At 68.1% G+C, this 57671-nt stretch carries 43 protein-coding genes (2 of these 43 cut by a window edge); 22 read left to right on the forward strand and 21 right to left on the reverse strand.

The window, feature by feature from the left end; translation table 11 throughout:
- A protein-coding gene (locus AC5Y7V_RS23645; protein ID WP_499882461.1) for a nitrate/nitrite transporter crosses the window boundary here: on the forward strand, positions 1–483 show its 3' portion. Its footprint begins 951 nt before the window's first position; only the last 483 of its 1434 coding nucleotides appear in the window; its start codon lies off the left edge, out of view; the stop codon is at positions 481–483.
- 36 nt (positions 484–519) lie between these two features.
- Here AC5Y7V_RS23645 and AC5Y7V_RS23650 read toward each other — a convergent pair whose 3' ends face one another.
- Positions 520–1515 carry a PE family protein gene (locus AC5Y7V_RS23650; protein ID WP_499882462.1) on the reverse strand — a complete coding sequence of 332 codons (996 nt, stop codon included), beginning with the start codon at positions 1513–1515 and terminating at the stop codon, positions 520–522.
- Positions 1516–1647: 132 nt separating this feature from the next.
- Here AC5Y7V_RS23650 and AC5Y7V_RS23655 point away from each other — a divergent pair, with 132 nt between their 5' ends.
- Entirely contained in the window at positions 1648–2265 is a 618-nt protein-coding gene (locus tag AC5Y7V_RS23655; RefSeq protein WP_499882463.1) for a MerR family transcriptional regulator, read from the forward strand.
- The gene (locus AC5Y7V_RS23660) at positions 2262–5192 is read left to right on the forward strand and encodes a DUF4349 domain-containing protein (RefSeq protein WP_499882464.1); all 2931 of its coding nucleotides are present in this window, start codon (positions 2262–2264) and stop codon (positions 5190–5192) included. The genes AC5Y7V_RS23655 and AC5Y7V_RS23660 overlap by 4 nt, the downstream gene beginning before the upstream one ends.
- Here AC5Y7V_RS23660 and AC5Y7V_RS23665 read toward each other — a convergent pair.
- The 5 genes from AC5Y7V_RS23665 to AC5Y7V_RS23685 form a co-directional block, all read right to left on the reverse strand.
- Positions 5176–17232 (reverse strand): ATP-binding protein, encoded by a 12057-nt coding sequence (locus AC5Y7V_RS23665; RefSeq protein WP_499882465.1) that lies wholly within the window; start codon positions 17230–17232, stop codon positions 5176–5178. The genes AC5Y7V_RS23660 and AC5Y7V_RS23665 overlap by 17 nt on opposite strands.
- 161 nt (positions 17233–17393) lie before the next feature.
- On the reverse strand, positions 17394–19373 hold the full coding sequence (locus AC5Y7V_RS23670; RefSeq protein WP_499882466.1) for a serine/threonine-protein kinase: 1980 nt from the start codon (positions 19371–19373) through the stop codon (positions 17394–17396).
- 7 nt (positions 19374–19380) lie between these two features.
- Positions 19381–20577 carry a DUF7373 family lipoprotein gene (locus tag AC5Y7V_RS23675; RefSeq protein WP_499882467.1) on the reverse strand — a complete coding sequence of 399 codons (1197 nt, stop codon included), beginning with the start codon at positions 20575–20577 and terminating at the stop codon, positions 19381–19383.
- 5 nt (positions 20578–20582) lie between these two features.
- Positions 20583–21887: a DUF7373 family lipoprotein gene (locus tag AC5Y7V_RS23680; protein WP_499882468.1), complete on the reverse strand. Its 1305-nt coding sequence runs from the start codon at positions 21885–21887 to the stop codon at positions 20583–20585.
- Positions 21888–22163: 276 nt separating this feature from the next.
- On the reverse strand, positions 22164–23159 hold the full coding sequence (locus tag AC5Y7V_RS23685; RefSeq protein ID WP_499882469.1) for a sensor domain-containing protein: 996 nt from the start codon (positions 23157–23159) through the stop codon (positions 22164–22166).
- A gap of 169 nt (positions 23160–23328) precedes the next feature.
- Here AC5Y7V_RS23685 and AC5Y7V_RS23690 point away from each other — a divergent pair, with 169 nt between their 5' ends.
- Together AC5Y7V_RS23690 and AC5Y7V_RS23695 are read left to right on the forward strand one after the other, a co-directional pair.
- Positions 23329–24108: a sensor domain-containing protein gene (locus AC5Y7V_RS23690; protein WP_499882470.1), complete on the forward strand. Its 780-nt coding sequence runs from the start codon at positions 23329–23331 to the stop codon at positions 24106–24108.
- Positions 24105–24440 carry a hypothetical protein gene (locus AC5Y7V_RS23695; protein ID WP_499882471.1) on the forward strand — a complete coding sequence of 112 codons (336 nt, stop codon included), beginning with the start codon at positions 24105–24107 and terminating at the stop codon, positions 24438–24440. Before AC5Y7V_RS23690 ends, AC5Y7V_RS23695 begins: the two co-directional genes overlap by 4 nt.
- Here AC5Y7V_RS23695 and AC5Y7V_RS23700 read toward each other — a convergent pair.
- Positions 24433–25533 (reverse strand): FHA domain-containing protein, encoded by a 1101-nt coding sequence (locus tag AC5Y7V_RS23700; protein WP_499882472.1) that lies wholly within the window; start codon positions 25531–25533, stop codon positions 24433–24435. The genes AC5Y7V_RS23695 and AC5Y7V_RS23700 overlap by 8 nt on opposite strands.
- A gap of 351 nt (positions 25534–25884) precedes the next feature.
- On the opposite strand from AC5Y7V_RS23700, the gene AC5Y7V_RS23705 reads away from it, so the two are divergent.
- Complete coding sequence (locus AC5Y7V_RS23705) at positions 25885–26208, forward strand: WhiB family transcriptional regulator (protein ID WP_499882473.1); 324 nt, start codon at positions 25885–25887, stop codon at positions 26206–26208.
- Positions 26205–26684: a DUF4333 domain-containing protein gene (locus AC5Y7V_RS23710; protein WP_499882474.1), complete on the forward strand. Its 480-nt coding sequence runs from the start codon at positions 26205–26207 to the stop codon at positions 26682–26684. Before AC5Y7V_RS23705 ends, AC5Y7V_RS23710 begins: the two co-directional genes overlap by 4 nt.
- Before the next feature lie 14 nt (positions 26685–26698).
- Here AC5Y7V_RS23710 and AC5Y7V_RS23715 read toward each other — a convergent pair whose 3' ends face one another.
- From AC5Y7V_RS23715 to AC5Y7V_RS23740, 6 genes are all read right to left on the reverse strand, one after another.
- Positions 26699–27442 carry a sensor domain-containing protein gene (locus AC5Y7V_RS23715; RefSeq protein ID WP_499882475.1) on the reverse strand — a complete coding sequence of 248 codons (744 nt, stop codon included), beginning with the start codon at positions 27440–27442 and terminating at the stop codon, positions 26699–26701.
- Between the two features lie 181 nt (positions 27443–27623).
- Positions 27624–28907 carry a hypothetical protein gene (locus tag AC5Y7V_RS23720; RefSeq protein WP_499882476.1) on the reverse strand — a complete coding sequence of 428 codons (1284 nt, stop codon included), beginning with the start codon at positions 28905–28907 and terminating at the stop codon, positions 27624–27626.
- Positions 28907–29647, reverse strand: coding sequence for an esterase (locus tag AC5Y7V_RS23725; RefSeq protein WP_499882477.1), 741 nt, complete (start codon positions 29645–29647; stop codon positions 28907–28909). The genes AC5Y7V_RS23720 and AC5Y7V_RS23725 overlap by 1 nt, the downstream gene beginning before the upstream one ends.
- A gap of 51 nt (positions 29648–29698) precedes the next feature.
- Positions 29699–30361, reverse strand: coding sequence for a hypothetical protein (locus AC5Y7V_RS23730; RefSeq protein WP_499882478.1), 663 nt, complete (start codon positions 30359–30361; stop codon positions 29699–29701).
- Complete coding sequence (locus AC5Y7V_RS23735; protein ID WP_499882479.1) at positions 30358–31323, reverse strand: NHL repeat-containing protein; 966 nt, start codon at positions 31321–31323, stop codon at positions 30358–30360. The genes AC5Y7V_RS23730 and AC5Y7V_RS23735 overlap by 4 nt, the downstream gene beginning before the upstream one ends.
- A gap of 14 nt (positions 31324–31337) precedes the next feature.
- A complete protein-coding gene (locus AC5Y7V_RS23740; RefSeq protein WP_499882480.1) occupies positions 31338–32522 on the reverse strand; it encodes a TolB-like translocation protein in 1185 nt (394 codons plus the stop codon).
- A gap of 194 nt (positions 32523–32716) precedes the next feature.
- On the opposite strand from AC5Y7V_RS23740, the gene AC5Y7V_RS23745 reads away from it, so the two are divergent.
- On the forward strand, positions 32717–34123 hold the full coding sequence (locus tag AC5Y7V_RS23745) for a serine/threonine-protein kinase (RefSeq protein ID WP_499882481.1): 1407 nt from the start codon (positions 32717–32719) through the stop codon (positions 34121–34123).
- Between the two features lie 17 nt (positions 34124–34140).
- On the forward strand, positions 34141–35268 hold the full coding sequence (locus AC5Y7V_RS23750) for a BTAD domain-containing putative transcriptional regulator (RefSeq protein WP_499882482.1): 1128 nt from the start codon (positions 34141–34143) through the stop codon (positions 35266–35268).
- Positions 35269–35280: 12 nt separating this feature from the next.
- Here the strand turns inward: AC5Y7V_RS23750 and AC5Y7V_RS23755 are convergent, their stop codons facing one another.
- Both AC5Y7V_RS23755 and AC5Y7V_RS23760 read right to left on the reverse strand, forming a co-directional pair.
- Complete coding sequence (locus tag AC5Y7V_RS23755; RefSeq protein ID WP_499882483.1) at positions 35281–36198, reverse strand: DMT family transporter; 918 nt, start codon at positions 36196–36198, stop codon at positions 35281–35283.
- A 132-nt stretch (positions 36199–36330) separates the two neighbouring features.
- On the reverse strand, positions 36331–37200 hold the full coding sequence (locus AC5Y7V_RS23760; RefSeq protein ID WP_499882484.1) for an oxidoreductase: 870 nt from the start codon (positions 37198–37200) through the stop codon (positions 36331–36333).
- 176 nt (positions 37201–37376) lie between these two features.
- Between AC5Y7V_RS23760 and AC5Y7V_RS23765 the strand changes: the two genes are divergently transcribed.
- A complete protein-coding gene (locus AC5Y7V_RS23765; RefSeq protein ID WP_499882485.1) occupies positions 37377–38444 on the forward strand; it encodes a diacylglycerol kinase family protein in 1068 nt (355 codons plus the stop codon).
- Positions 38445–38456: 12 nt separating this feature from the next.
- On the opposite strand, the gene AC5Y7V_RS23770 is transcribed toward AC5Y7V_RS23765, so the two are convergent.
- On the reverse strand, positions 38457–38717 hold the full coding sequence (locus AC5Y7V_RS23770; RefSeq protein ID WP_499882486.1) for a hypothetical protein: 261 nt from the start codon (positions 38715–38717) through the stop codon (positions 38457–38459).
- 585 nt (positions 38718–39302) lie between these two features.
- Between AC5Y7V_RS23770 and AC5Y7V_RS23775 the strand changes: the two genes are divergently transcribed.
- The 4 genes from AC5Y7V_RS23775 to AC5Y7V_RS23790 are packed head-to-tail and all read left to right on the forward strand — an operon-like array spanning position 39303 to position 45494.
- The gene (locus AC5Y7V_RS23775; RefSeq protein ID WP_499882487.1) at positions 39303–42554 is read left to right on the forward strand and encodes a thioester reductase domain-containing protein; all 3252 of its coding nucleotides are present in this window, start codon (positions 39303–39305) and stop codon (positions 42552–42554) included.
- Between the two features lie 19 nt (positions 42555–42573).
- Complete coding sequence (locus AC5Y7V_RS23780) at positions 42574–43482, forward strand: metal-dependent hydrolase (protein ID WP_499882488.1); 909 nt, start codon at positions 42574–42576, stop codon at positions 43480–43482.
- A gap of 12 nt (positions 43483–43494) precedes the next feature.
- Positions 43495–44409: an alpha/beta fold hydrolase gene (locus AC5Y7V_RS23785; protein ID WP_499882489.1), complete on the forward strand. Its 915-nt coding sequence runs from the start codon at positions 43495–43497 to the stop codon at positions 44407–44409.
- 2 nt (positions 44410–44411) lie between these two features.
- Positions 44412–45494 (forward strand): PDR/VanB family oxidoreductase, encoded by a 1083-nt coding sequence (locus AC5Y7V_RS23790; protein WP_499882490.1) that lies wholly within the window; start codon positions 44412–44414, stop codon positions 45492–45494.
- A gap of 9 nt (positions 45495–45503) precedes the next feature.
- Here the strand turns inward: AC5Y7V_RS23790 and AC5Y7V_RS23795 are convergent, their stop codons facing one another.
- The gene (locus AC5Y7V_RS23795) at positions 45504–47069 is read right to left on the reverse strand and encodes a PE family protein (RefSeq protein ID WP_499882491.1); all 1566 of its coding nucleotides are present in this window, start codon (positions 47067–47069) and stop codon (positions 45504–45506) included.
- 216 nt (positions 47070–47285) lie between these two features.
- Positions 47286–48293, reverse strand: coding sequence for a YihY/virulence factor BrkB family protein (locus AC5Y7V_RS23800; RefSeq protein WP_499882492.1), 1008 nt, complete (start codon positions 48291–48293; stop codon positions 47286–47288).
- A gap of 244 nt (positions 48294–48537) precedes the next feature.
- Here AC5Y7V_RS23800 and AC5Y7V_RS23805 point away from each other — a divergent pair, with 244 nt between their 5' ends.
- Positions 48538–49230 (forward strand): type 1 glutamine amidotransferase domain-containing protein, encoded by a 693-nt coding sequence (locus AC5Y7V_RS23805; RefSeq protein ID WP_499882493.1) that lies wholly within the window; start codon positions 48538–48540, stop codon positions 49228–49230.
- Here AC5Y7V_RS23805 and AC5Y7V_RS23810 read toward each other — a convergent pair.
- Positions 49223–50446: an MFS transporter gene (locus AC5Y7V_RS23810; protein ID WP_499882494.1), complete on the reverse strand. Its 1224-nt coding sequence runs from the start codon at positions 50444–50446 to the stop codon at positions 49223–49225. The genes AC5Y7V_RS23805 and AC5Y7V_RS23810 overlap by 8 nt on opposite strands.
- Positions 50447–50516: 70 nt before the next feature.
- Here AC5Y7V_RS23810 and AC5Y7V_RS23815 point away from each other — a divergent pair, with 70 nt between their 5' ends.
- The 4 genes from AC5Y7V_RS23815 (at position 50517) to AC5Y7V_RS23830 (ending at position 53472) form a co-directional block, all read left to right on the forward strand.
- Entirely contained in the window at positions 50517–51470 is a 954-nt protein-coding gene (locus AC5Y7V_RS23815) for a GlxA family transcriptional regulator (protein ID WP_499882495.1), read from the forward strand.
- Between the two features lie 88 nt (positions 51471–51558).
- The gene (locus AC5Y7V_RS23820) at positions 51559–51855 is read left to right on the forward strand and encodes a hypothetical protein (protein WP_499882496.1); all 297 of its coding nucleotides are present in this window, start codon (positions 51559–51561) and stop codon (positions 51853–51855) included.
- Between the two features lie 55 nt (positions 51856–51910).
- Entirely contained in the window at positions 51911–52546 is a 636-nt protein-coding gene (locus tag AC5Y7V_RS23825) for a class I SAM-dependent methyltransferase (RefSeq protein WP_499882497.1), read from the forward strand.
- 5 nt (positions 52547–52551) lie between these two features.
- Entirely contained in the window at positions 52552–53472 is a 921-nt protein-coding gene (locus AC5Y7V_RS23830; protein WP_499882498.1) for a TIGR03619 family F420-dependent LLM class oxidoreductase, read from the forward strand.
- 66 nt (positions 53473–53538) lie between these two features.
- On the opposite strand, the gene AC5Y7V_RS23835 is transcribed toward AC5Y7V_RS23830, so the two are convergent.
- The gene (locus tag AC5Y7V_RS23835) at positions 53539–54156 is read right to left on the reverse strand and encodes a chitin-binding protein (protein WP_499882499.1); all 618 of its coding nucleotides are present in this window, start codon (positions 54154–54156) and stop codon (positions 53539–53541) included.
- A 186-nt stretch (positions 54157–54342) separates the two neighbouring features.
- Here AC5Y7V_RS23835 and AC5Y7V_RS23840 point away from each other — a divergent pair, with 186 nt between their 5' ends.
- From AC5Y7V_RS23840 to AC5Y7V_RS23850, 3 genes are all read left to right on the forward strand, one after another.
- Positions 54343–55056 (forward strand): VIT1/CCC1 transporter family protein, encoded by a 714-nt coding sequence (locus tag AC5Y7V_RS23840; RefSeq protein ID WP_499882500.1) that lies wholly within the window; start codon positions 54343–54345, stop codon positions 55054–55056.
- Positions 55057–55201: 145 nt separating this feature from the next.
- Positions 55202–55972: an acyl-CoA thioesterase domain-containing protein gene (locus tag AC5Y7V_RS23845; RefSeq protein ID WP_499882536.1), complete on the forward strand. Its 771-nt coding sequence runs from the start codon at positions 55202–55204 to the stop codon at positions 55970–55972.
- On the forward strand, positions 55969–57528 hold the full coding sequence (locus AC5Y7V_RS23850) for a class I adenylate-forming enzyme family protein (RefSeq protein WP_499882501.1): 1560 nt from the start codon (positions 55969–55971) through the stop codon (positions 57526–57528). Before AC5Y7V_RS23845 ends, AC5Y7V_RS23850 begins: the two co-directional genes overlap by 4 nt.
- A gap of 31 nt (positions 57529–57559) precedes the next feature.
- Here the strand turns inward: AC5Y7V_RS23850 and AC5Y7V_RS23855 are convergent, their stop codons facing one another.
- Positions 57560–57671, reverse strand: partial view of a TIGR03085 family metal-binding protein gene (locus AC5Y7V_RS23855; RefSeq protein ID WP_499882502.1) — the 3' portion only. 509 nt of this gene lie beyond the right edge of the window; only the last 112 of its 621 coding nucleotides appear in the window; its start codon lies beyond the right edge, outside the window — the gene reads right to left on this strand; the stop codon is at positions 57560–57562.

A 57671-nucleotide genomic window follows, 5' to 3' on the forward strand; every position in this document is an offset into this window, starting at 1 on the left:
TTCGCCACGATGATCGCGGCCGCCGGCTGGCTGGTGGCGTTCGGTGGGATGGCCGACGCCAAACATCGCGCCCCGTCCGGCGGCGTACTGCTCGCCTACGTCGTCGGGTTCGTCGCGCTGTTCATCCTGTCCGGAATCGGAAACGGCTCGGTATACAAGATGATCCCGTCGATCTTCGACGCCAAGGCGCAGAGCAACGACGGCCTCGACCCGGCCGAGAAGGCCGACTGGTCGCGCCGGATGTCGGGCGCGCTGATCGGGATCGCCGGCGCCATCGGCGCGCTCGGCGGCGTCGGCATCAATGTCGTGCTGCGGGCGTCCTACCTGTCACCGGCGAAATCCGCGACGACGGCGTTCTGGGTCTTCCTGGGCTTCTACGTGTTGTGCGCGGTGATCACGTGGTTCGCCTACGTGCGCACGCCCGCTACGCGGCGCGCGGCGAAGGCCGCGGTGGCCGCCGAAGCGCTCGCTCCGGCGGCGTGATACCGGCGCCGTTGGGAATCAACGGGATTCGAGGCGTCACGTCGGCAAGAACGGCCTGATCGGGTCCATCCAGATCGGCGAGAGCAGCACCGGATCAGTCCAGGCCGGCCACAGCAGCGCCGGGTTCGCTCCCGGCGGCGGCCAGTTGTTGTCGTTGGCGTAGGCCCATACCTCCCACGGGTTGTCGTAGTACGACGCCGTCTCGACCAGGCTGAACCAGTCCAGGTTCGGGTGGGTCAACCAGTAACCCGTCCCCACAAAGTAGCCGCCGACCGCCCAAGCGGCGTAACTGGTTTGGAAGAGCGGGCCGAAGATCCTGCTCTGCCAGACGTGGACCTCTTCGTGGTTGACCATGACGTCATCGGCACCCGGCCCGGTCCCCAGGTGGGTGGTGACGTTGCCCATCGTGGTGGCGAAGCCGGGCAGCCCGATGCCGCCGCGGTACACGTGGGAACCCACGAGCGCGCTGAACGCGGAATCGTAGCCGCCGGCGTTCGGCGTCAACGCATTGAGCGCTTGCACGCCGTAGCCCAGCGCCGTGCCCTCGAAGCCCCACGTGTAATCCAGCAGAAACGCGGCCCAACCGCGCCAGTCACGGAAGTTGTAGATCCCGAATTCGCGCTGGACGAGCTGGTTCAGGTCGCTGATCGCCGCGTCGGCCACGCCCGTCCCGGCCGCACTGCCGGTGCCGACCAACGGGCGGCCCAACAACGCCTCGGCGGAAGCGTTGACCGCACCCAGCAACGACGCGCTCGCCTCCTCCGCGCCCGCATACGAGCCTGCCGCCGAGGTAAGAGCCTGCACGAACTGCTGTTGAAACGCGACGACCCGGGCGCTGAGCGCCTGATACTGCTGCCCGTAGCCGGAGAATAGGGCCGCCACCGCCTGCGAGACCTCATCGGCAGCGGCCGCCGCCATCCCCGTCGTCGGGACGGCGACCGCCAGATGCGCCGCGTTCACCGCTGCGCCGATGCTCTCCAGATCCGTGGCGGCCGACGTCAACAACTCCGGGGCCACCACCAGAAGCGACACGTTTCCTCCTCATCCCTGTTGCCGATGAAGCGTATTCACGTCTCGATTCGGCAGGTGCGTTTTCGATGCATCGGTAATCGAGCTGTTGCCAAAACATTGACAGTGTCATTGTGACAGTGTCAGTATCGATGGATGGCCGACGTGGCGACGTGGACGCTGGACGAGCTGGTTCGGCGGGTGGCCGCCGGACTGGCGGATCCGGCGTATCCGGGAGCGCCCAACGGGCGTGTCCGGGGCCTGCCGGATCGCCGGGCTGTCCGGTGGTACACGACGACCGGGCTCGTCGACCGGCCGACCATGCAGGGACGCACGGCGCTGTACAGTCCCCGGCACCTGCTGCAGATCGTCGCGGTCAAACGGCGCCAGGCCGAGGGCCGCTCGCTCGCCGACATCCAGGCCGAACTTGCGGGAGCGACGGACGAAACGCTGCGCAAAGTCGCCGGCGTGCCCGACGAACTGATGGCGGCGGAGCTCGAGGAACCGGCGCCGAGTCCGGTTCGCCGACAACGCTTCTGGGCCGATCCGCCCGCCGCGGCGCCGGTGGCCAACGGCGACGGCGCTGACAGTGTCACCAAGTTGGCCGCCGTCAGCCTGCCCGGCGGGGCACTGTTGCTGCTGCCCGCTGGATCTGGGGGTGGCGGCCGACCCGACGAAGACGACATCGACGCGATCCGTGCGGCCGCCCGGCCGCTGCTCGAATTGCTGGCCGAGCGTGGCCTGCTGACCCCTGATGAACGGAGCCCCTCATGACCGTCCGTATCACGTCGATGGCCGACGCTGAAACCGATCGGGTGGCCGCCCCGGACGACGAGGCCGGGCTTGGCGCCCTGAGCACCGAGCGCGGCAACCTGCCGCTGGAGCGCATCGACGTACGCGCCGAGATCACCGGGCTCACCAGCCGCGTCGAGCTGACGCAGGACTTTGTCAATTCCTTCGACGTACCCCTGGAAGCCAGCTACGTGTTCCCGCTGCCGGATCGGGGGGCGGTCACGGACATGCGGATGACCGCCGACGGGCGGGTCGTCGATGCCGAGCTGCGGGAGCGGGAGGCCGCCCGCCAGGCGTACGACGACGCCATCGCGTCGGGCCGGCGCGCGTCCATCGCCGAGGAGGAGCGGCCGGACGTCTTCACGATGCGGGTCGGCAACATCCTGCCCGGCGAACGGGTCAGCGTCGCCCTGACGCTCGTCATCCCGCTGGCCTACGCGGACGGCGAGGCGACGTTCCGGTTTCCGCTTGTGGTTGCGCCACGGTACATCCCGGGCCGCGCGCTTGCCGATGTCGCGGTCGGCGACGGCCACGCCGACGACACCGACGCGGTGCCCGACGCGTCGCGCATCACCCCACCCGTGCTGCTGCCCGGGTTTCCGCACCCAGTTCCGCTGTCCATCGAGGTCGGGATCGACCCCGCCGGCCTCACGCTGTCGGAGGTGCGATCGAGCCTGCACGCGGTGTCCACCGACGACGGCCGGATACGGGTCCACCCCGGCGAGCGCGCCAACCGGGATTTCGTGCTGCGGCTGCGCTACGGCGCGGAAGACGTCACCGATTCGCTTGTGCTGGTGCCCGATTCGGAGGGCGATGAGGGAACCTATCAGCTCACGGTGCTGCCGCCGGCGGCCAGCGCGCCGCCGCGCCCGCGGGACGTGGTGCTGGTGCTCGACCGCTCCGGCAGCATGGCCGGCTGGAAGATGGTGGCCGCCCGCCGCGCCGCGGCCCGCATCGTCGACACGCTCACCAGCGGAGACCGGTTCGCGGTCTTGACATTTGACGATCGGATCGACCGCCCCGCCGGGCTGCCCGACGGGCTGGTCGAGGCCAGCGAGAGGCACCGGTACCGCGCCGTCGAGCACCTCGCCCGCGTCGACGCACGCGGCGGCACCGAGATGGTCGCGCCGCTAAGGCAAGCCCTCGCGTTGCTGAGCGGGTCGCGCAACGGCGAAGCCCGAGACGCCGTCGTCATCCTCGTCACCGACGGGCAGGTCGGCAACGAGGACCAACTGCTGCACGAGCTGTCGGGCGACCTGCCGCGGGTCCGCGTGCACGCAGTTGGGGTAGACCAGGCCGTCAACGCCGGATTCCTTTGGCGCCTGGCCAGTGTCGGCGGGGGCCGCTGCGAGTTGGTGGAAAGCGAGGACCGCCTCGACGAGGCGATGGACGCCATTCACCGCCGCATCGGCGCGCCGCTCGCGCATTCGCTGTCGCTGCGCGCCGAAGGGTTGGCGATCGTCGAGGACACCGCGACCCCGGCTAGGCTGCCCGACCTGTTCCCGGGGGTGCCTTTGGTGGTGAGTGGGCGGTATCGGGGGAGCGCGGCCGGCTCTTTAACTGTCCGCGGCGCGACGGGGGAGGGCGGCGACTGGTCGGTCGTCGTCGCCGGGCGACGCCTCGATGCCCCCGCCGTGACCGCGCAGTGGGCCCGCGCGCACCTGCGCGACCTCGAGGACCGCTACGCCGCGGCCGCCACGCCGGACTTGGAGGAGCGGATTATCAAGACGTCGTTGCGGTTTGGCGTGTTGTGCCGGTTCACCGCATTCGTGGCGGTGGACAGCCGCGTCGTTGCCGACGGCGAGGTGCCGCACCGCGTGGTGCAACCCGTCGAGGTGCCGGCCGGCTGGGAGCGGCCCGCGGACCAAGTCGTGTTTGCCGCCCCGCCGCGGTCCCTGTTGGCCGGGGCTGCCGTGACGCCGAGCCAACCCGCATCGTCCCCCAAAGAACCGTCGCGGAAATCGCAGGCACGAACCGTGAAGCTGCGCAATGTGATTGCGGCGGTGGTGGTCGGCGCGCTGCTGCTCGGCGGCGGCTGGACCTGGTCGACGAGTCGGGACGGTCACCCCGGCCCGACGGCAGACGGCATTGTGAGCGGCAAGATTCCGGCGTCGGAGGATAGGGGCGCCGCGGGCCAGGTGTCCGGGACGAGGGCCGGCGTTCCCGAGAGCACCGTCTCGCTACCGGAAGCACCGCCACCGCCGCAGGCGCCCGCGGACGCTACGTACAAACGCGACATCATCACGACGGGATCGATGCAGATGATCGTCGCCGAGCCCACCCAGGTCGCCGACCGGCTCATCACCGCGGCCACCGACGCCGGGGGTCGAGTGGACTCGCGTTCGGAGCGATCCGGATCGTCCTCGCCGACAGTGGATCTCGTGTTGCGCATTCCCGCCGACAAACTGGACGGGGTGCTGGCCGACGCCAAGAAATTGGGGACCGTCGAATCGATGTCCATCGGGCACAACGACGTGACGTCGCAGCGCGTCGACCTCGATGCCCGCATCGAGGCGTTGCAGACCTCGGTCAACCGACTGCTGCAACTGATGGGCCGGGCCGGCAACGTCGCCGACCTGCTGGCGGCGGAGTCGTCGCTGACCCAGCGTCAGGCCGAGTTGGACTCGCTGCGGGCGCAGCGCGCCACGCTGGGCGACCAGATTTCCTACGCGACGATCAACGTCAGCCTCTCGACCAAACCGACGGCGGTTCCTCAGCCTGGTTTCCTCAGCGCACTTCAACACGGGTGGCAGTCGCTGCTCTCCGCCATCCACGGCGTGGTGATGGCGGTCGGATTCCTCATCCCGTGGATACCGGTGCTGGGTGTGGTGGCGCTGGTTCTCGTCTTGGTGTTGCGCCGTAGGCGTTTTCGGGGCAATCCATCAGGCGAGGCTAGCCAGGTCGGTTGAGCTGGTCGAACCTCGCGAGCGCGGCGTCGAGGTCCGCCTCGTCGAACATTTCGCTATGGCTGAACAGATCGCCGTCGAGCGTAACGACGTTAATCAGGCGCCACTCGGCATCGAAGCCCTCGCGTGAGGTTCCGCTTCCCACGTGAGTGATGACCGCGCCGAGGTCGGTCAGCCGATGGACAGTCTCCACGTAGGTCCTCATGTCGGTGAGGTCGTCGAATGTTTCGCGGAGGTATGCGGTCAAGTCGCCCGACCCGATCATTCCGAGTCGGCGGTGGTCGATGTCGACCACGTCCGGTGTCGTCGAGGGGAACTCGTATCGATTAGCAGCGGCATACGACGCCGCGATGACCGACCACGTGTGTGCGTGGGAGGCGGCTTCGCCGGCGAGATAGCGTCTATCGAGTTCCTCGAAGGCAGCCTTGATGTCCTCGGGATCGAAGCTGACGCTGTAGCGCAGCATGCCGCCGTCGTCGACTTCCGCGACTTGCAAGAACTCGACGGTGATCGGGCGATCGGCGTAATCGGTATCGCGGTAACAGACATGGATCAGCGAAAGGCGGGATCCCCTGATTGCGATAGGGTCTGCCGTCGCCCGCACGCTGATTGGTATGGACTCGAACATCGCATGCACAGCCTTTCGCTGTGCTGGGCCCCGGAATTCATCCCGGAGACCCTTTCGCCGGTCCTCGTAGCGCAGGTCCGCAGCACTGAGGGCAAGGAAGCCTTCGAAGTCGCGGCGGTTGGTCGCGTCGGCCATGCGAGACCATGTACGTGTGGCCTTGTTCTCAAGTGGTGGTGGCCGATTGAGCTCGTCGAATCTCGCCAGAGCTGCGTCGAGGTCATCCTCGTCGAACAGCTCCGTCCGTTTGATTTTGTCGCCGTCGTAGGTCGAAAGGTCGATGGTGCGCCACTCGGCCTCAAAACCTTGGTGTGAGGTCCCTTTCACAACCTGGGTGACGACAGCTCCTACCTTGCTCAACCGATGCACAGCCTCAATCCGGATGCCGGATTGCGGCGAGAGATCCCATGTCGCAAGAAGGTATGCGCTTAGACCACCGGCCGGGATTGGTGCGAGTCGGCGGTGATCGATATTCACCCAGTCGGCGGCCGCCTCGGGGAGTTGGCGTCTGTTGAGCGCTGCGTACGCGCGTGTGACGAGTGACCACGTGTGCGCGTGGTTAGCCGCCTCGCCCCCACGGTATCTCGCATCGAGCTCCTCGAAGGCCGCGTCGATGTCATCCGGGTCGAATGCGACGCGCGCCACGATCCGCTCTTCGGCATTGATCTCGAGGACGCTAAGAAACTCCATGCGGAATGCCTCAGGTTGCTCTTGGTACCGGATACACGTCCGACATAGCTCGAGGCGAGCGCCTCGGGTCGCGATGACGGCCAACGAAATATGCGTGAGCCCCAAGTCGACGGCGCTCCGCATATCCGCGATGGCGGCATCTCGTCCGTGTTGAATCCCGGAGTTCACGACCCGACGGCGATCGTCGATTGCAATGTCTTCGGCCAGGATCTCGCCTACGGCGTTCCAGTCACGGGCCACGACTAATGCCTTGAGTCGCCCGTGTACTCGGCTTGCCGCGTTTTCCAGTCGCCGCGTCGGTGGGCGAAATTCCTCTAAGCGGGTCAGCGCGACACCGACGTGTTCCTCGTCGAACACCTCGACGCCGCTGATTAGGTCGCCTTCGACTGTGAACATCATGATCATCCGCACTTCCGCGTCGAAGCCTTCTCGCGAGGTCATGTTCAGGACCTCGGTGAAGACGGCTCCGCGTTCGCTCAGCTGATGCACGGCCTCGATGTAGACGCTGGCCTTCGAAGTGAGGTCCCACACGGCACGGATGGATGCGGGTAGATCAGCCCCCTCGATCGATACGAGCGGTCGATGATCGATGTAAATCGGGTCTGGAGTTGTCGCGAAAAGTTCTTTCCGGTTGAAAGCGGCGCAGATCCGTGCGATCACCGACCATGTGTGTCGATGGCCGGCCGCTTCGCCGGCAAGGTATCGCGCGTCAAGTTCGGTGATTGCGGCGTCGAAGTCATCGAGGTCGAACACGACATCCGCGGTAATTCGGTTGTCGTCGTTGATCTCTAGAATTGCAAACGCCGCGGCGTCAAACGCATCAGACGACCGGTCTTGGCTCGTGAAGGCGACTTTGATGAGCGCGAGACGCTCTCCGCGGGTCGCAATCACGGTCGACCCCACCCGCGTTGTCCAGATGTCGGCGGTGGCGCGCCAGTTCGCCATCTCGGCGCCTCGACCGCGTCGGACGCCGGCGTTTACGGTGCGACGGCGATCGTGCGAGGAGACGTCGTCGGTCAGTAGGTCGGCCATGGCGTCCCAGTCGCGCGCCGCAAAATGAGCTAGGAATTGCTCGGCCATTTGGCTCGCCGTGTTTTCCAGCCCTCGCGTCGGTGGGTGGAGCTCGTCAAAGCGGGCGAGCGCGGTCTCGAGTTCTGTCTCGTCGAACAGCTCGAAGCGGCTGAGCAGATCGCCGTCGAACGCGATAATCGCGATCTCTCGCCACTCGGCGTGGAAGCCCTCTTGCGAGGTGCCATGCGACGTCATGGTGACGGCAGCTCCGAGGTCGCTCAGGCGGTGCACGACCGCGACATAGGCATCGAAGTCCGCCGCGTCATCGAACACGTCGTGGACGTATGCCGTCATGTCACCGCTCGCGAAGGCTGCTCCGCGGCGGTGGTCGATGTTGACCAAGTCCGGCGTTAGCGCGGGTAGTTCGTGTCTGTTGATCGCGGCGAAGCTACCCGCGACGAGGGTCCAAGTGTGCGCGTGGTCGGCCGCTTCGCCGGCGAGATAGCGCGCCTCGAGTTCTTCGAAGGCGGCGTCGAGGTCATCGAGGTCGAACAAGACGCCCGCCGCGATCCGACTGTCGGTGTCAATCTCAATGACGCTCAGCATCTCCGAGCCGAATGCCTCGGGCCGCTCGTCGCCCGATACGCGAGCACGGGTCAGCGCGAGGCGCTCGCCCCGGGTCGCGATAACCGAGGACTCGAAGTTATTGACCCCGACATCGACAATGGCCCGCAGATTTGCAGTTTGGGCATCCCGACCGCGTTGGATGCCGGCGCTTACCACCCGCCGTCGATCGTCACTGCAAATGTCGTCGGTGATCATCTTCGCCATGGCGTCCCAGTCGCGCGCCGCGAGGTACGCGTTGAAGCGGTCGTATATTCGGCTTGCTGCGTTTTCCAGTCGTCGCGTCGGTGGGTGAAGTTCCTCGAAGTGGGCGAGCGCGGGCTCGATGTCAGCCTCGTCGAAGATTTCGCAACGGTTGATCAGATCACGATCGACAGTGATGACTTCAATTCCCCGCCACTCCGCGTCGAAGCCATCTTGCGAAACTCCATGCGCCACGTGGCTGCAGACCGCACCGAGGTCCGTCAACCGATGCACGGCCTCGATCCGGAAGGTGAGGTCCGGTGTGAGCTCCCAGAGCGAACGGATGGATGCATTGAGGCCACCGTCCTCGATTATCCCGGGTCGTCGGTGATCGCGGTTGACCCAATCCGGCGTTGTCGCGAAAAGCTCGTGCCGGTTCATTGCGGCATAAGTCCCCCCGACGAGGGTCCAAGTGCTCGCGTGCGGGGCTGCTTCACCCGCGAGGTATCGGGCGTCGAGCTCTTCGAAGGCTGCGTCGATGTCATCGAGGTCGAACACGACGACCCCCACGATTCGCTCGTCTGCGTCGATCTCGACGATGCTGAGGGCATCGTTTTGAATCGCCTCGGGTTCATGGCCCGAGACGCGAACCCGTGTCAACGCGAGGCGGCCGCCGCGGATTGCCAGAACGCCCACCATCTTCATCGTGAAGCCGACATCAACGGTCGCCTGCGCATCTTTGATGTTGGCATCACGACCATGCAGGATCCCGGCGTTCACCACTCGCCGGCGATCGTCGACGGCGACGTTCTCGGCAGATATTTGAGCAACGGCGTGCCAGTCGCTGGCCGCAATGTACGAGTAGAGGCGCTCCCACACCCGTGTTGCGGTGTTCTCCAGCCGTGGTGTCGGTTGGGTGAGTTCCTCGAACCTCGCGATCGCCGCGTGGAGGTCGGACTCGTCGAATACCTCGCAGCGGTTGAGCATGTCGCCTTCCACCGTCACAACGGTGATCACTCGCCACTCGGCGTCGAAACCTTCATGCGAGGTCTCACGCGACGCGTTGGTGACGACGGCTCCGAAATCATTCAGGCGATGCACAGCCTCGATGGAATGCGTCAGGTCGGCCGTGAGGTTCCACGCGGCGTCAAGTAACGCAGACATTTCACCGGGCGCAAACGATGCTCCTCGGCGGTGGTCAATGTTGACCCAATCGGGCGTCGCCGAAGGCATTTCATGCCTATTGAGTGCGGCGTAGGCCTGAGTGACGACAGACCACGTGCGTGTGTGGGCCGCCGCCTCTCCGGCAAGATAGCGGGCATCGAGTTCCGCGAAGGCTGCGTCGATGTCTTCCGGGTCGTATGCGACGCGTGCCAGGATCCGTTGGTCGGCGGAGGTTTCGACGATGATCAGCATCTCGATACGGAATCCCCCGGTTTGGTTGTCTTCGCTAGAGATACATGTCCGGCACAGGGCGAGGCGTTCGCCTCGTGTGGCGATAACGGTCGCCGTACTCGTCGTCACCCCAATGTCGGCGAAGGCCCGCATGTTCGCGATTTCGACATCTCGACCGCGCCGGGTTTCGGCGTTGACGACGCGTCGATGATCGTCGACGGCCGTATCCGTGGTCAGTAACTCCGCCATAGCCGCCCAGTCGCGCGCGGCGAAGCACGTCCGGAAGCGTTCGTACGCATGGCTTGCCGCGTTTTCCAGCCGGGGCGCCGGCCGGTCCAGCTGTTCGAACCGCGCGATCGCGGCGTCGAGGCCCGACTCGTCGAACATCTCAGAGCGGCTGATCAGGTCACCGTTGACCGTAAGCAGAACGACTTCCCGCCATTCGGCCTCGAAGCCCTCTTGCGAAGTTCCATGCACCACATGCGTTACGACAGCACCGAGGTTGTTCAGCCGATGCACAGTCTCAATATGCGTACGGCCATCCTGTGCGAGGTCCCAACTGGCACGGACATACGCGATGAGATCACCGGGCGCGAACTTTGGTCCCCGGCGGTGGTCGATGCTCACGAAGTCAGCCGTCGTCGCCGCGATCTCATGTCTGTTAAGCGCGGCGTAAACGCCCGTGATGGTCGACCACGTGCGCGCATGGGCGCCCGCTTCGCCGGCGAGGTAGCGCTCATCGAGTTCCTGGATGGCGGCCTCGATCTGACTGGAGTCGAATGCGACAAGCGCCGAAATCCGCTCGTCGGCATTGATCTCGACGACATATAGGACATCCACGCGGAACGCATCGGGTCCGTCGTCGATGCGTGAGAAGAGGGTATGGGTGAGGGCGACGCGATTCCCGCGGGTGGCGACGACGTCTGACGCCGCTCGTGTGACGTCGAGGTCGGCGGCGGTCTGGAATTGCCTGATCATGACATCCCCACCGCGCTGGATCCCGGCGCCAAAAACGGGACGGCGATCGTCGCCGTAGTAGTCGTCGGCAACTAGCGCCGCCATCGCGTCCCACTCGCGTGTCGCGAAGTGCGCTAACCATTGCTCGAGCGCATGGCTTGCGGCGTTTTCAAGCCGCAGTGCCGGCCGGCTGAGCTGTTCGAACCGCGCGATCGCGGAGTCGATATCTGCCTCGTGGAATACCTCGCAGCGGTTGATCTTGTCGCCTTCGACCGTCAGCAGCGCAACCCCCCGCCACTCGGCCTGGAAGCCCTCGCGCGAGGTCTCATGGGCTGCGTAGATGATGACCGCCCCGAGGTGGGTCAGCCGGTGCACGGACTCGATATAGATAGCGATGCCTTGGTCGAGATCCAGCCCGTCGCGGAGGTATGCACTCAAGTCGGCGGGCCCGAACGCTGTCTCGCCTCGGTGGTCGATGTTGACCAAATCCGCCGTGGTGGCGGGGAATTGGTGGCGGTTGAGGGCGGCGTAGGCCGTCCCGATGACCGACCATGTGCGCGCGTGCGGTGCCGCTTCCCCGGCGAGGTATCGGGAGTCGAGCTCCGCGATGGCGGCATTGAAGTCGTCTGGGTCGAAAAGGATGCGCGCAGTCATCCGGTTATCGCCGTTGACCTCGACGATGCCGAGCATCTCGGTCTGGAAGGCGTCGGGCCGCTGGTCTCGTCCCGAGAGGCGGATACGCACGAGGGTGAGGCGCTCCCCGCGGATGGCGATCACCGTTGACGACCCCTTCGTCGTCCCGAGGTCGGCGGTCGCCCGCATGTCCGCGATTTTCGCATCCCGACCGCGTCGGATTCCGGCATTCACTACCCGGCGGCGATCGTCGGCAGCAATGTCGTCGTCCAATATCTCGCCCATCGCGGCCCAGTCGCGGGCCGCGAAGCATGTCTGGAAGCGTTCGTCCACGCGGCTCGCCGCGTTCTCCAGTCGGCGCGCCGGGCGGCTGAGTTGATCGAACCTCGCGACCGCCGCCTCGACGTCGGCGTCATCGAACACCTCGCTGCGGTCCACCAATTCGCCGTCGACCGTCATCAAGTTGATGCCCCGCCACTCGGCCTCGAAGCCTTCGTCGGAGGACCCATCTCCCGCCCAAGTGAAAACCGCACCGAGGTCGCTCAGCCGGTGCACGGTCTCGATGTAGATGTCGAGCTTTTGGCCGAGATCCCACCCTGCTTTGAGGTACTCGATACCTTCACCGGGCGCAAAGGCGGCCACCCGGCGATGGTCGATAGTCGCCGCGTCCGGCGTCGCCGCTGCAAGCTCGCGGCGATTGTGGGCAACGAGGGCACCGGTGACTACTGACCACGTGCGCGCATGCGGCGCCGCCTCGCCGGCGAGATAGCGCGCGTCGAGCTCGGCGATAGCGGCGTCGAAATCGTCGAGGTCGAACACGACGACCGCCATAACCTTTTCGTCCTCGTCGATCTCGACAACGTTGAGGGCTTCGTTTTGAATCGCCTCGGGTTCGCGGCCGGAGATGCGAACGTGCGTGAGGACGAGGCGCTCGCCGCGGGTTGCCACGGCGCCCAACAACATCATCGTGGTGAAGCCGACGTCAGCGGTGGCCTCCAACTCTTTCGTCCCGGCATCCCGGCCATGCCGGATCCCGGCGTTCATCATCCGTCGGCGATCGTCGATGGAGTAGTTGTGGGCCGTTGCTTGAGCCAAGGCGTCCCAGTCACGGGCCGCGAAGTATGAGTAGCCTCGCTCGATGACGCGCGTTGCCGTGTTCTCAAGGCGCCGCGCTTGCGATCGTTCTTCCTCGAATCGCGCAGCCAGGGCGTCGAGTTCGGCGAGCGCGGCATCGATGTCTTCGACGTCGAAGAACATCTGCAGCGCGACTCGACCGTCATCGTCGATGGCATACAGGTGAAGCAATTCATCGTACGGCGCCCCAGGGCCCACGTCTTCGGTGCCGGCATGCATTCGAGCGAGCGCCAGGCGCTCGCCTCGCGCCGCGACTATGACGTGTTTGACCCGCATGCCGCCCGTCTCGACTTCGCGCCTCCACCCACGTCGCCACGCGTCGGATGGCAGCGTAAGACCGACGACCTTCCGGCGATTTTCGATCGAGATATCGGGTGCGAAAAACTGCTCGAACTCTTCCCAGGCCCCGCGGTGAACCGCGGCCATCACGCGTTCGCCCACTCGCACGGCGGCGTTGTCTATTTCGACGCTCGGAGCTTCGGGTAGAGCCTCGGTCACCGGCGGGACGCGCTCGTAGGCTCTGGTCGCCGCATTTTCCAACCGCCGCGCCCTCGGCTGCTCCTCCTCGAATCGGGCGGCCGCGGAGTCGAGTTCGGCGAGCGCGGCGTCGAGGTCATCGACGTCGAACCACACCTGCAGCGCAAATCGGCCCTCCTCATCGATGCCGTAGAGGGCGAGAAATTCGTCATACGGCGCTCCTGGGCTTGCATCGGCACTGCCCACCCTTAGTCGGGAGAGAGCCAGGCGCTCGCCGCGTACGGCGATAACCACTTGGGTGATCCGCACGGCGCCCGTCCCGAGAATTGGCTTTTGTGCTGGTACCCAGTCGCCCGACGTCATCTGGGTAAATCCGACTACCTTGCGGCGACTCTCAATGACTGCGTTGGGCGAGTACATCTGCGCGATTTCGTCCCACGCTTGGCGTTCAGTGGCAGCGCTCATGCGTTCACCTGCCCGCACGCACGCGGTGTCGGGTACGACGTGTGGCGGCGGTTCCGAGGGAGCCGGGGCGGCTCGGTGTTCGGCACCGATAACTTGTCGCGCCCTCTCGGCAAGTGCCGCAGCGCCTTTCCGCTCGTACAATTCTACCGCTCGCTCGGCGGCGGCCCGCCCCCCCGCTGCGTCGCCGGCGGCGCCCAAAACCGTTGCCAGGGAAAGGCATGCGTCGGCATGATCGACCAATGCGTCGGTCCGTTCGGCCAGGCCGACGGCCGCCTCGGCGACGCGCCGAGCCTCGCCATGATCGCCCCCGCGCGACAGCAGCCGTGCCCGAAGCGTGCGCCAGGCGATCGACGGCTTCAACGCGTGCCCCGCGAGACGCTCGCTTTCCGAACACAACTCGTCGGCCTCAGCGTCTCGGCCGAGCGTCAGACACGCGCGACCCAGTAGCGCTGCGGTTTCGGCGGTGTCGGCGTCGAGGCCCATGCGACGAAAGCCGTTGTAGGCCTTGCGCAGGTGTGGCTCGGCCGCGGCGGGATCGTCGACGACCAACTCGACGATGCCGGCGAACTGCTCGACCTCGAGAAGGGAATGGCGCAGGCCGAGCTCGGTCACCGTGCGCCGGGCGGAGTCGATCATCCTTCGGGCCGCCGCGGCTCGGCCCCGGAAGGCTTCCAACACGGCCTGGCACCGCGTCGAGGTCGCCTCCACCGCAGGCGACTCGGTCGTGATTCGCAGCAGCCGCGCCACGTCAAGGCACCGCCCGCCGGCGCGCGGTACCGGGTTGGGTCCCCACAGCGCCGCGAGGGGCGCGTTAGCCAAGACTGCGTTCACCCTGCGGTGTTCGCGCGCGCGCCGCGCCGCCGTCAAAGCGTCGTCCAGGGCGACTTCGCAGTCGCCGATTCTCCCGAGTCGCGCCAGGCAGCCGGCACGGACGGTGTGCGCGTTGGCTTCTCCGGCCGCATCGCCAATTCCGGCCAATATGTCGGCGGCCGCGCCGACCGCGGCCTCGATCTCGTCCAACCGCTCGGGATCGGTCAGCATCGACAGCTGCCCGTCGAAGCACGTTGCCCAGGCCGCTAGCCGAGTCGAATCCACAGTGGCGCTTTGCAATTGAGAGACCGCACCGGCCGCGGAAGTCACGTCACCGGCGGCCAGCAGCGCCTCGCAGCGCGCGACCAGCAGCTCTGCGGTCTGGTCGTCGCGGTCGGGCAGCTCGTCGTCGATCTCTTCCAACGCGTGGAGCGCCCGATCGTACAGGTCGGCCGCGCCTTCATAGGCGAGGCGGGCCATCGCCTGGTCCGCGGCACGCCGGCAGTACTCGACAGCCTTGACCGCGTTTCCCGCCCAAGCACATTCGAAGTAGTGGTGCGCCAGCTCGGCGAGCAACTCGTCGTCGGCGCCGGGCTCGTTCTCCAACGTCGTGGCGATGCGCTGGTGCAGCCGCATGCGCCGCACCGAGGGCAGCTCGGCGAGCAGTGACTGTCGGACGAGCGCGTGGTTGAACCGGTAGCGACCGCCGGGCTCTTCGATGACAATGCCCGCCTTGCATGCCTCGTCGAACGCGTCGACCAGGTCGTCGCCGACCACCCGCTCCACCAGCTCCAGGGCGAACCGGCTACCGACGACCGCCGCCGCCGCAAGGCCCTTGTTCGTCTCCGGGGTCAGCCGAGAAAGGCGGCGACTCACCGCCTCCCGGACCCCCTGCGGCAGCGTGCTCTGATCCCACCGCCCACCGCTTTCCTCCACGTGGCGCAGGGCCTCGATGAGGAAGAACGGGTTGCCACCCGTGACTGACGCCAACGCCCGGGCCAGCTCTTCGTCGTTGTAGCCGGCCTCGGCGACGTAGGCGGTCACGTCGCCCTCGTCGAGCCCGCCGAGCTGGAGGCGGTTGGCGGTGCCGTCACGGTGCAGGTCGGCGAGCATGGCCGAAAGGGGATGGGAGCGGTCGAGGTCGGTGCTGCGATAGGTGCCGATGATTTGCACGCGGGCACGCTCGCCGAAACGCAGGAGATGCCGCAACAGGAGCAACGTGGGTTTGGCCGCCCAGTGCAGGTCATCGAGGATCAGGACGACGGGCGCGCTCGCCGACGCGACGCTCAGCAGCGCGACGACGGCGTCGAAAAGCGCGTAGCGCTCGGTGTCGGGGTCGGCGCGCGTCGGTGCGGCCAGGTCGGGGAGGACATCGGTCAGCCCGGGAACCAGGGGGAGTAGCGCTTCCACGCCCCGCAGCCCGCCAAGCCGCCCGCCACCAAGGCACGGCACCAGCGAACGCAGGGCTTCCGCGAACGGTTGGTAGGGCGCACCGAGGTCCTCGTCGCAACGGCCGTAAATCACCAGGGCGCCTTGGTCGTAGGCCTGCCGGGACCATTCGCCGGACAAACGCGTCTTGCCGACGCCCGGTTCGCCGGCGATCAGCACGGCGTTGGTGCCACCCGCGAGCGCGGTCTGCCACGCGGAAAAAAGCCGCTCGAGCTCTTGCCCGCGACCGACGAATGGCCCGGGGCCGGCCAGCACCGCGGGCAGGGGCGGCCGCTCCAAGGGTGCCTCGCCCGAGACTTCTTCCGTACTACGGACGTCCGCGGTCTCCCGCCGGAGCTCGAAGACGTGCTCCGGGCGGGCGAGGTTGCGCAGCTGGCGCGTGCCGAGGTCGGCGAGAACGACGTCGTCGGGCAGGGAGTCGATCACCAGCTCGGCCGTCGCACCCGAGCACAGGATCTGGCCGCCCGCCGCCAGCGACCGCAGCCGCGCTGCGCGGTTGACCGCCCGACCGAAGTAGTCGCCGTCGCGGAACTCGGCCTCCCCGGTGTGCAATGCCACGCGGATGCGCATGGGCTCCCGCAACGCCCAGGGCTCTCCGACGATCGCGTCTTGCAGCTCCAGGGCGGCGGCGGCCCCCGCGGACGGCCGCTCGAAGACCGAGAACGTGGCATCGCCCTCGCCGCGGGTCTTGATCAGCCGTCCGCCGCGGGACGTGACGACCTGTTCGACCAGCTCGTCGTGACGCGCGAGGGCGAAGCCCATGGCAGCGGCGTCCGCCTCCCACGCGGCGGTCGACCCCTCGATGTCGGTCAGCAGGAAGGTCACGGCGCGGGTCACCGCCGGAACATTTTGCGCGCCAGGGGCTTCCAGCGCGGCGTCCTGCGCGACGATCGCGGTCTCCAGCCGGCGCAGCTCCGGCCCGGGATCGACGCCGAGCTCGTCGGCGAGGAGGGTCCGCGCCCGCTGGTAGGCGCCCAGGGCCTCGCCCTGCCGGCCTGCGCGGTAGAGAGCGAGCATCAGCTGGGCCCAACGCCTTTCGCGCAGCGGCGCGTCGGCGACCGCGGCCTCCAGCTCACCGATGATCTCGGCGGCGCGCCCCGTCGCGAGCAGCGCGTCGGCCCGGTCCTCCACCAGCGCGGCGTGGCCCTCGATCCACCGCGTCTTTTCCGACGTTCCCCGGCGGCCGTCGGGCAGTTCGGGGATGCCGCGCCAGAGTTCGAGCGCCTCCTCGAAGCGGGCCACCGCCTGGCCGGTGTCGCCGGCCGCGGCGGCATCGCGTCCCCGTCGCGCGGCCGACTTGTAGCGCGACGCGTCGACCTCGCTCTCGGCCAGAGTCCACCCCGCGCCCTCCGTCAACACGAAGCCGTCGCCCAGGGCGCGGCGCAGCGAGGAGATGTGGGTTTGCAGGGCCTTGGCGGCCGTGCGTGGCGGATCCTCGCCCCAAAGCAGCTCGACGAGCGTGTCCGCCGACACCACCGAACCGACGTGCAGCCCGAGCATGGTGAGGATCGCGCGGGGCTTGGCGCCCGGAATCGCGACCGGCGCGCCCGCACGCCGGACCTGGAGAGGCCCCAAAACCCCCAGTTCCACCTCTAGAAGACTAGTCACGTCCGCAATCGTCGGTAAGGCGATTCAACAAGCAGTCAAGATCGAGTAAAAGCCGCCCTATCCTGCGATATCTGCGAGCATGCCGACTTTGGTGCACGGGCCGTCGCCGCAGGCCAGCAACAACGCGGACTTCTCGGCGGGCGTCAGTGGATTTGGTTGCTGAGCTTGTTGACGAGAGCGGTGTTGAGATACCCGGTGGCCGCCGGCCCGCCGGTGTTGAGCGCCGTGATGGTGGCGGGGTCATCGACGATGACCAGCATTCCGCCGTATCCGCTGTACTTGGCGGGCAGACCGGCGTATCCGCCGCCGCCTGCGCCCGGGTCGGTGCGCAACAGGAGCATGACGTCGGTGCGCCGCCCGACGTAGTCGAAGTCGTTGATATCGAACGGCACATTGGGTGGGTCGCTCGGGGCGCGCTTGTAATGGGTGCTGTAGGAAAACCCGATGCCCTCGAGGTAACTGGTCGGAGTGGACACGGATGCGGCGGCCGTGGTGTCGGTGCCGGTGTAGTTGACCGCCAGGATGGACTTGCCGGAAAAGGCCGGGTGGTCCGATTTGACCTTCGCCTGTTGTGAGGTCGCGTCGTCGAGCAGCGTCTTGGCGGTGTCGGATCGGCCCAACGCCGTGGCGATCCAGGCCAGCTGCGTCTGCCAGGTCCAGTCCTGGGTGGTGTCGGCGGACTGCGTCAGGGTCGGAGCGATGGCGGCCAGCTTGTTGTAGGTGGGCTGGTCGATGTCGCCGGTGTCGATGATGAGGTCGGGTTTCGCCGCGGCGACCGCGCCGGGGTCGATGCCCGCCAGGACCGGCGCGGCGGAGTGCACCAGGGATTGAAGCCAGCCCGGCACGCCGGCCTGCGGCCGGGTCATGACGACGGGCTGCACGCCCAGCGACAGTACGGCGTCGGGATCGCCCGGTCCGAGCGCGGCGATGGCCACCGGGCGGTGCTCGAGTTTGACGGTGCCGAACTTCCCGGTCAGCGATTGCGGGCGGTAGGGCGCCAACCCCCCGCTGGTGTGGCCGAGCGCGCGGATGCCCACGACCGCCGCGACGACCACCGCGACGGCCAAACACGTTGCGGCCAGGACTAACCGGCCGCGTTTGCGGCGCCGCGGTGGCTGCGAGGGAACGGGTCCCGGCCAGTGTCCGCCTGAAAGGTGCTGTGGCGCAAGCGCACCGGGTCCGCTGGGTGGGGTCGGCCACGTGGGCGGGTAGGACAGCGTGGGGTTGGTCCGGGCGGGCGTTTCGTGCCCGCCACCCGACGTGTCCGTGCCGGACGCCGGGCGACCGGTCAGCGCGGCCGCCGTCGCCGCGGCGAGCGCGCCCGCGGTCTGGAAGCGTTCGTCGGGGTTCTTGGCCAGCGCGCGGGCGATGACGTCGTCGACGGCGGGCGGCAAGCCGGGGGTGAGGTCGCCGGGGCGTGGGATCGGGCGCATCAGGTGGGCCATCAGCATCGCGGGCAGTTCGCGGAATTCGCCGTAGGGGGTACGGCCGGTCAGCAGCCGAAACAGCGAGCAGCCCAGGGAGTAGATGTCGGTCCGGTGGTCCACCGGGCCGCCTTGGATCGCCTCGGGCGCGGCGTAGGCGGCGGTGAAGACCAGTGAGCCCGTAGCGGTCAATGTCGTGGCGTCGTCCAGCGCCCGCGCAATGCCGAAGTCGGCCAACAACACTCGTTCCTGGTCGGGAACGCCCGGCGAGGCCAGCAGGAAGTTGCCGGGCTTGATGTCGCGATGCAGGATGCGGCGGGAGTGCGCGTAGTCGAGCGCTTTGGCGACATCGCTGATGATGCGCACGATCCGGGTTGGCGTGAGGTTCGCGGCGGCCAGATCGCTTGCGGCGGTGCCGTCGACGTATTCCATCGCGATCCACAGCTGGCCGTCCTCGGTTTCGCCGCGGTTGAACACGGTGACGATGTTCGGATGGCTCAGCGTGGCGGCCAGGTCGGCTTCGCGGGTGAACCGGGCGCGGAACTGCTCATCGACGGAGAGTTCGGCGGACAGGATCTTCAGCGCGTCGCTGCGGGGCAGCGTGGGGTGGCGCGCCAGGTAGACCGTCCCCATCCCGCCGGAGCCCAAGACGCCTTCGATGCGGTATCCGGCGATGACGGTTCCGATGGCTAGCGGCATGGCCGGCTCATTTCCCGGTCAGCATGCGGTATTGGGCGGCCATCATCTGGTGCAGCGCGGTTTCTTGTTCATTTTGGATGAAGTAGGCGTAGCGGTCGGCGCCGGCCACGCACCAAAAGGCCAGGGTTTCGGTGAAGCATTTCGCCTTGGGCATCCCGCTGATGCCGCCGACCCGGTGCGAGCCGGAATAGTCGGCCACGATGCGGGCCGCCGAGCCGGCGTCCGGTGTTTGGTAGACGCGGATTTCGGCGACCTCGGCGACCTGTTGGACCCCAACGGATTTGAACAGGGCCTGCATGTGAACCGCGTCGTCGGGTTCGAGGTGCAGGGCCCCATGGGCGTCGTAGACGCCGTCGCTGATGACCTCGTTTTCGGCGCGTTTCGGCAAGGTTCGGGCCAGCAGGCCGTCGGGGTCCAGCGGTAGCTGAGCCAACTGGTCGTACGGGGTGGGCTTGAACTTGTCGATGAGCGGCTGCTGCAGGTCCAGCGCGGTGGCGATCAATTGCGTGGCAATATCGGCGTTTTCAGCCGAGGTAGCGGTTTGGGCGAAGACGTATTGGCCGTGCGCGGTCACCGCCGTCACCGAAAATCGCGGTTCCCCTGGGGTGGGGTAAACGGCGGTCCACCGGTAGGTCACCGCGGCGGTTCCGGCATAGCGGGGGATCGAAATGGGCTGGGTGGGAACGGGCTTGGTATCGAACGGCTGTGTCAGAGCCGCGCTCTTGGCCGCCATGTCCGCGACGGCGGCCGTGGCGTCGGCGGGTGTGTCCAGCTCCAAGACGACGTTGAGCAGGCTTTTGTAGGGCCCGGTGCCGGTGTGGCGGGAACTGGAAAACCCGGCCACAAACCTGTGACCCGCAAGCCCGTCACCCATCGGGGCGCCCAGCAACGCGTTGACCCCCTCATAGGCCTTGACCGGACCCGTATCGACCTGGGCGTACTGGGTCAGGGCGGGATCGACTTCCCACGGGCCCACCACGTTGGTGGCGAGGCGGCGCGCCTCCGCCCATCCACCCTCTCGGGGGGCGCCGGCGACACCCAGCGGTGGGCGCGGCGTGGTCGGATAGTTCCCCACGTCGAGCAACGCGACCTCAACGCCGTCCCAACCGCCCGCCCCCGCCGCCGTGGTGGCGGTCCCGTCGATCGTGGTGCTGCATCCGACGGCCGTCGCCACCACCGCGACGGCGACCCAGGTTCGCGCCATCCTGTTCATGAGCCCGTCAGCATGAGGTATTGGGACGCGATGATCTGGTGGGCGTCGAGTTCTTGGCCGGCAGCAGCTTTGAACGCGTACCGGTCAACGGCGGCGACACACATGTAGCGCACCGTCGCCAGGTCGGGGTTGTCGGATCCCCGGTCAAAGCAGCGCGCCGAGGGCAGCCCGCTGATGCCGGGCGCTGATTTATAGCCCAGGAAGGGGACATCCATGCGCACCAGCCCGTCGACGGCCCGAACCGCGCCGGTCGGGTCGACGGCCTCATAGACGGTGGTCCGGTCGGCCGAGACCCGCTGAATGCCGGCGTCGTTGTACATCGCCTGGGTGGCCACCGGGTCGGAGCGAAAGTTCAGCGCCCCGCGGGGCTCGTACACCGCGGCCTGGTTGACCGTGGGGTTGGTGGAGGGCACCGTGCGGGCCAGCAACCCGGTGGGATCGGCGGGCAGGCTGGCCAGCTGTTCCACCGGGGTGGCCTGGAAATGGTCGGCCGAAGGGCCTTGCAGGTCAAGGGTTTTGGCGATCATGTCGGCGGTGACGTCGGCGCTATCCTTCGAACCCGCGTACTGGTAGAGCACGTAGGGCCCGTGCGCGGTGAACGCCTCGGCCTCGAATCCTCCGGAGACCGCGGCGACGTTGGCCAAAGCGGCTGGGTAGCGGGGGATTGGCAGGCGTCTGGCGGGCACGTTGTCGGCGCGCGGGATGGCCAGGTTGGCCGCGGCCATCGCCGAGGCCGCCGCCGCCGCGTCCTGTGGGCCGGCGAAACGCAGCACCGCGTTGTCGAGGATCTTGGGCTTGTCCGTCGCTGCGCCGGGTTGTCCCGCCGGCACGGGCACTGTGGCGCGCCCACTGACGAACCCCACCACAAAGTGGTGGGCGGCCGCTTGGTCGCCCATGGCGGTACCGAACACCAGCGCCGAGAGAGACCGGATGTCGGTGAGCGCGGTGGTGGGCGCCAGATCAGACTGCACCGAGATCAGTTTCGGGTCCACTTCCCACGGTCCGGCCACCATGCTGGCCATCCGCTGGGCTTCGACGCGACGCCCGGCGTCCTCGTTGGGCACGGTGCCCAGCGGCGCCCGCGGCCGGCGCGGATAGTTGCCGGGATCCAGCAAGGCCACGTTGGCCGCCGGGGGAGCCGCGCCGCCGGACTTGACGGCGCTCCCGGTCACCACAGACGTGCAACCGCTATTCAGCGCGATGACCAGCGCGGCCATCAACGCCAGTGGCGTCGGCGCCGTGCCTGGTCGCCGCAGACCAACAAGACCCGCACCGCAGGCCTTGCCGTGAACGTCTTTCACCGACGCCCGCCCCGACCGAACTCGGGGGCGTCGGGTCGGTGGCTCAGCGCGTCCACGGGCTCGGCGCTCACCGAAGCGTTGCGATTCTTCACGGCCACGCCCCCTTTCGCTTCCCCAAGCACGTAAGCAACCCAGAACACGGCCACGCGGGCCGCGAATGGTAGCTGATGCTACCAGCGTGCATCGCCAACATCGGGGGAATCAGGAGAGAGGCTGGGCATCGGCGGAGTCGCCCCAGCCCTCGCCACGGGCCGTCAATCCTGTTGCGCTTGAAGGTCATTGGGTGGTAACCCGGTCCGCCATTCGCGCGGCGGCGGTCGTGGCCTGGTCGGTGCGGTTGAAGCCGCAGCTGCGGGTGTCGATCACGACGTTGTTGCGCGCGGTGAGTGCCCGCTGGCACCCCCAGCCGCGGGCCCCTTCCTGGGTGAACACGACGCTGAGCATGCCGCCGCGGTTGGTGACCGTGCCGACGGTAAAGGTGATGGACCCCTCGGCCGGGTTCGTCAGTGTCAGCGGCTTACCGTCGCACTTCCCCCAGTTCTCGGCTTGCTGAGCGGCGAACCTGGTAGCCGACTCGGCGCTGGGATAGTCGATGACGGCCTGGCTGACGAGATGCCCGTCGCCGCGCAGGAATTGCGTCTGCACGCCCAGGTAGCCGCTTCCTCTCAACGCCTCGGTCAACGCCGGATGCTGGATGCCCTCACAATCGGGCCTGTCGCTGGACAACTCGCTGAACGGGGAATCCGCGTGGGCGTCGGGCATCACCCGAATGTCGGTGGCCGCTTCGATGCCGTTGACCGCTCCGGCATCCAGCAACAGCCGGGGCAGGGCCTCAAGCGGCACGGTCGGTGCGGGGGGTGCCTGGCTGGGCGCGACCGACACCGAAGGGGAGTCCGGCGCCGGGCTGGCGGCCGAACGCGCCGGCGTGGGGTCGGATTTGCTCGCGATGGCGATCAGCCCGGTGCATGCGATGACGGCCACCACCGTGGCCGTTATTCCGCCGATCCAGGCCCACTTGCGCCGGTCGCTGCGCGACTGGGTCGGCGGCGGATAAGCCGGGCCCGACCACCCTCCGAAAGCCCACGGCGGGGGTGTCGGCGGCACCTGCCGGCCCGCGGGCAATGCGGCACTCCGTCGGGGGATAACCGCGGTCACCTCCTCGCTGCCGCGCCCGACAGGCGGGGCCCACCCGGCCGGGCCCGGTGGGGCGACCCGTGCGCCGGGGCGCCCGCGTTGGGGATCGGCTGGGTAGGGGTTCGGCTGACTTGTCATCGGATGTCCTCTCGGGGTGTGCGGCAGCGCGCCCGCGCTCATGCTTCGAATTAGAGCATGCGAATCGTAGCGATGCAACAATAAAACCGTTGCAGAGCTACGACATAGTTGCTAACGTGCGTCTCAGACCTGAAGCGGTGCTCCCGCCGCCCCGATAGGAGGACCCCCAATGACTGCTTGCTCGCGCACCCCATCGGCGCCGGAAGGCGGCGCCGCCATGCGTCTCCGCGGCCGCCGCACCCGCCGTCTAATGGCCACCGTCGTGGTCGCCTCGGCGGGCCTGTGCCTGTTCTTGACCGGCTGCACCGTCACGGCCACCGGGCGACCGGCGGCCGCCCCCGACTTGGGCCATTGGCAGCCCCCGCCGATCCTGAACCCGCACCTGGGTGACCTGCTACTCAACGCCGCCGACGTCAACGCCGTCGGGCACACCGCGGGCATGACGCTGCGCACGCCGCTCACCAAGATGGGGCACGCCGAAAGCCTGGTTTCCAACCCGAGCTGCCTGGACGCGTATTCACCGATCCAGGCGGCGGCCTACGAAGGCAGCAACTGGACGGCGGTGCAAGGACAGATTTTCGACGATGCCGCGTCCCCGGAGGCGCCGATCAAACATGCCCTGGTGCAGGCCGTGGTCGGTTTCCGTGACGCCGACTCGGCCCGGCAGTACTTCAGCCAGGCCAAACCGCGCTGGTCGGCGTGCGCCAACCGCCCACTGACCGTCAACCGCCCGGGGCGTTCGCCGGTGAGATGGATGTTCGGCGACTTGGTGGCCACCGACAGCACGCTGGGCATCCTCCGAACCGAGGAGGGCGGCGGCTTTGCCTGCCACCACGCGCTGGGGCTGGCCAACAACGTGATCATCGATGCTCTGTGGTGCGGGTTCGACACCACCAACCAAGCGGGCCAGGTGGTCGGCAGGATCGCCGCCGCGATCTCGCAAGCATGACCGTGTCTCAGCCCCGGCCCTATCAGCACGCCTACCCGCAGCCGCCGCGCGTCTATGCGGGGTGGGCGACCCCCGCCGCGGCGGGCAGCCAACCGGTATTCCAGGTCCGGGTGACCAAGCACACGGGCCTGGCCATCGCCTGGTACCACCAGCGCTACACCGTCACCGGGACGCTGCAGCAATGCGAGGCCGCCATCAGCCAGGCTCAGCAGCACAACCTGCTCGCGGGGTGGTGGAGCCTGGCCTCGGCCCTCGTATGGAACTGGGTGGCCCTGCTCGAAAACCACAGTGCACGAAAGGCTTTGCGTCACCGAGCCGGTCGGCTCAGTTGATCGTCAGCTGCGCGATCAGCGTCTCGAGGGCGGTGGTGGCCTCCGGGGCGATGGCGCGCTCGGCTTCGGCGTCCTCCAGGACGGCGATCGGCAGGCCGGCACCGTTGGCGGCCTCCTCGATGCTCAGTTCCGCGCGGTGGCGCGCGTCGTAGAGCCGCTGGCCCAAGGTGGCCGCCGGTGACCGCGCGGCGCGCATCATCAAGTCGTTGTAGCTGCGGCGGACGCTGCTAAGGGCCAACACGACCGACGGCGTGCCCTTGGCGTTGCGGGCGGCGCTGGCGGCCAGCTTCTCGAGCTTGCGCAGATCGGCCAGGATCGCCGTGGCCCTCGGCGTGAAGTCCGGGTAGGACGGATCGGGCAGGTCGGCCATCGCCGCGGTGAGCGTGTGCATGGCCAGTTCGACCGTTTCGGCCATCAGCGGCGCCCGGACGGTATCGGTGAGCACCTCGGTCGCCTCGTCACCGGGCGCGGCGGGTGGCGCCCAGGGCGCGGTGGCTCGTGCGGGCGTGGTCGAGGGCTCGAGGCGGATGCGGGTGATAGTTCCCGCCGGCCAGTTCAGCGCTTTTTCCAGCTTGGACAGTGTGGCGCGGCGCGGCCAACTGCGGCCTTTCTCGAAGGCGATCAGGGTGCCGGCGTTGATGATCTTGTCCCGGGCCAGGCTGCGCTGGGTGAGTTCCAGCTCGTTGCGGCGTGCCGCGACCGCGCGACCGGCGCGCACAACGCCGGGATCGCTCTCGCCGTCCCACCATTGGTCCTCGTCGGTCTGCGGCCCGGCGACGACGATCGTCGATTCGTCCGCTGGCGACGCGTCGGACGGACCGCCAGGGGTCAGCAGCACCGGAATCCCGTCGGCGGCGCCCAGACAAATGGTGGTGGGCCCGGCGATCAGCACCGAGCTGCGGCGCACGCCGTCGACGAACATGCCGTTGGTGCTGGTATCGATGGCCTGCCAGCCATCGCGGTGCGGTTCGAGGCGAACATGCCATCGCGAGATCCGGTCGTCGTCGATCGTCACCGCCGCCGCGGCGTCCCGGCCGATGACGGCGATGCCGGCCGCCGGGAGCAGCGTCTGCGATCCGCGTCCGGCTCGCACGGTCAGGGTCGGTGCCGATGTGGACGGATCCGGTCTCACACTCGCCTCCAGTCGATGCGGTTGTCCGCGGTTGCTTCATGTTGCACCGCCGCATCGCTCCGAAATGCTACAGCTTTCCTGAGGCACTCGCCACGGTGCGCGCCGTGATTTGGCGGCCGATTGTCACGGGGCCGCGCAGCTTCCTTCGGTCCCGAGGTGGGCCTATACGTCGCTGAACTGCGCGAATTAGCAGCACCGTCTGCGCCATGGCGAACCAAAGCCAGCGCAACAACTAAGTTGTTGCAATCCACTAACGCTTCGATTAAAGTCGTTGCATCAGGCGCGGGTCCGCGCACGAGGGAAAGAGGAGCCATGACAGCGACCGCCGCACGTGAGCCGAGTGACGACTTCGTTCCCGCCTGCGTGCGGGACCCCGAGCGGTGGACGACGACCGATCCGGACGACGAGGCGAAGGCGTTGTGCCGCGCGTGCCCCCGGCGGTGGCAATGCGCCTGGGACGCCTACCACACGCCCGGTGCCCAGGGCCTGTGGGCCGGGGTGGTCATCCCCGAGGCGGGACGTGCCAGGAGCTTCGCCCGCCGTCGCCTGCGCTCGCTGGCCGAACTGGGCGGCTATTCGATTCGCCCGCGACGACGGCGCGGCGCGGCCAAGGACGTTAGTGAGAGGTGCCAATGAACCGTCCCTACCCCGCGAGTCCGCCATTTACCACGCCGTATCACCGGTGGCCGGACGCCCGGCCGTATTACCCGCCGCAGCACGTAATACCAAGCCCCCCAAAGGGTTTAGCCAGCAACCGGTGGCGGTGGTACGTCGGGGCGCTGGTAACCTTCGTCGGCTCCGCGCTGCTGATCACGGGATTCGTCGCGCCGGGCTTCTGGGTCACCAAGAAGCTCGACGTCGCCAACGCCCAGGCCGGCGTGCAGCGTGTCCTGTCCGACCCGTCGGGCTACGGGGCGAAGAACGTCAGCGATGTCGCCTGCAACGACGGGCAAAATCCGACCATCGCGAAGGGGAGCACCTTCACCTGCGCGGCGACCATTGATCGCGTCAAGCAATTGTTCGTCGTCACCTTCACCGACGATGCCGGCAACTACACGGTCGGCCGACCCCACCAAACCGGCGGCCGCACAAAGCAGTTCACGAGTCGATAGTCCGCGGGAATCGGTCACACCTCGACGGCGGCGGCGATCTTGTTGACAACCTCGCCAGCCTGATCGGCGGTGTCGAATCCACACCAGAGCGTGTCGATGACGACGTTGTTGCGCACTCCCAACGCGCGTTCGCACGAGAAGCCGCGGCCGGTGTCGAGGCTCTGTACGAGGCTCAGGATGGTATCGGTGGCCGCCAGCGCACCGAACTTCCAGGCGACGGGGCTGTCGCCGGGCTGGGTGATGGTCAGCGGCCGGTTGGCGCAGGCGGCCCACCGCGGCTTGGCCTGGAGGAAGAACTGCTGGGCCACTTCGGCGTCACGGAACCGCACCACCGCCTGGAGCAGGGCGTGCTTGTTGTGGTCGGCCTTCGCGTGAGCGTTGTCGAGAAACTGCCCTTCCAGCGCGACCCAGCTGCTGTCTCGGTAGACGCTGGCCTCGACCGGCGAGTAGGCGTCGAGGCAATTCCGATCGGAGACCACGTCGTCGCTGTGCGACATCTCCGAGATCGGCCTGCGCAGCGCCATGCTCGTGGTCTGCCCGACGGCGTTGACGTCCCGGGCGCTCAACAGCAGGTTCGCCAAGCGCGCGTTGCGGATTGGCGCGGGCTGCCAGTGGCCCAGGTTCGGCGCTGCGACTGGACGCCCGGTGGCGGACACCGTGCAGCCCGTCAACATCAAGCACAGGCCCACCGCGGTGATAACCACGTAGCGCACACCGGCACCGGTGGGTCCGGATGCCTTCGTCGATGTTGCAGTCATTTGCTGGTCTCCTGCCCGGTCGTCCTCCCGCACAACACCGCAGCTGCGATTTAAATTCACAGTCTCGTCTTCTCGGCCGCGGTCCGCGATCAAATATGACGTTAGGAACAGCAAAAGTGGTTGCGAAATGCCGGTTATGAACTGTCTATGGGTTTCCGCATGAACTCAGAGTGTCGCGTGCCTACTTCTGGGTCGGATAGACGATCGCCTGGGTCACGCTGCCGCCGTTGACGGTCGGCCCCAGCAACGCGGTGAACGTGTTGCCCGCGGGGTCGTAGGTCAGCAGCGAAGTGCCGGGACCGCAGCCGGCCTTGGCCACGAGGACCAGCTTGTCGCCGGTCACGCCGTCGACGACCACGCTGTCGGACAGGCCGGGAACTTTCACCCGGGTGGCGTGCCCGTCGGGCGTCAGGCGGGACAGGAACACGGTGCCGCACCCGCCGATCGACTGCAGGAACGTGCCGCTCGGCAACTGCCACGCGTCGGTGTCGCCGAGGTCGCCGCTGAATCCGGGATCACGGCCATCTCCCGAGTTGACCGCCGTCAGCGCGGTCGGCGTCGTGCCGTCGATGGGCACCTGCCACAGCTGGCCGATGTGGGAGAAACGGCCGGTGTCGGTGCAGTGGGCGAGCACCACGGTTGGTGAGGTCCACCACCGGATCGGTCTGCACGCGGTGAGGTTCCCGGGTACCGGCAGCTCCTTCCCTGGCGTCCCCTCGTTGCCCATCAGGGCAAGGCCCTTGGTTGTGCCGACGACCAGCTGTGTGCCGTCGGGTGTCGGCAGAGCTCCACCCTGATAGTCCGGCCCCAGCGGATAGGCCAGCTGCGGCTTGCCGGTGAGGTCGACACGTTGGAGCGAGGGCCGATCCGGATAGTGCCCCTTGCCGACCAACACGGCCGTGCCGTCGGGGCGCGCATAGCGGACGGGGCCGCCGTCGATGACGTCGAACGTGGTCTGATTGCCATTGCGAAGGTCGACCGCGATGACCGATTCGTCGTACACGGACCCGGGTTTGGCCGCGTACAAAAGCGCGTGGCTTCGGTCCCCGGACCAGTCGATCAGGCGGGCGGTGGAGCCGGCTCGGAAGGTGGTGATCGGGTAGCGCCCGCCGACGGGGTCAACCAGGTACAGCGTCGTGGTGACCTTGTTCGCGTCGGGCTCGTTCGGATCCCGCCGCTCGCCGGGTCGATGGCTGATGGCCGGGCTCCACAGCGCGAGCATCCAGCCCGGGCCGACCTGCGACCACGGGATGGTCGCCATCGCGGCTTCGACACCGTGGGCCGCCGGCTGCGCCTCCACGGCCGGCGTACCCGAGGGGTTATGCGCCGCAGTGGAATCGGTCATCGATGAGCACCCGGTGGCCAGCACCGCCGCCAGCGCTACGACACCGATCCGGTTGCGCCATGCGGCGGCGTGGGTGCGAATTCGCTTGGGGTTCACGTTGGTTCGTTCCCTTTCCTGCATCATGCGAGCATGGCCGCGAGTTCGATGCGGGGGACCGCGATTTTGTGGGGCCCGGCGTTGTCGTGCACCACTTGGTCTTGGTCGAAGAAGAAGATCAGCGCGTCGTCGGTGATGCCGAAGTTTTGGTATGTCGTCTCGTCGAGATCGGCTGACGGGGCGTCTAATTCGGCCCTGACGATCGGGTTGAGCAGCTCCATTGGTTTGGTCCCGGGCTTGAACAACGTGTCGAACGTGATGGGGACGCGCTTGGCGAGGTCGAAGTTGAACGCCCGGTACGTGGTATTCGGGTGGCCTTCGTGGGCGAAGCCCGTGTCGTTGTCGATCATGAGCACCAGGCTTTGGGTGCGGGCGTCCGGTTTCCCCGAACGGTAGGTCTTGGCGGTGACCGCGTACTGATACGGCCGATTGCGCCCACCGCGCGGGCCGAACTTGGCGACCCAGTCGACAAAGTCGTCGCGATTCTTCTTCAGGAACGCGGCGACCGCCGGCATCTCCGGGTAGTCGATGGGAAAGCCCATGTCGATCGTGTAGCTGGGGGTCGCGCTCCGCACCTGGCAGATCCCTTTGGGTCCAACGGTTCCGCCGAGGTCGGTGCACGCCGATTGCCCCTGCGCCACGGTCGATGTGGTGTTGGTCGTGGACGGCGCCGTCGCTGTGCCGCTTGTCGTGGAGCAGCCAGCCATCGAGAGTGCCGCCGCGGCGAGCCCAATCGTCAGGACTCGGGTCATCGATTTCTTCATGTGGATAACGGTGCGGGGGAGGCCTTGCGCGATCCTTGCGTCAGCCTTGCGTCAGTTGACGGCCTGGACGCCGTCTCGCGCCATGGTCAAGTCGCCGCAGCTGATGACGCCCGCCGAGGTCCATGCCGGGTCTTGAATCGACGTTGCCGTGACGGTATCCGAGCGGCCGATCGTCGCCGTCGTGCCATTCAGGTCAATCTCGGTGCGGCGCACCGTCAACAGGGGTGTCTCGTGTATGTCCCGAACCTGTAGCAATCCGACCAAGCGACGGCCGTCGCCGAGGTCGCTGCAGCCGATGCCGTCGCCAAAGCCCCTCCGGTGCCCGCGGTCGAATCGGAATTCCGTGCCCTGCGGATCGACAACCGGGGTGATGGTGCAGCCGGACACCGCGTACAGGATCGCGTCCCGGCCGGTGTCGACGATGATCTGGTGATTGCCGTCTTGCTGGGCGTCGATCAGCAGTGCCGAGCGCCGGATGGGGCTGGCGCTCACTATCTTTGCCTCGCCGTAGCCCTGGCTGGTCGTGATGCCGACGGCCATGTCGGTGATCCACAGCGTGGCCGGCTGGCCGTAGACATCGCTGACGTCCTTGCTCGCCGCGCCGGGCGGAGGCCCGCCCGGTCCACACCCCGCGTCGGCGACTGCGGGCGGCGCGATAAAGACACCGAACGACGCCATCGCGATGGCGAGGACAAGCGACAACTTCGGCTTCATTTCTGGTCTCCCGGATTTAGTTTGACAACGTTGTGATTGCCGATGTCGGCGACGTAGACGCTGCCCGCGGCGTCCACCGCTACCGTTACCGGCTGATTGAGGCCGCTGAAGGGCAGCACGACGGGCTTGTCCGCCCCCGCAGCCAACTTCAGCACCTTCTTGCGCTCGGAGTCGACCACATACACGCCTCCGGCGGAGTCCACCGCCATGCCTCCGACGCTGCCAAGGTCGAGCGGCAGCACCGTTTGGGTGTCCGTTCCCGCCGCTAGCTTCAGCACTTGTTTGAAATCGCCCGCGTACACATTCCCGGCGGCGTCCACCGCCATTCGGCCGACGCCGAGGATGTGTGTGAACGGCAACACCGTCGGAGTGTGCGACCCGGCTTCGGCCTTCACCACGTGGACGGGCCGGCAGCACCCGCCGTCTGGGTACACCCCACCTCCGTCGGTGCCGTAGGCGCTACCGGCGGAATCCACGGCTAGTAATTCGCTGCGCAAGCCGAGATCGGGCAGTGGCAGCACTGTCTGGGTGCCCGACCCGGCCGCCAGCTTCACCAATTGCTCGTGTCCCGAGTCGCGGACCCACACGCCGCCCGCGGAGTCCGCCACCAGGCCGGCGTGAACGAACTGCGGCAACTCCGTTTGGGTGTTCGACCCGGCCGGCAGCTTGATCACGCGCGTGGTCACGGAGGGCAGTCCCGTTTCACCCTTCGAGTGACGAAGGTCGGTGATATACACGTTGCCCTCGGTGTCCACCGCCAGATCGTGCGGATTTTCGAGGCCGGTGAACGGCAGCACGGTTTGTCGGGGTGCCGGCGAAGGCGGCGACCCACTTGGTGGGCTCATTGAGCCTGTGTGCGGGGTGCTGATCGAGCACGCCGCGCCGAACGTGGTAAACGCGATCGTCACCGCGGCTATCAGCAGACGCCTCCGAAGTCGTTGCTGGCGGCCGGTATTGGCCATGTCGATCTCCCTCGCTACTGCTGGCCCGGGTAGGGCACCGCGTTGATGACGCCGCCACCGTTGACCGGCGGCCCGAGCAGCACCGTCGACGTGCCGGTCGCGGGGTTGTAGTCAATCAGCGCCTGACCGCCGCCGCACCCCGACCTGGTTTTGATGTCCAGGTCGCCGCCGTTGACGCCGAGCACGACGACGCTGTCGCCTTTCACGTCGGGCATCGAGACCTTTGACGTCGTGCCGTCGCCGTTGACCTTGGCGAGGAAGATGACGCCGCACGCGCCCGCGGCCTGGACGTACCTGCCGGCGGGGACCTGCCACGCGTTCAAGTCGCCGTAGTCGGGGCCCTTCTGGCCGTTGTTCGGCGCGGTGAGCGCGGTCGGTGTCCCACCGTCGATGGGCACCAGCCACAGCTGCGATCCGGCGGAGCCACTACAGCGGGTGACGGCGATCGTCGAGTCGGCATCCCAAAACCGCGTCGGTGTGCAGTCCTTTTGCCCGGCGATCGGCAAGGCCTTGCCGGGCGCTCCGTCGTTGCCCATGAGAGCCAGGCCGGAGGCCGTGCCGAGCACCAGCTGCGTGCCGTCCGGTGTGGACAGATACCCGTCGAAGTCCTGCCCGACCGGATACGTCATCTGGTGGTTGCCGGCCAGGTCGACCCGTTCGAGCGATCCGGGCTTCGAGTCGCGCCACTTGTACAGCAGCACCGCCTTGCCGTCGGGGCGCGTGTAGCGCGGGTTCACGCCGGTGCGCTCGACGGTGAACGTGGTCTTCGCGCCGCTGCGCAGGTCGACCTCGGTGACGACCGTGCGGCCCTTCTCGTCCAAGGAGAACAGGGCCCGGGTCCCGTCGCCCGACCAGTCGACCAGCTTCGGGCTTTGACCCTTGCCCGGCGGGGGGAAGGTGGTGATCGGGTAGCGGCCACCGGCGGGGTCGACCAGATACAGCGTCGTGGGTGCCGTCTCCCAGGTCGGCGTGCCGGGCGGAGGCGTCTCGCCGGTATGCAAGCCCGGAACCGGGCTCCAGACGGCGAGCATCCAGCCGGGACCCACCTGCGACCAGGGGACGGCCCCGAGCGGGGCCTCGACGCCATGGGCCGCCATCGGCTGGGGGGTGTCGGGTTCGGCCCGCGCGGCGGGCGCGAGGGCGATCGTCGCGGCGGCCATTGCCATCAGCACGGACATCGCGCGGGATGTGGTGGTCATGTCGGCTCCTGAGAAACGCTTCCGGGTCCTCGTGCCCGGTCACGTAGAGGCTGCGGCGGGCGCCTTGCGCGTTTCTTGTGCGAACCTTGCGTCGGCCCGCGACCCGCCCGGGACGGCTCGCGCAGCAAAGAGCTGCATCGTCCGGCCGCCTCGGGAGATACTGCGTCGGTACCCGAGGAATCAAGGCGGTGGTAGTGGACGCGCGCGTCGGTACGACGTTCGGCAAGTACAACCTCACGCGCCAGCTCGGCAAGGGCGGCGGCGGGGTGGTGTACGAGGCATACGACACCGGCAAAGGGCGGACCGTCGCCCTGAAGATTCTCGCCGAGGAGCTCTCGACCAACGACACGTTTCGGACCAGGTTCCAGCGCGAATCCCAGGCGGCGGCGATGCTGCAGGAGCCGCATGTCATCCCGATCCACGACTGGGGCGAGATCGACGGCAGCCTCTACATCGACATGCGCCTGGTCCAGGGGCAGACGCTGCTCGACCTGATCGCGGAGGGCCCGCTGGCGCCATCGCGGGCGGTGGCGATCATCGGTCAGGTCGCCGCCGCCCTGGACGCGGCGCACGCGGAGGGATTGATTCATCGTGACGTCAAGCCGCAGAACATCATCGTCACCCCGGCCGATTTCGTGTATCTCGTCGACTTCGGCATCGCGCAGACCAAGGGGGACCCCCGCCTGACGACCGTCGGGACTCAAATCGGCACCTTGAATTACATGGCGCCCGAACGGTTTAACGACAAGGCGACGACCCCCGCCGTCGACGTCTACTCCCTGGCGTGCGTCCTGTACGAGGCGCTGACCGGGGACGCCCCGTTCGCCGGCGACAGCCTCGAGCATCTGGTGGCGGGCCACCTCGTCCTGCCGCCCCCGCGACCGAGCGTGGTGAACAAGCGCGTTCCGGCGGCGCTCGACGAAGTCGTCGCCCGCGGCATGGCCAAAGATCCCGACGAGCGGTACGGAACGGCGGGCGCCCTCGCCCGCGCCGCGCAGCGCGCGCTAGGAGGCCCGCCGGCCGACGGGGACCGCACCCGGCCGTTCACGGCGGGTACCGTTGCCTTCGGCGCCGCGACGGACGAGATCGCGACGGGTGAACTGCCGAAGCGCAATTCGGGCCAAGCCAAGCGGAGATGGCTGCTGCCGACCGTGATTGGGCTCTCGGCCGCGCTGGTGCTGGCGGGCATCGGGGTGGTCATCGTGCTTGTCGCCCAATCGCCGGGCGGGCAGCCGCAGATCTCGCCGCCGCGCGCCGCGCTGCCCCCGCTGATAACGGGGCCCGACCTGAGCAGCCTGCATCAGTCCTGCGATCAAGGCTTCTCCTTGCCGACGGCATCGGGGTTCGGCACCCACGCCGGACGCGGGACACCGGAAACCTCATGCCTTTTCGCCAATAGCGTGCTGACGTCTTACTGGGCCGAATACGGCAACGCCAGCCCACTGCCCCGCGCGATCTCGGCGCCGGGCGCCGTCGACTGCAAGACCGTGCCCGGCGCGCTGTGCAACGGCTCGAACTTCCTCATGCACTGCCAGCAGCACCCGGGCGACAGCTGGATTACCTGCGTCGGCGGCAGCAGCGCCCGCGTGTACCTGTGGTGACGGCGAAGGGAGGTGCGATGGCCCGCGACACCTTGGGGTTCGGGGTGTTGGGACCCTTGCAGATGGGCGCCAACGGCGCCGACATCGCGCTGGGCCCGGCGAAACAGCGGGCGGTGCTGGCCACGCTGCTGATCAATCGAAATCGCACCGTTGCGATCGACTCGCTGATCGACGCGGCGTGGCAGCAGAACCCGCCGCCCGAGGCGCGGGCGAGCCTGCACGCGCACGTATCTCGGCTTCGCCGACTGATGGGCGGCGCCGGCGTGGATGCGGCGGCCGTTCTGATCAGCGCCCAGCCGGGGTACCGGCTCAACGTGCCCGACGAGGCGTGCGACGTCGGGCGATTCGCCGTCGAACAAAAGGCCGGAATCGAGGCGGCCGCCGCCGGCCGGTTCGAACAGGCCAGCCGCCACCTGTCGGCGGCGTTGGCCGAGTGGCGCGGCCCGGTGCTGGAGGACTTGCGCGACTTCGAATTCGTGGAGGCCTTCGCCGCCGGGCTGGCGGAGGACAAGCTGGTGGCGCTGACCGCGCGTGCGGAATCCGAGATCGCTTGCGGGAGAGTTCATTCCGTGATCGCTGAGCTCGAAGCGCTGGTATCCGAACACCCTTACCGAGAACCGTTGTGGGCACAGTTGATAACGGCCTACTACCTCAGTGAGCGGCAATACGACGCGCTCGACGCGTACGGCCGGCTGAAGACGACGCTCGCCGACGAGTTGGGCATCGACCCCGGGCCAACCTTGCGCAGCCTGCATCAGCGGATCCTTCGCCAGGAGCCGCTCGACGTCAAACAGGTCGCGCGCGCGACGGCGAAACGTGTTGTCGAGACTCTCCGCAGGCCTACCGAGGTCTCCCGCGAGTCCGCCGTGGCGCACCTGCGCGACGCCGACGGCGGCCGTTATCCGCTGCGGGGGGCAACCACCAGGATCGGCCGCCTCTCCGACAACGACATCGTCATCGACGACGACACGGTAAGCCGCCACCACGCCGTGGTCGTCGACACCGGGAACAGCTTCGTGATCACCGATCTGCAGTCGGCCAACGGGGTCGACGTCGCCGATCGACGGATCCGGACCAGCGCGACGCTGGCCGACGGTGACCGCATCAACATCTGCGGCCACGAATTCACGTTCGAAATACGGTGAGCGGGAAGAGCTTCAGGATTGGGAGGCCGCCTTCGGCCGGTCGATGACCTTCACATCGCGCCCGGCGCCGGCGGACATGGTCGCCGCCTCCCCCCGGGCCAAACCGATGGTCGCAGCGATCACCACCACCGCGGCTACGGCCAGCAGAAACCATTCGGTGCCGCCGGCGTTCAAAGTCTCGGCCAGCACCGTGATTCCGAGCACCCCTGCCACGACGGGTTTGGCGACGATGATCGTCGGCAGTGACGCGGTCAGCGCTCCGGCGCGATAGGCCGACTGATGGATGATCATTCCGGCGACTCCGGTGAACAGCCAGGCATAGAACTCGGGCGTGCGCCATAGCTCTCCGGCGTGGTGTTCGATGACGTCGACGACGCCCTTCATCAGCACCGAGAAGACCGCCAGCAGCGAACCGGCCACCGCCGCCAACAGCAATGCCGCGGCGGGACGGTTCGACCAGATCCGGGCGCCCAGCAGGAACAACAACAGCGGCGGGCCCATCACGATCGCCACTATCAACCAGGCTCCCAGCGCGCCGCGCTCGTGGCCGCCCGCCGGTTGCCCGACCGCGATCATCACCGCCAGCGCCGCGGCCAGCAAGACCGCCCACGACCATTCGCCCCGGCTCACGCGATGACGGGTCACCCGCGCGTAGATTGGGAGCGCGAACAGCAGCGCCGTCACCTGAAGCGACATCACCAACAGCACCGATCCCTCGTCGAGGGCCCAGGCCAGCAGCAGGTAACTCGAGATGTCCCCCAAACCGCCCAGCCACCAACGCTTGTCGCGCAGCAACATGCCGAACAGCGTGAGATGACCGACCTGCTTGTCGGTGACCTCCTGCGCGGAGCGCTGCCGGATCACGTTGCCAACCGCGGATGCCAGCGCGGCGCACAGCGCGAGCAGCACCGCCAGGTGCGTATCCGACATGGCATGCCCTCCTCGCCCACTCGCCGTTAGCTGGCTCGCCTTAGCGGACTCGCACCGCACGCGGCTGACTGACTACTCACCAATCTAACCTCGACCCGGGCGAGCGGCGCGTCGACGGCTGGGCGCTCGGTTTCAGAGCGGGAATTTCGTGCCGGTGAGCTGTTCGGACAGCTCCCACAGGGCCGCGGCCGTGGTTGCGCGCCTGGCCGGCCAGTTTCGCCAGGTCGGCTGGCTGCGGCCGTAGAGGCCGAACCGGGGGCCGACGAACGTGTCGCCCGCGAGGTCCTGCGACGCCGCGTACAACGTTTGCCGGGCGCCGAAGTCGGCGTCGGTGGACACGATGCGGTCGACGGCCAGCACCGCCGCGTCGCCGAATTTGCGACCAGAGTTGCCCTGCAAATTCGTGTGCGACCAGCCGGGGTGCGCGGCCAGCGCGCGCAGCGGAGAACCGACCGCATCCAGGCGCCGCTGCAGCTCGCTGGTGAACAGCAGGTTGGCCAGCTTCGACTGGCCGTAGGCCAGCCACGCCGAATACGGCCGGGACTGCCAATTCAGGTCTTTGCGGCTGATGTAGCCGATGTGGTGCAGCAGCGAGGACACCGTCACCACGCGATCCGTCAGCCTGGGCAGCAACAGGTTGGTCAGCGCGAAATGACCGAGGTGATTGGTGCCGATCTGGCCCTCGAACCCGTCGACGGTGACGGCGCGCTTGGTGGCCATGATGCCGGCGTTATTGACGAGGACGTCGACCTTTTCGACTTGGTCGGCGAAGCGTCGCACCGAGGAAAGGTCCTGCAGGTCGAGCCGGCGCACCTCGACGTCGCCGGCCATTCGCCCGGCCGCGGCTTCACCCTTTTCGGTGTCGCGCACCGCCAGGATGACGTGGGCGCCGACCCGCGCCAACTCGCACGCGGTCACCTCGCCCAGCCCGCCGCTGGCGCCGGTGACGATGGCGGTGCGTCCCGAGAACGACGGCAGGTCAGCTGCTGTCCAACGTGGCATGGCAGCCACCATAGCGGCGTAACGGCAAGGGCCGTTCCGGGCAATGGTTTTGGCGGTTGCGCCCCGGTGACCGCTTTCGCGTCGGCTGGCGCACTTTGGCTTCGCGAGTATCGTGCGGTCATGGACAGCGGAATCCCAAGTGCGCGCGGGGTAGAGCGTCGGTCGGGGGTGCCCGCATGTATCTAGGGGTCATCGTCAATCCGCTCGCGCGCAAGAATCGTGCCGCGCGGCACGATGTCGCCGCGGACATGCGCCGCATCGTCGGCCCGTGGGGTGAGGTGCACGAAACCACCTCGGTGGCGGAGTTGCGCGACGTCTGCGAACGGCTGTATCCGCGGGTCAGCCACCTGATCAGCGACGGTGGCGACGGGTCGCTGAACTGGTTGATCAACGAAACCCGGCACTGCTCCGACGATCCGGACCGCTGGCCGGCGTTCGTGCCCAGCAACGGCGGCAGCGTCAACGCGGTCGCCCGCAAGGCGCGAGTGCGGGGGAGGCCCGAAGCGGTGCTGCGCGCGCTGGTCGCTGCGGCCGAGACGAATCAGCCTCCGCCCGAAACGTTTCTGGACACCCTGGTGCTCGACGGCGAAACCGCGGACGGCGCGAAGTTTTATCGGCTCTGCTTTGGGCTGGCCGCCGGGGGCGTCGGAAATCGGTTCTACGACAAGTACTACGACAACCACACGCATGGACGGGCGGACGTCGTCCGAGTGATGGCCCGCTCGTTCGGCGACTATCTGCGCAACAAAGTGGCCCCCGGGCGAGCCAACAACTCCGACTATGCGACCCGCCTGTTCGCTCCGACGCACGCGCGCGTGGTGATCGACGGCGTCGAGGTCCCGACGCGCACCCACACGTTGCTGCACGCCGGCGCGATCGACCTGCACATCGGCGCCGGTTTCCGGCTCTTCCCGAAAGCGTCCGAACCCGGCGAGCTGCAGTTCCAGGCCGGGTACCTGAGGCCGTCGCGGATCATTGCGCACCTGCCCGCGGCGCTCCGCAACGGAACCCTTCCCGGCGATCTGGTCCGCGACGTCAATGGCGAAGTGATGACCATTGAGGCCGAGGACGAACCGCTGTCGCCGATCATCGACGGCGAGCGTTTCGACGGCATCGTCCGGCTCGTGGCCCGTGCCGGGCCGCGAATCCGCATCGCCCAGGTCGGTCGCCAACTACCGCTTGAAGCGCGTCCACTCCGTGCTGCGATGTCGCGCGGAATCGATCCGCAGGGTTCGGATTCCTGACAGCGCGCGACGCTACCGCCGCGCCTGGATGGTGCGCGTGATCTGGGCCGCGAGTTTGGGATCGCTGAGCAGTTGATCGACGAGCGTGGCGAGAACCTCTTGCCCGGTGACGCGAGCGACGCCGAGGCGGTCGGCGGCGTCGCGCTGCCAGATGTCGAGGGCCCGGTGCTGGGCGGGCGTCAGGTCGACGGTTCGCCGGGTTCGGGGATTGCGCGTACGCCCGACCGCGAAGCGATCGGTCGGCGCCGCTGCCATGCGGTCCGGAGTGCTCATCGCAGGTGTCTCCCGTCGTAGCCAGTACGCGGTGATCAGTAAGTCAGTTTCAGTATATCCGTAGATTCTGAGGCTTGCCCGTGTCGCGCCGGGCGCACCTGCCCGAGCGCCGGCGTGCGCACCCATCGCGCCCGCGCTTCGAATGGCCGCCGCCTAATGCCCGCCTTTTGGGATCGTGGAAAATAAACCAGCAAGAGCGCCGATATTTGCCAATTCCCGGTTTGGGTCTGTTTCTCGAAAATGCCGGCAACGATCCACGGACGGTTGTCGACTACGGAGCCCCGTAAGTCCGTAGGTCAGTATCCACGTGTCTTCGCATTAGCAGCGCATATGCCAGCCGCGCGCTGTCCTGAACTACTGAGACGAGTATTTACATAAATAAATTCTCGCAAGTGGAAAAACGGCGCCGCTTGGGGCTCGCTGTGGGATCGATCACGCGCAGCTGTGAAATTAATGTGTGGCGTTGAATTCGCTTTGCGTGACGTCGATTAACGGCGCTACCGTTGGTGAATTACGACGTAACGAGTTCTTCTTTTGATTTCGGCTCAAAGACCGCCACCGACCTGGAAGGGGAGTGACTCCTTGATGGAGACGCTGATCGATTACCTGCGGATGTGGGAAGCGCGGAAGCCGCACGAGACCCTCTTCCGGTTCGTCGACGCCGACGGCCGTGAGCTCGAGCGCTACACGTACCGGAGCTTCGCGGAGCGGACGCAGGAGCTGGCCGCGTACCTGTCCACGGAAGCCGGGCTGAAGCCGGGAGATCGGGCGCTGCTGGTCTACGCGCCAGGCCTGGAGATGGTTTCCGCGTTCTACGCTTGCGCCCGCCTCGGCGTGATCGCCGTTCCGGTCAGCCCCCCGATGCCGATGTCGTTCGAATCCGGGTTGGCCAAGCTCAGCTTCATCGCGCGCGACTGCCAAGCGAAGGCGGTGCTGTCGACCAAGGAACTCGAGCGCACCTTCCACCAGCTGCTCGGCCACCGGCAGGGCGCGACGCCTTGGCCGGACGTCGAGCGGCTTCCGGAGCTGCCGTGGGTCGCGACCGACGCGACGCGCGACTTCGGCGGCGAGCCCGTCGCCGATACGCCCGGAAGAGTGCTCTTCCTGCAGTACACGTCGGGCTCCACCAGCGATCCCAAGGGCGTGGTGGTGACCCACGCCAATGTCATCGCCAACGCGTCGGCCTTCCCCGATTGCGAGGTGGTGGTCAGCTGGCTGCCACAGCACCACGACATGGGTTTGATCTCCGCCTACCTGTTCATCGTGGTGATCGGCGGCAGCACGCATGCGATGTCACCGGAGGACTTCCTCAAGCGACCCTCATCCTGGCTGCGGCTCATCGGCGAGGTGCGTGCCACCCGCACGCCCGCGCCGAACTTTGCGCTGGAGTACTGCCTACGTGAGGACAAACTTCCGGCGTCGCAGCTCGAAGGCATCGATTTGAGCAGCCTCGAGTCGATGCTCATCGGGGCAGAGCCGTTGCGCGCTAAGACGTTTACCCGTTTCCGGGAGCGCTTCGCCCCCTATGGGCTGCGGCCCGACGCCGTCACCGGCGCTTATGGCCTGGCCGAGAACACCCTGATCGTGTCCGTGCGGGGTCGTCAAACGCTGGCCGTAAACAAGCGGGCCCTGCAGCAGAACGTGGTGCGGGTCGAAAAGGCGTTGCCGGAGAACAACAACCAGACCCCTCTGGTGAGCAGCGGCAAACCCGCCGACGGAAACGTGGTCCGCATCGTCGACCCCGAATCCCGGCAGGCGCTGGGCCAGGGCAAGGTCGGCGAGATCTGGCTGGACGGGCCGTCCAAGGGCGGCGGCTACTGGCACCGCTCCGATGTCAGCGCGGAAACCTTTGGCGCTCGCATCGCCGGCGACGACGAGCACACCTATCTGCGGACGGGCGATCTCGGCTTCCTCTATGAGGGCGAGCTTTTCATCTGCGGTCGCACCAAGGACCTGATAATCGTCCGCGGCGTCAACTGCTACCCGTCGGACATCGAGGCCGTCGTGGAACGGTCTGCCCCGCAGGTCCGGCACGGCTGCGTCGCCGCGTTCGCGGTCGAACGCGACGAGGAGGAGGCGCTGGTCGTCGTCGCCGAGGTGCGCGACGGCAACGACCTCCCGGACGGCAAGGCCCTGGCGCGTGCGATCCGCCGGCACGTCCACATCGATCCGCGCACCATCGTGTTCGCGCCGCCGCGGAGCATCCCCAAGACCACCTCGGGGAAGATCAGGCGCGCGCAGACCCGCCGGCTGTGGCTGGACGAGAAGCTGCCCGCGCTGGCGACCTGGGTTAACCAGGCGGCCTACCACACCCACAACGGGCCGGACGCCAGCGCGGGCCCGCTCGCACGCTTCCGCAATCTCATCGAGAGCTACGACCTCACCGGGTACGAGGATTGCTCCTTCGCGGATCTCGGGATCGACTCGCTGGCCCTGGCGGAGCTTCGCGCGGACCTGCAGGCGCTCCTGGAAGAGCACGGGGCGGGGGAGTTGGCCGAGGAGGTCAACACGCGGCTGCTTCAGCGCCTGACCGTCGCCGAATTCTTCCGGCTAATGCGGCAATTCGGCGATCGGTCCGGGCAGCCGGTGGCGGCACTGCGGCGGGCGCTGGATCAGATCTCTGCCAGGTACGAGGCGCAGGAGATCGAGCAGATGCGCGCCGACGCGCGGCTGCCCCTGCCGGCGCTGCCGATGGCGCAATCGGGCCCGGCCAGCGACATCCTGCTGACCGGCGCGACCGGATTCCTGGGGCCGTTCCTGGTGAACAGCCTGCTGGGCCAGACGTCCTACACGATCCATGCGCTGGTCCGCGCGACGGACGCGGCTCACGGCCTGGACCGGATCATCGCCTCGCTGCACCGGGCCCAGCTGTGGTCCCCGGCTCTGGAAGCCGAGGTCCGGGCGCGGGTGCGCGTGGTGTGCGGCGACCTCGCCGAGCCTCACCTGGGCCTCGGTGCGGAGGCGTTCCAGCGGCTGGCCGAGAGCGTCGATGCCATCCTCCACAACGGCGCCCTGGTCAACTACGTCCGGACGTACGACGCGCTGCGCGCCGCCAATGTGGTTGGCACGCATGAGCTTTTGCGTCTGGCGATGACAGCTCACCAAAAAACCTTCCACCTGGTCTCCAGCACGTTCATCTACGGCTGGAGCACCGAGCCCGTGGTCGGGGAGTGGGATGCCAACACGAAGATGAGCGGCCTGGACTTCGGCTACTCGCAGACCAAGTGGGTCGCCGAGCAGTTGGTCCTGGCGGCGCAGCGGCAAGGGCTCGATGTGCGCATCTTCCGACCCTCGCTGATCTCGCCCACCCGAGCGGGCTTCGGCAGCGAGGACGACATCCTGGTGCGTCTGACGGCGTTCATGATCGAGCACGGCGTGGCCGTCAACGCGCTCAACCAGCTCAGCATGCTGCCGGCGGACCTGATCGCCGATCACATCGTCGCGCTGATGGACCTTCCCGCCGAGGCAGGCGTTGTTTTCAACATGACCGCCGACGACTACTACAACCTGCCCGACATCACGCGGATCCTCTCGGAACGCTTCGGCTATCGCTTCGACTACCACGACATCCCGTCGTTCACCGAGCAACTGAACCGGAGGTGCACCCCGCGCGATCAGTTCTATCCGCTGGTCGATTTCCTCACCCGCTCGGCGGACAAGATCGCCGCGATGCGAGAAAAGCGTTACGACAACACCCAATACCGGCACGCCCGCACGTTGGCCAAGGTCCATTTGCGGGAGCCGGCCCTGCCCAAGACGGTCGAGAATCTCGTGCGGTTCTTGCGTCAGGAAGGCTTGATCACCGAGGCTGAGGGGGAGGCGCAACGCAGTGCGTAGTGAGGCAGGGGGGTCCACCATGTTCACGGTCGACGACCAGGCGACGGGCCCGCACGACGCGTCTCTCGATCACGAGCGGATCGTCCTGCAGGCGCGTGACGTCGAATTCGACTGGGGCAAGCTGCCGTTCTACTACGTGCCGAACGAGCCGTTCACCACCCACTTCTGCAACGTGTTGCACCTGCTGCTGCCGGCGGGCGAGGAGTTCATCGTCGAGGCGTTCAAGAGCACCCTGCCGCTGATCAAGGACGATCAGCTGCGGCTGGACGTGCAGGGGTTCATCAGCCAAGAGGCGATGCATTCCCAGGCGCATTCGGGTGTCCTCGGGCACTTCGCGGCCAAGGGCGTCGACGTGACACCGTTCACCGACCAGATGGCCTGGCTGTTTCAGCGGCTCATCGGCGACCGGCCCCGGTGGAGCCGGCGGCGACGGGAAAGCTGGTTGCTCGAGCGTGTTTCGATGGTGGCGGCCCTCGAGCACTACACCGCCATCCTGGGTGAATGGATTCTCGACACCCCGCAACACGACGCGTTGGGCACCGACCCCGTGATGCTGGACTTGCTGCGCTGGCACGGCGCGGAGGAGGTCGAACACAAAGCGGTCGCGTTCGACACCATGAAGCACCTGCGCGCAGGGTACTGGCGGCAGGTGCGTACCCAGCTGTTGGTGACGCCGGCGCTGTTGTGGTTGTTCATCCGCGGGGTCCGGTTCATGTACTCCGTCGACCCAAACCTGCCGCCGGGGACCAAGCCGCGCTGGCGGGATTACTTCCGCGCGGCGCGACGGGGGTTGGTGCCCGGCCCATTCGAGTTCCTGGGGGTCGTCGGCGCGTACTACAAGCCGAGCTTCCATCCTTCCCAGTTGGGTGGCGTGGGACGCGCGGTCGACTACCTGGCCAGGTCACCCGCCGCACGGGCGTCGCACTGAGGTGAGCGGCGAATGACTCAGTCCATCAACGTAACCGCCTCCGACGGCGTTTCGCTTGCCGTACACGCCTACACCGACATCGACGCGCGGCGCCCGACCGTCCTCGCCATCCACGGCTACCCCGACAACCACCACGTGTGGGACGGGGTCGCGGAGAAGCTGCGCCGGCGCTACAACGTGGTGGCCTACGATGTGCGCGGGGCCGGCGAATCATCAACGCCGACAGACCGATCCGGGTATCGGCTCACCCAGCTGGCCGCCGATGTCGGCGCGGTGATCGACAGCCTGGGCGTGGGCGAGGTGCACCTGCTGGGTCACGACTGGGGCTCGATCCAGGGCTGGGCGGCCATCACCGCCGAGTCGGTGATGGCCAAGGTTGCCTCCTATACATCGATTTCGGGCCCGCACCTGAACTACGCGGGCCGGTTTTTGCGGTCGCCGCGCACGCCGCGCGGGGTGGCCGACGTGCTGAGGCAGTTCCTGGCGTCCGGGTACATCTGGTTTTTCCTGTGCCCGGTTGTGCCGGAATTAGCGATCCGCTCCGGCGCCACCGCGAAAGTCTTTGGGACGGTTGAACGCATCGGCCGCTCGAGCGCGGACAGCCCGCGTCGTGCCGCGCCGCTCCGGTCGATCGACGACTACCTCAACGGGCTCAACCTCTATCGCGCCAACATGCCCGGGCCGATCCTGGCGCCCGGGGCGCGGCTGCCGCGGACGACCGTACCGGTGCAGGTGCTCGTGGCGCGCCAGGACCACTTCGTGACGCCTGCCCTGCAGCGGTTCACCGGCTCGATTCCCGCCGGCGGGCGGGTCCTTCCGATCGAGGGCGGGCATTGGGTGGTGGCCTCGCACCCCGACGTCATCGCCCGGTTCACCGGCGAGTGGGTCGACCAGGTTACCGATCGCCGAGAAACCCGCGGGGCGTGAGGATGACCGTGTCACAGAGCATTTGGGGCAGCAGGCCCGCCGACCTCTACGGACGCCGCCGGCGCGACCGGAGCTACACGGCGCTGTGGAGTGTGGGCACGCTGTTCGGCGGCTTCGCGTCGGCGTCGCGATGGACGCCCTCGCGGATATCGCCGGTGCAGCGGACCATCACCGCATCGGTCATCAGGCGTGAGCCGCTCACGCCCGACGTAGTCGCGTTGACGTTGGCCGACCCCGACGGCGGACTGCTGCCGTCCTGGACGCCGGGGGCGCACATCGATGTTCGGCTGCCTTCGGGGCGCCGCCGGCAGTATTCGCTGTGCGGGCTGCCCGGGCGCCGCACCGACTACCGCATCGCCGTGCGCCGGATCGCCGACGGTGGCGGCGGTTCCATCGAGATGCACGAAACCTTCGATGTGGGCGACACGCTGGAGTTCGAAGGCCCGCGCAACGCGTTCTATCTCGTCACCGACGAGCCTGACGTTTTGTTCGTCATCGGAGGAATCGGAGTGACGCCCATCCTGCCGATGATCCGGCTGGCCCAGCAGCACGGAATCAATTGGCGCGCAATCTATGCCGGCAAGGGCCGCTTCCATATGCCGCTGCTGGACGAGGTGCTGGCGGTCGACGCCGACCGAGTCACCGTGTGGGCCGACGACGAGCGGGGCCGCTTCCCGACCACCGACGAGCTGCTGGCCGGCGCGGGCCCGAAGACGGCCGTGTATGTCTGCGCGCCCACCGCCGTGCTCGAAGCGGTTCGTGCGGCCCGCGACGAATACGTCGCGGCGCCACTGCATTACGAGCGGTTCAGCCCGCCGCCTGTCGTCGACGGTGTCCCGTTCGAGCTCGAACTGGCGCGATCGAAGCGGGTGCTCAGCGTGCCGGCGAACCGCTCGGCGCTCGCGGCGATGTTAGACAGCGAGCCGGCGACCCCGTATTCGTGCCAGCAGGGGTTCTGCGGAACCTGCAAGGTCAAGGTGCTGGCCGGTGACGTCGATCGCCGGGGGCGCACCGCGGAGGGCGACGACGAAATGCTGGTCTGCGTCTCCCGGGCGAAAAGTGATCGCGTGGTGATCGACGCCTGACGGCGCGGGTTACGACCCGGTCGTTCCCGTCGTGCCGTACAGCAGCCCGCGCAGGCCGCCCGGGCCGCCGTGACCCGCGCCGGCCGGATTGCCGTTGCCGCCGTTGCCGCCGTTGCCGATCAGCACCGAGTTCCCACCGGCGCCTCCGACACCGAAATGCGTGCCGCTCGGGCTGCCCGCGTCGCCGCCGCGACCGCCGTCCCCGAATATCAGGCCGCTGCGGCCGCCGGCACCGCCGGGGCCGCCGTCCTGATTGCCCCCGGCGATCGCGCTTCCGCCGTGACCGCCGGCGCCGCCGTTGCCGAACAGCCCGATCGCGGCGCCGCCGTTACCTCCGCCTGAGCCGGGTTCGAAAGGCACTAGCGGGTCCCCGCCGTTACCGCCGGCGCCGCCGTTGCCCCACAGGAACCCGCCGTTCCCCCCGTCGGCACCGGCGAGGCGCGTCGAACTCCCCCCGGCGCCACCGCTGCCGATCAGGCCGGCACCCGCGCCCGGGCCGGGAGCGGCGACGATGTGTCCGCCGCCAAAGGCGGCGAAGTCCATGCCGGGTCCGCCGTTGCCGCCGTTGCCGAAGAAGAATCCCGGGTTGCCGCCGCCCTGCGACGTCCCGCCGTTGCCACCGTTGCCGACGAAGTAGGTGGCGCCGGGCAGGCCGCCGGAGTTCACGCCCACTCCGGCACTTCCGGCGTTGCCGATCAGCCCGGCGTTGCCGCCGTTGCCGCCAACGCCGGTGGGGGCTGTGTTGGTAACACCCAAGGTTCCGCTGGGGCCACCGGTGCCGCCATTGCCGACCAACGAAAGGGCGCTGCCGCCGGTGCCGCCGTCGCCGTTGACATGGATGCCGTCGCCACCCGCGCCGCCGTTGCCGCCGTTGGTGAAGATCCCGAAGGCGTTGCCGCCGTTGCCGCCACGGCCGCCGCCGCCGTTGAGGGCCACGTCGGCGCCGCCGGCGCCACCGTTGCCGCCGCCGCCGAACAGCCCACCCATGCCGCCGTTGCCGCCGTTGCCGCCGGAAAAGCCGGGGGCGGGATTGTTCGCGCCGGCCCCGCCGTCGCCGCCGCGGCCCCACAGCAGGCCGGCGGCGCCGCCGCTACCGCCGGCTTGCCCGGTCCCCGCCGCACCGGACCCGCCGTTGCCGCCGTTGCCGATCAAGATCCCGGCGTCGCCGCCGTTCAACCCGCTACCCGCGGGCGCGTTCGCGCCGTCGCCGATTAGCGGGCGGCCGAGCAGCGCCTGCGTTGGCGCGTTGACCACGGCCAGCAGGTCATCCTCGAGCGTCTGCAACGGCGAGGCGTTGGCCGCCTCGGCCGCTGTATACGCCCCCGCGCCCGCATTCACGGCCTGCACGAACTGGCTGTGAAACGCGGCGGCCTGCGCGCTGAGCGCCTGATAGGCCTGGCCGTGCGCCCCGAACAGATCCGCGATCACCGCCGACACCTCGTCAGCGCCCGCGGCCAGCATCTGCGTCGTCGTGGCCGCCGCTGCCGCGTTGGCCGAGCGGAGCGCGGAACCGACTTGGGCGAGGTCCGTCGCCGCCCCGGCAATCGCCTCGGGCGCCGCGATGAGGTATGACATCTCCGTCCTCCGTGGCAAATCTTTTGCGAGCTTTGAAAACAGCTCTTTTCAGTCTCGGGAGCGCAAAGCTTATCACGGCAGCGCATCTGGTTCCGGCGTTTCAACCTGGACTTTTAACCGGTGACTTGATCGATTCGAGTTTTCGGGCACGCCGTCGACGCACGCCATGCCGCCCCGGCTGCGCAGCGGGCTGGCGAACTTGCGGCGTGGCGCCGATCAGCCGGCGGGCCGGCCGCCGATGGTCGGCGTCCGCGGGCGGGTGCCCTTGCGGGTGAGGTCGCGGAACCTGACGCTGACGCGCTGAAAGGGCTTGACGCGCTCCGCTTTTGCCTTCTTGGAGTAGGTCCTGCGGTCGGCCTCGGTGAGATCCGCATCGTCGACGAAGGGGGTGAGCAGCGCGCGCGGGTACAGGCGCTCGACGAGGACCACGTTGATCTCGGCGCACAGCACCAGCGTCGTCGACACGAGATAAAGAAAGGCCAGTAGCCCCAGCACCAGCGCGAAGACGCTGTTGGTGGCGCTGGACGATTTCACGGTGTGCGCGACATAGCCGGCACCGAACCGCTGCAAAATCTGCCAAATGACCGCCGCCGCAAGCGCTCCGGGCCACACCTGGCGGTAGGTGAGTTGTCGCGCGGTGGTCACGCGAAAGGCCACCAGGCAGATCAACCCGTTGATCGCGACGGCGGCGAGGGTGGCGCCTATCTCGCCGAGGATCCCCAGCGATCCGGTGGCCCGGCCCACCGCGGACAGCGCGGTGGCCGTCAGGGCGGCCGAGCCGAGGACAACCAGCAGGAGCAGGCTGCGCAGGCGTGAACGAATCGGGTTGGGTCGCTTGTTCCTTGGCACCGCCCACACCGAATCCATCGCGTTTTGCACCGCCTGACCGACGCCGAGACCGCCATAGAGGGCGCCCACGACGCCGACGAGCACGGCGACCGTCCCGCCGCTCAGCCCCTCGGGTTGATGCAATTGGCTTCCTATGACCGGGAATTGGCTCAACGCGCTGTGCAGCACCTGCTCTTGCAGATCGGGCCGTCCGGCCAGGACCACCCCGAGCCCCGTGGTCATCAGCAGCAGCAGCGGAAACAGCGACACGAACCCGTAGTAGGTGATCAGGGCGGACAGATAGCCGCCTTGGTCGTCCAGGTACTTGTAGATCACGGCGATCACCACACCGACGGGGCGGTTCCGCCGTTGCAGCCTGTCCAGCCAGCCGACCATCCGTGCTCACTTCGTCTCTGCAAAAAGCCGACACCCAATCGATGGGATGAGCAGGTCATACCCAGATTCGTGGAGGATCAACCCACTCAGTCCTGAGGCCGGCGAGAAGGACCGGTAGCTGACCGCGATTACGTTGCCGCACAAGGGATTCGTAATCGGCGGTGCCGGCGATTGCCGTCGGCCGCAGTACCACATAGACTCCTCCCGTCGGTGTGCTCGCCGAATCAAACGGAGGGATCGGCTGGTGGCCAAAGTCCTGTTTGTCATGACCGCAACAAGTTTCTGGACGCTCAGCGACGGGACCCGGCACCCGACGGGTTATTGGGCCGAGGAGTTCGCCGCCCCGTACAGCGCGCTCAGCGGGGCCGGCCACGAGGTCGTCGTGGCCACTCCAGGTGGCGTGGTCCCATACGTCGACGTGATGAGCCTGCGTCCCTCGATGGCCGGCAGCGAAGAGATCGCCCGCCAGCTCGAGGAAATCCTGCGATCGGCCGAAGAACTGCGCAGGCCAATCGAACTGGCCGCTGCCCGCTTGGATGACTACGACGCGGTCTATTACCCCGGTGGTCACGGGCCGATGGAGGACCTGTGGCAGGACGCCGATTCGGGGCGTCTGCTCATCGCCGCGCTCGCGTCGGGTAAGCCCCTGGCCATCGTGTGCCATGCGCCGGTGGCGATGCTGGCCACCCGGCGCAAGGGTGTCTCGCCGTTCGCCGGCTACCGGGTCACCGCCTACACCAACGACGAGGAGGACGCCGTCGGCCTGCGCGAGAAGGCGCCGTGGACGGCCGAGGACGAATTGGTCAAGATGGGCGTCGACTTCGTCCGCGGCGAGATCTGGCAGCCGTTCACGGTCGTCGACCGAAACCTGTACACCGGGCAGAACCCCGCCTCGGCCGGCCCGCTTGCCCAGGAGTTGCTCAAAGTCCTCACGTAGCCGCGGACTCCAGCGCCCGGTCGTCGACGTCGGCGCTGCCCCGGCGCCCCCCGACGCGAAGCCACAGCAGCGATGCCAGCGCGGTCGCCAACACCACGCACAACCCCGTCACCGGGGACCAGCCGAGCTGCGCGTGGCTCAGGGTGAGCAGGTACGGCAGTGCAAATCCCAGGTAGCTCAACGCCTGATAGGCCGACGTCGCGACCCCGAGCCGGGCCGGCTCGGCGACGCGTTGGATGTCGGCCAGACCCGCGAACTGGGTGACGCCGTACGCGGCGCCCAGCACCGCGGCGGCGGTCAGGACCGCCCACACGGTCGCCGCGATTGCGGCCCACACGGCGACGACCAGCGCGCCGACGGCGATCAGCATGGCCGGCGCGAGGAGGCCGGTTCGGGCGTTGGGGCGCAGGCGAGCGGCCAGCGGCTGAACGATCACCCCGGCCAGCGCCGGGATGGCCGTCGCGACCGCGGCGAAGGTCAACGGTTGCGAACCGGCCCGGTCCGCGACCAGCGCCGGCAGGTAGGCCAATGCGATCGCGGCGGTCCCGAATACCCACGGCGCGAACGGCGCCGACACGACGAGCAAGTGCATCCATAGCGACTCGTCGCGCTCGGCACGGCGTTCGGCGCTCGCCCTAGGCGCGACGGGGGCCTCGCCGCGAGCCCGGTGCACCGCGAAGAGCGCGAGAACCGAGAGCGCGATCTGAGGCAGGTACGGCCACAGCTCGGGACGCGAAACATGCTGTGCGACAAGCCCGGCGACCAATGGGCCCCCGCCGAAGCCGATCGTCATCGCGATCGTCGCGCGCCGGGCCCCCGCCTGGTGGTGAACCTCCGTCGACGACAACTCCCGGATCCACGCGGCGCCGGTGCCAAACGCCAGGCCGCTGCTGATCCCGGCGAGCAGCCGCCCCGGAAACAGCAGCCCATGGCACGCCGAACCGGCCATCAGGACGGCCGAGGCGACCAGCGACACCACCAAAGCAGCCAGCACCACGACGCGCCGCCCGGCGCGATCCGACCAGCGACCGCCCACCATGAGCGCCGGGACCAGCCCGACCGCGTAGAGCCCGAACATCACCTCCGTCGCCGTGACGGAGACGCCGCGCTGCTGATACAGCACGATCAGCGGCGCGAATTGGTTTGCGCCCCAACCGATCGCCGCGACCGCGAGGGCGGGCCGTAGCCAGTCCTTCGAGACGGTTCTCTGAGTCATGCGCCCAGCATCCGTCCGGTGGCGGCGACCCACCAGTGGCCGATATGACACAAATCGTACAATTTCGGTCATGGCCCACGTTGTGGCGATCGCGCTGAGTAACCAGGTGCCGATCTTCGAGCTCGCGGCGCCGTGCGCGATCTTCGGCACCGACCGGTCGGACCTGGCGGGGGATTGGTACGAGCTGAGGGTGTGCAGCCCATTCGAGGGCGCACGGGTGGACCGCTGGTTCACGGCGGCGACGCCCTACACCTACGCGGACCTCGTTTCCGCCGACACGGTCATCGTCCCGGCCTGCCACGACGAGGCCCTGGAACCGCCGCGCGACCTGGTCGACGCGATCAGGCGGGCGTCGCGGCGGGGTGCCCGGATCGCGTCCATCTGCACCGGCGCCTTCGTGCTTGCGGCGGCGGGTCTCCTCGATGGCCGGCGCGCCGCAACCCACTGGATGCACGCCGGCACGCTTGCCGAGCGCTATCCGCGAATCCGGGTGGACTCGGCGGCCCTGTACGTCGACGGGGGCGACGTCCTCACCTCGGCGGGGAAATCCGCCGGCACCGACCTGTGCCTGCACATGGTGCGACAGGATTACGGCGCGGCGGTGGCCAATCAGGTCGCGCGACGGCTGGTGGCGCCGCCGCACCGCGAGGGGCACCAACGCCAGTACGCGACCCCGATTCCGGAGACCGTGAGCAATGACGTCGTCGGCGACACGATGGATTGGGTGCTGACGCATCTCGACGAACCCCTGACCGTCGAAGGGCTCGCCCGCCGCTCCGGTGTGAGTGTCAGAACCCTTCACCGACAACTCGTTACGCGCACCGGAAGCAAGCCCCTCGACTGGCTGAACGGCCAGCGCGTACGACGCGCGCAACAGCTCCTGGAAACCACCGACTTACCCATCGAACGCATCGCCACCGACTGCGGCTTCGGCAGCGCCGCCACGCTGCGACGGCACTTCCGCGACACGCTCGCCACCACTCCGGATGCCTATCGCCGGACGTTCACCACGGCGAGTCCCTGAAATTGCGAAAACGCCGCTACACGAACGCGCGCAGCGATTTAATCAGTGTTTAACGGGCATCGAGGGAGCGGGCAGGAGGAGGACCGACATGAGCGAGGCAAGGCATCTTCGAACGCGTTGCGCGATCGGGGCGTTCGCGCTCGCGCTGGCGGGATTGCCGGCGATCGCCATCACCGCGCCGGCGATCGGCAGGGCCGACGATCCGCCGCCGTGCGCGCCGGGGTGGGTGTGGAGCGCCGACCTGAATCAATGCGTGTTCTGGCTTCCGACCGCGAATGGACCTGGGGGACCGGGTGGCCCCGGTGGACCGGGCGGACCGGGTGGCCCCGGAGGGCCCGGTTTACCGGGCAGCCCTGCCGGGCCGGGCGGACCCGGCCGGCACTGACCAGCACGCGCACACCAACGACCCACGGCGGCTAAGGCACGTTCATACTGGGCGGATGACGTCAGCTCAGCGCCGCGGGCTCAACGACGCGGTCACCCGCATGTGGAGCTTCCTCGCCCCGGCCTACGACCTCCCGTTTCTGCAGCGGTGGGTGTACCGCCCGCCGCACGACGAGGTGATCGCGCAGCTGCGCGCCCACAACTGTCGCAAGATCGTCGATGTCGCTTGCGGCACGGGCATTCTCAGCGATCGGATCGAGCGCGAACTGCATCCCGACGAGATCTACGGCGTCGACATGTCCGACGGCATGCTCGCCCAGGCGCGCGCCCGGTCCAGCCGGGTGCAGTGGCGGCGCGGCCCGGCCGAGCAGTTGCCCTTTGCCGACGGCGCGCTCGACGCCGTCGTGACCACGTCGGCGTTTCACTTCTTCGACCAGGCGGCCGCGCTGCGCGAATTCCATCGCGTGCTGGCCCCGGGCGGGCTCGCCGCGGTCTCGGCCCTGAGCACGCGCCAACCGCTGCTGCAGTCGGCCGCGACCAATCGGTGGAAGCCACAGCACAATGCGTCGCCGGCCGAGATGCGGAGCCTGTTCGAAGACGCCGGATTCACGATCAGCGATCAGCACCGCATCCAGCGACCGGTGTGGACGCGGCTCGTTTCGGACCTGATCACCGTCGGGACCAAGAGCTAGCCCAAATGAAGTTCGCCTTCCCGCTGCCGCACATGCTGCGCCTCAAGGCGATCACCCGGCCCTGGGAGGCCGGCGTCTCCGGCGCCGACCAGACCCGAATCGCCAAGCGCGCCGACGCGATGGGCTACGACATGATCGCGATCCCCGAGCATTTCGTCATCCCTACCGACCATGTGGAACTGTCGGGCCCGCATTACCTGTCCTCGACGGTCGCGCAGGCCTACCTCGCGGGCGCCACCGACAGAATCCGGCTGAATTCGTGTGTGACGATACTGCCGCTGCAGCACCCGATCGTGCTCGCGAAGGCGCTCGCGACGGCCGACTGGATGAGCGGCGGGCGCATGCTGGTGACGTTCGGAATCGGTTGGCTGGAGCCCGAATTCGACTTCCTCGGGGTGCCCTTCCGGGAACGCGGCCGCATCGCCGACGAGTATCTCGAGGCCATCATCGAGCTGTGGACCAGCGACTCGCCCCGCTTCGAGGGAAGCTACGTGTCGTTCCGGGACATGGCCTTCGAGCCCAAACCCGTTCAGAAGCCGCACCTTCCGGTGTGGATCGGAGGCGACGCCGATGCTGCGCTGAAGCGTGCCGCCCGATTCGCCTCCGGTTGGTGGCCGTTTTTGACCCCGCCCGAAAAGATCGCCGAGCGCGTCGAGTTCATCAAGAGTCAACCCGCCTACGACGGGCGCCCGTTCGAGGTCATGCACGGGCTGGGCACGACGCGGGTCGGTGAGGGACACCGCGTCGTCAACGATCCGGACTCCCGTCCGGGCCGCGGCGCGCAGGAGATCGTCGACCGGCTGAATTGGCTCGCCGAGCAGGGGGTGACCTGTAGCGCGGTGCCCGTGCCCTCCGTCCGCGGGGTCGACGAGTACCTCGACTACGCCCAGTGGGTCATCGAGGAGATCAAACCCAAAGTCGCCTGAACGCAAGCGATCCCGCCGATGCCCGCCCCACCGACTGGCGAGGCGGGCATGGTGCGGGTCGAACCGTTACAGCGGAATCCAGACCCCGAAGAACCAGAAGCCCCACTGGTTGAAGCCGGGATCCCAGATGGGCGTCTCGTTGTAGCCGTAGTAGTTGACGGGGCCATAACCCCACGGCCCGCCTGGCGGCGGCAGGGGCCTGTCCCACGCCGGCCGCGGTGGCTCACCCCAGCCCCAGGGTGCGGGCCCGTCCCCCCACGGCGCGCCGTGGAAGTAGCCGCGGTGCGGATCGCCGCGCCAGGGGCCGCCCGGTCCGCCCGGTCCACCCGGGCCGCCGGGGCCGCCGGGGTGATCGAAGCCGGGTCCGCCCGGGCCGCCCGGTCCGCCCGGGTGATCGGGTGGCGGTCCGCCAGGCCCACCGGGGCCGCCGGGTCCGCCCGGGTGACCGGGTCCACCCGGGCCACCGGGACCACCCGGCCCGCCGGGGCCGCCCGGGCCCCCGGGTCCGCCCGGATCGTTCGGTCCGGCCGGGCGGTGATCTGCCGGGGCCGGGCCGCCGTGGTTACCCGGGGGAGCCGGCGGCTGTCCCGGTGCGGCGAAGGCCGAACCGGCGCCCATGCCCAGGGCGGCGGCGCCAAGAGCGCCGACGATCGTTCCCCCCGCAATGAATTGCTTGAATTTCATAGTCCTTCACCTAATCCAAAAGTGAGTACCTAATAACCCCCCGACAACCACAGGCTAGATAGCCCATCTATGGATCCGCTGTGATGCGACCCAGCAGAACTTTTGGGACATAAGGCAAGCCTGCGCTAGGTATGGCGAGGCTATAGTTGCTGGTCGGGCGGGGTTTTCACGTATATCGTTGCGGACGTGTCGACTACCTCCCACCCCGCCGAACCCCATGTGGGCTCGGTGTCGTCCAAGCTGAACTGGTTGCGCGCCGGGGTCCTTGGCGCCAACGACGGCATCGTGTCCACCGCCGGCATCGTGGTCGGCGTCGCGGCGGCGACGGTGGAACGCGGCCCGATCTTGACCGCCGGAATCGCCGGGCTGGCCGCCGGGGCCGTATCGATGGCACTGGGCGAATACGTCTCGGTCAGCACCCAGCGCGACACCGAGCAGGCGCTGTTGACCAAGGAAATGCAGGAGTTGCAGGACGATCCGGCCGCCGAACTGGACGAGCTCGCCGAGCTCTACGAGGCCAAAGGGCTGTCACCCGCGACCGCGCGCACCGTGGCCGAGGAGCTCACCGACCACAATCCCTTCGTCGCCCACGCCGAGGTCGAACTGGGGATCCATCCCGAGGAGCTGACCAATCCGTGGCAAGCGGCGCTGTCCTCGGCGCTGTCGTTCACCGTTGGCGCGTTGTTGCCGTTGATCGTGATCCTGGTGCCGCCAACGGCCTGGAGGATCCCGGCCACCGTCGTCGCGGTGCTCCTGGCCCTGGTGATCACGGGGGCGGTGTCCGCCGGACTGGGCGGCGCGCCGCAGGGCCGGGCGGTGGCCCGCAACGTCATCGGCGGCGGGCTCGCATTGGCGGTCACCTACGCGATCGGGCACCTGGTCGGCGCCGCGATCGCGTGATCATCTCGGCGGCCGCCGCACGTCGGGACTGGAAAAAGAAACTGTAATATCAACTGTTGCCGTCCTGACGAGAAGGGGTCGCGCTTTGACCGAAACGAAGATCGCGCCCGATGCCGCCGATGCCGAGGCGCAGGAACCCTATTTTTTGCGCGACGAAAACCGTTTCGTGCCAAACGGAATCGCGCGGGGCGGATGGGGCCCGTCACTCAGCGGTCACGTCGTGGGCGGGCTCTTGGGGTGGGCCGCTGAACGCGCGGTGGACGATCCGCAACTGCAACCCGCGCGGCTGACCGTCGACCTTCCCGCGCCGACGCTGCTGGAACCGATCGAGGTGCACACCCAGGTGCATCACGACCGCCGGCGATTGCGGCTCGTCGAGACCGTCCTCACCCAGCGCGGCGCCCCCGTCGCGCGGGGGAGCGCGTTGTTTCTGCGGCGCGGCCCACAGCCCGAGGGGGACGTGTGGTCTCCGGCCGTGCAGATGCCGCCGCTACCGATCGACGACGGTCCCGCGCCCTCGCTTTTCATGCGAACCTACGGCTGGGGCACCGAGATTCAGAACCCCGACGCCGAGTGGGCCGATACCTTCGGACCGAAATACACCTGGCTGCATGACACGCGCTCGCTGATCGACGGCGAACCGCTCAGCGCCTTCACCCGCGCCGCAATGTCCGCCGACATCACGGCATCGCTCGCCAATTGGGGCACAAACGGATTGCAGTTCATCAACGTCGACTACACCCTCACGCTGACCCGATTGCCCGAAGGGCCCCACATCGGCCTGGCCTCCCTCACGCACTACAGCCACGACGGTGTCGCCACCGGGTCGGCCGTCCTCGTCGACCACCAGGGCCCGATAGGCAGCTCCGTGTCTGTCGCCATCGCGCACTCCGGGTTCAAGCCGCCGACGGGATGAACGACGTCACCTACTGGGCGCTGATCGCCGCGGCCGCAGCGCGCGGATCCGACCGGCCGCTGCTCGCCGACGAGTTCGGCCGCAGCCTCACCGCCCGTCAGTTCCACGACGCGGCGTGCGCGACGGCGGCCGCGTTCGCCGAACGGGGGATAGGCGCGGGAACCGTGGTGTCGTGGCAGCTGCCGACAACGCTCGAGGCCGCGGTTGTCATGGCTGCGCTGGCGCGACTCGGGGCCGTCCAAAACCCGATCATCCCGATACTGCGTGAGCACGAGGTTGGCTTCATCACCGCGCAGCTGTCGTCGGAATTCTTTGTGGTGCCCGAGTTTTGGCACGGATTCGACTACGGCGGGCTGGCGCGGGCCCTCGCCGCGGATCGCGGCTTTCGCGTCATCACCGTTGACCTGGCGACGCCGCCCGCGGCCGGCGAGCTCCGGCTGCCCCGCGCAAGCGCCGACGCCCTCGGGCCGCCGCCGCGACGGAGCGCCGGCGCGCGATGGATCTACTACTCGTCGGGAACCACCGCGGCCCCCAAGGGGATTCGCCATACCGATGCGTCGGTGATGGCCCCCGCCGCGGGGCTGGTGGAAAAGATGGGAATCACCAGCAGCGACGTGGATCCCGTCGCCTTTCCGTTCGCGCACATCGGCGGTGCCGTGATGCTGGCCGCCGGCCTGTTGACCGGGATGCGGTTGGCGCTGTTCGAGGTGTTCGACCCCGCCACCACCCCGCTGTCCATCGCCGCGCACGACCCGACATTCCTGGGCATGGCGACACCGTTCTTCCTGGCGTTCCTCGAGGCCCAACTGAAACACGGCGACCGGCCGCTGTACCCCTCCGTGCGCGGCTGCATCGCCGGCGGCGCGCCGATCACCGCCGAGCTGGGACACCAGGTCCGCGGGACCTTCGGCGTGCCGGGCATCGCCAACGCGTGGGGACTCACCGAATTCCCGGTGGCGACCTCACCGCCGCTGGCGGGCACGCCGGAGGTGCTCGACCACACCGTCGGCGCGCCGGGGCCGGGGGTCAGCGTCCGGGTCGTCGGCGACGGCGGAACCGAATTGCCCGCCGGGCATGAGGGCGAGCTGCGGCTCAAGGGACCCCAATGCTTTCTCGGTTACGCGGACGCCACGCTCGACGCCGACGCGTTCGACGCCGACGGGTGGCTGCGCACAGGCGATCTCGGGCTGATCGACGCTGACGGCAACGTGCGCGTCACGGGGCGGATCAAGGACGCGATCATCCGCAACGCGGAGAACGTCTCGGCCCTGGAAGTCGAAAACGCGCTGGCCACCCATCCCGCCGTCGCCGATGTTGCCGTCATCGGGGTGCCCGACCCGCGCACCGGCGAGCGCGTCTGCGCCGTGGTGGTATCGGCTTCAGGCGACGACGTGTCGTTGGAATCGCTTGTGCAGCATTGCCGTTCGCAAGGGTTGAGCCGCTACAAGCACCCCGAGCGCCTGGTGGTGGTCGACGCGCTGCCGCGCAATCAGTTCGGCAAGGTGGTCAAGAAAGAGCTGCGCGAGGCGTTCGCCACCGGTCGTCTACAAACCTGATGGCGCATCCGCGATCAAGTTTCCGACTCGGCTACAACCCCTTGGGCGCGTCGCGGACCGCTTGCACCGCCGCCGCGTCGCCGTCGTACTCGACCCGCGCCTCCCGGCCGACGGAGAACAGCAGCAGCTCCTCGGGCGGACCG

Source organism: Mycobacterium sp. NGS34 (genome assembly GCF_059812845.1).

Bases quoted from the DNA above. Each gene is read 5' to 3' on its own strand.
- AC5Y7V_RS23655 (WP_499882463.1), top strand. From the start codon at position 1,648: ATGGCCGACGTGGCGACGTGGACGCTGGACGAGCTGGTTCGGCGGGTG.
- AC5Y7V_RS23660 (WP_499882464.1), top strand. From the start codon at position 2,262: ATGACCGTCCGTATCACGTCGATGGCCGACGCTGAAACCGATCGGGTG.
- AC5Y7V_RS23670 (WP_499882466.1), bottom strand. From the start codon at position 19,373: ATGCCGCTAGCCATCGGAACCGTCATCGCCGGATACCGCATCGAAGGC.
- AC5Y7V_RS23675 (WP_499882467.1), bottom strand. From the start codon at position 20,577: ATGGCGCGAACCTGGGTCGCCGTCGCGGTGGTGGCGACGGCCGTCGGA.
- AC5Y7V_RS23685 (WP_499882469.1), bottom strand. From the start codon at position 23,159: ATGACAAGTCAGCCGAACCCCTACCCAGCCGATCCCCAACGCGGGCGC.
- AC5Y7V_RS23690 (WP_499882470.1), top strand. From the start codon at position 23,329: ATGACTGCTTGCTCGCGCACCCCATCGGCGCCGGAAGGCGGCGCCGCC.
- AC5Y7V_RS23695 (WP_499882471.1), top strand. From the start codon at position 24,105: ATGACCGTGTCTCAGCCCCGGCCCTATCAGCACGCCTACCCGCAGCCG.
- AC5Y7V_RS23705 (WP_499882473.1), top strand. From the start codon at position 25,885: ATGACAGCGACCGCCGCACGTGAGCCGAGTGACGACTTCGTTCCCGCC.
- AC5Y7V_RS23710 (WP_499882474.1), top strand. From the start codon at position 26,205: ATGAACCGTCCCTACCCCGCGAGTCCGCCATTTACCACGCCGTATCAC.
- AC5Y7V_RS23715 (WP_499882475.1), bottom strand. From the start codon at position 27,442: ATGACTGCAACATCGACGAAGGCATCCGGACCCACCGGTGCCGGTGTG.
- AC5Y7V_RS23720 (WP_499882476.1), bottom strand. From the start codon at position 28,907: ATGCAGGAAAGGGAACGAACCAACGTGAACCCCAAGCGAATTCGCACC.
- AC5Y7V_RS23725 (WP_499882477.1), bottom strand. From the start codon at position 29,647: ATGAAGAAATCGATGACCCGAGTCCTGACGATTGGGCTCGCCGCGGCG.
- AC5Y7V_RS23730 (WP_499882478.1), bottom strand. From the start codon at position 30,361: ATGAAGCCGAAGTTGTCGCTTGTCCTCGCCATCGCGATGGCGTCGTTC.
- AC5Y7V_RS23735 (WP_499882479.1), bottom strand. From the start codon at position 31,323: ATGGCCAATACCGGCCGCCAGCAACGACTTCGGAGGCGTCTGCTGATA.
- AC5Y7V_RS23740 (WP_499882480.1), bottom strand. From the start codon at position 32,522: ATGACCACCACATCCCGCGCGATGTCCGTGCTGATGGCAATGGCCGCC.
- AC5Y7V_RS23750 (WP_499882482.1), top strand. From the start codon at position 34,141: ATGGCCCGCGACACCTTGGGGTTCGGGGTGTTGGGACCCTTGCAGATG.
- AC5Y7V_RS23755 (WP_499882483.1), bottom strand. From the start codon at position 36,198: ATGTCGGATACGCACCTGGCGGTGCTGCTCGCGCTGTGCGCCGCGCTG.
- AC5Y7V_RS23760 (WP_499882484.1), bottom strand. From the start codon at position 37,200: ATGCCACGTTGGACAGCAGCTGACCTGCCGTCGTTCTCGGGACGCACC.
- AC5Y7V_RS23765 (WP_499882485.1), top strand. From the start codon at position 37,377: ATGTATCTAGGGGTCATCGTCAATCCGCTCGCGCGCAAGAATCGTGCC.
- AC5Y7V_RS23770 (WP_499882486.1), bottom strand. From the start codon at position 38,717: ATGAGCACTCCGGACCGCATGGCAGCGGCGCCGACCGATCGCTTCGCG.
- AC5Y7V_RS23775 (WP_499882487.1), top strand. From the start codon at position 39,303: ATGGAGACGCTGATCGATTACCTGCGGATGTGGGAAGCGCGGAAGCCG.
- AC5Y7V_RS23780 (WP_499882488.1), top strand. From the start codon at position 42,574: ATGTTCACGGTCGACGACCAGGCGACGGGCCCGCACGACGCGTCTCTC.
- AC5Y7V_RS23785 (WP_499882489.1), top strand. From the start codon at position 43,495: ATGACTCAGTCCATCAACGTAACCGCCTCCGACGGCGTTTCGCTTGCC.
- AC5Y7V_RS23790 (WP_499882490.1), top strand. From the start codon at position 44,412: ATGACCGTGTCACAGAGCATTTGGGGCAGCAGGCCCGCCGACCTCTAC.
- AC5Y7V_RS23795 (WP_499882491.1), bottom strand. From the start codon at position 47,069: ATGTCATACCTCATCGCGGCGCCCGAGGCGATTGCCGGGGCGGCGACG.
- AC5Y7V_RS23800 (WP_499882492.1), bottom strand. From the start codon at position 48,293: ATGGTCGGCTGGCTGGACAGGCTGCAACGGCGGAACCGCCCCGTCGGT.
- AC5Y7V_RS23810 (WP_499882494.1), bottom strand. From the start codon at position 50,446: ATGACTCAGAGAACCGTCTCGAAGGACTGGCTACGGCCCGCCCTCGCG.
- AC5Y7V_RS23815 (WP_499882495.1), top strand. From the start codon at position 50,517: ATGGCCCACGTTGTGGCGATCGCGCTGAGTAACCAGGTGCCGATCTTC.
- AC5Y7V_RS23820 (WP_499882496.1), top strand. From the start codon at position 51,559: ATGAGCGAGGCAAGGCATCTTCGAACGCGTTGCGCGATCGGGGCGTTC.
- AC5Y7V_RS23825 (WP_499882497.1), top strand. From the start codon at position 51,911: ATGACGTCAGCTCAGCGCCGCGGGCTCAACGACGCGGTCACCCGCATG.
- AC5Y7V_RS23830 (WP_499882498.1), top strand. From the start codon at position 52,552: ATGAAGTTCGCCTTCCCGCTGCCGCACATGCTGCGCCTCAAGGCGATC.
- AC5Y7V_RS23835 (WP_499882499.1), bottom strand. From the start codon at position 54,156: ATGAAATTCAAGCAATTCATTGCGGGGGGAACGATCGTCGGCGCTCTT.
- AC5Y7V_RS23850 (WP_499882501.1), top strand. From the start codon at position 55,969: ATGAACGACGTCACCTACTGGGCGCTGATCGCCGCGGCCGCAGCGCGC.